The 57671-nt window shown below is 32.9% G+C and carries 56 protein-coding genes and 2 pseudogenes (1 of these 58 running past the window's edge); 14 read left to right on the top strand and 44 right to left on the bottom strand.

The genetic code is table 11. The annotated features are described in order from the left end of the window. Positions 1–328 precede the first annotated feature (328 nt). The gene (locus ACXQH5_RS05665; protein ID WP_000276767.1) at positions 329–1243 is read left to right on the top strand and encodes a DUF2268 domain-containing protein; all 915 of its coding nucleotides are present in this window, start codon (positions 329–331) and stop codon (positions 1241–1243) included. Beyond that, positions 1222–1962, top strand: coding sequence for a MerR family transcriptional regulator (locus ACXQH5_RS05660; protein WP_000332058.1), 741 nt, complete (start codon positions 1222–1224; stop codon positions 1960–1962). The genes ACXQH5_RS05665 and ACXQH5_RS05660 overlap by 22 nt, the downstream gene beginning before the upstream one ends. A gap of 257 nt (positions 1963–2219) precedes the next feature. Here the strand turns inward: ACXQH5_RS05660 and nreC are convergent, their stop codons facing one another. The 22 genes and pseudogenes from nreC to ACXQH5_RS05550 form a co-directional block, all read right to left on the bottom strand. Further along, positions 2220–2873 (bottom strand): nitrate respiration regulation response regulator NreC, encoded by a 654-nt coding sequence (gene nreC, locus ACXQH5_RS05655; protein ID WP_000706314.1) that lies wholly within the window; start codon positions 2871–2873, stop codon positions 2220–2222. A gap of 22 nt (positions 2874–2895) precedes the next feature. After that, entirely contained in the window at positions 2896–3930 is a 1035-nt protein-coding gene (gene nreB / locus ACXQH5_RS05650) for a nitrate respiration regulation sensor histidine kinase NreB (RefSeq protein ID WP_000606546.1), read from the bottom strand. 23 nt (positions 3931–3953) lie between these two features. Next, a complete protein-coding gene (gene nreA, locus ACXQH5_RS05645) occupies positions 3954–4406 on the bottom strand; it encodes a nitrate respiration regulation accessory nitrate sensor NreA (protein WP_000186933.1) in 453 nt (150 codons plus the stop codon). Between the two features lie 19 nt (positions 4407–4425). Further along, positions 4426–5103, bottom strand: coding sequence for a respiratory nitrate reductase subunit gamma (gene narI / locus ACXQH5_RS05640; RefSeq protein WP_000934156.1), 678 nt, complete (start codon positions 5101–5103; stop codon positions 4426–4428). Continuing rightward, positions 5096–5671: a nitrate reductase molybdenum cofactor assembly chaperone gene (gene narJ / locus ACXQH5_RS05635; protein WP_000606768.1), complete on the bottom strand. Its 576-nt coding sequence runs from the start codon at positions 5669–5671 to the stop codon at positions 5096–5098. Before narJ ends, narI begins: the two co-directional genes overlap by 8 nt. Next, a complete protein-coding gene (gene narH, locus ACXQH5_RS05630; RefSeq protein ID WP_000692644.1) occupies positions 5664–7223 on the bottom strand; it encodes a nitrate reductase subunit beta in 1560 nt (519 codons plus the stop codon). The genes narJ and narH overlap by 8 nt, the downstream gene beginning before the upstream one ends. Continuing rightward, a complete protein-coding gene (locus ACXQH5_RS05625; protein WP_000514398.1) occupies positions 7213–10902 on the bottom strand; it encodes a nitrate reductase subunit alpha in 3690 nt (1229 codons plus the stop codon). Before ACXQH5_RS05625 ends, narH begins: the two co-directional genes overlap by 11 nt. 307 nt (positions 10903–11209) lie before the next feature. Then, a complete protein-coding gene (cobA, locus tag ACXQH5_RS05620) occupies positions 11210–12187 on the bottom strand; it encodes a uroporphyrinogen-III C-methyltransferase (RefSeq protein WP_000109705.1) in 978 nt (325 codons plus the stop codon). Beyond that, a complete protein-coding gene (nirD, locus tag ACXQH5_RS05615) occupies positions 12178–12492 on the bottom strand; it encodes a nitrite reductase small subunit NirD (RefSeq protein WP_000448222.1) in 315 nt (104 codons plus the stop codon). The genes cobA and nirD overlap by 10 nt, the downstream gene beginning before the upstream one ends. 3 nt (positions 12493–12495) lie before the next feature. Beyond that, positions 12496–14901: a nitrite reductase large subunit NirB gene (gene nirB / locus ACXQH5_RS05610; protein WP_001118712.1), complete on the bottom strand. Its 2406-nt coding sequence runs from the start codon at positions 14899–14901 to the stop codon at positions 12496–12498. 62 nt (positions 14902–14963) lie between these two features. Next, positions 14964–15696, bottom strand: a pseudogene (locus ACXQH5_RS05605) (sirohydrochlorin chelatase). Positions 15697–15924: 228 nt separating this feature from the next. After that, positions 15925–16461 (bottom strand): GNAT family N-acetyltransferase, encoded by a 537-nt coding sequence (locus ACXQH5_RS05600; RefSeq protein ID WP_000185901.1) that lies wholly within the window; start codon positions 16459–16461, stop codon positions 15925–15927. Positions 16462–16873: 412 nt separating this feature from the next. After that, positions 16874–17698 (bottom strand): formate/nitrite transporter family protein, encoded by an 825-nt coding sequence (locus tag ACXQH5_RS05595; RefSeq protein WP_000594633.1) that lies wholly within the window; start codon positions 17696–17698, stop codon positions 16874–16876. Positions 17699–17901: 203 nt separating this feature from the next. Then, positions 17902–18084, bottom strand: coding sequence for a hypothetical protein (locus ACXQH5_RS05590; RefSeq protein WP_000079140.1), 183 nt, complete (start codon positions 18082–18084; stop codon positions 17902–17904). 86 nt (positions 18085–18170) lie between these two features. Then, positions 18171–18638 carry an SRPBCC family protein gene (locus tag ACXQH5_RS05585; protein ID WP_000153338.1) on the bottom strand — a complete coding sequence of 156 codons (468 nt, stop codon included), beginning with the start codon at positions 18636–18638 and terminating at the stop codon, positions 18171–18173. A 185-nt stretch (positions 18639–18823) separates the two neighbouring features. Continuing rightward, positions 18824–20371 (bottom strand): zinc ABC transporter substrate-binding lipoprotein AdcA, encoded by a 1548-nt coding sequence (gene adcA / locus ACXQH5_RS05580; RefSeq protein WP_000727757.1) that lies wholly within the window; start codon positions 20369–20371, stop codon positions 18824–18826. Between the two features lie 187 nt (positions 20372–20558). Beyond that, positions 20559–20630 (bottom strand): hypothetical protein, encoded by a 72-nt coding sequence (locus ACXQH5_RS05575; protein ID WP_223200558.1) that lies wholly within the window; start codon positions 20628–20630, stop codon positions 20559–20561. 34 nt (positions 20631–20664) lie between these two features. Next, a complete protein-coding gene (locus tag ACXQH5_RS05570; protein ID WP_000113263.1) occupies positions 20665–20931 on the bottom strand; it encodes a Txe/YoeB family addiction module toxin in 267 nt (88 codons plus the stop codon). Beyond that, positions 20931–21182, bottom strand: coding sequence for a type II toxin-antitoxin system Phd/YefM family antitoxin (locus ACXQH5_RS05565; RefSeq protein ID WP_000584499.1), 252 nt, complete (start codon positions 21180–21182; stop codon positions 20931–20933). Before ACXQH5_RS05565 ends, ACXQH5_RS05570 begins: the two co-directional genes overlap by 1 nt. Before the next feature lie 172 nt (positions 21183–21354). Continuing rightward, positions 21355–21434: pseudogene (locus ACXQH5_RS05560) on the bottom strand (hypothetical protein); the annotation flags it as partial. A gap of 18 nt (positions 21435–21452) precedes the next feature. Further along, a complete protein-coding gene (locus ACXQH5_RS05555; protein ID WP_000162810.1) occupies positions 21453–22052 on the bottom strand; it encodes a DsbA family protein in 600 nt (199 codons plus the stop codon). 18 nt (positions 22053–22070) lie between these two features. Then, positions 22071–22433, bottom strand: coding sequence for a DUF4467 domain-containing protein (locus ACXQH5_RS05550; protein ID WP_000819839.1), 363 nt, complete (start codon positions 22431–22433; stop codon positions 22071–22073). A 254-nt stretch (positions 22434–22687) separates the two neighbouring features. On the opposite strand from ACXQH5_RS05550, the gene fmhA reads away from it, so the two are divergent. Beyond that, positions 22688–23938, top strand: a complete 1251-nt coding sequence (gene fmhA / locus ACXQH5_RS05545; RefSeq protein ID WP_001012236.1) for a FemA/FemB family glycyltransferase FmhA — start codon at positions 22688–22690, stop codon at positions 23936–23938. A 96-nt stretch (positions 23939–24034) separates the two neighbouring features. Here fmhA and ACXQH5_RS05540 read toward each other — a convergent pair whose 3' ends face one another. From ACXQH5_RS05540 to mdeA, 4 genes are all read right to left on the bottom strand, one after another. Further along, positions 24035–24766 (bottom strand): amino acid ABC transporter ATP-binding protein, encoded by a 732-nt coding sequence (locus ACXQH5_RS05540; RefSeq protein WP_000615464.1) that lies wholly within the window; start codon positions 24764–24766, stop codon positions 24035–24037. Then, complete coding sequence (locus ACXQH5_RS05535; RefSeq protein WP_000479576.1) at positions 24763–25482, bottom strand: amino acid ABC transporter permease; 720 nt, start codon at positions 25480–25482, stop codon at positions 24763–24765. Before ACXQH5_RS05535 ends, ACXQH5_RS05540 begins: the two co-directional genes overlap by 4 nt. Beyond that, positions 25463–26242 (bottom strand): transporter substrate-binding domain-containing protein, encoded by a 780-nt coding sequence (locus tag ACXQH5_RS05530; RefSeq protein ID WP_000825921.1) that lies wholly within the window; start codon positions 26240–26242, stop codon positions 25463–25465. Before ACXQH5_RS05530 ends, ACXQH5_RS05535 begins: the two co-directional genes overlap by 20 nt. Positions 26243–26362: 120 nt before the next feature. Then, complete coding sequence (gene mdeA, locus ACXQH5_RS05525; RefSeq protein ID WP_000038954.1) at positions 26363–27802, bottom strand: multidrug efflux MFS transporter MdeA; 1440 nt, start codon at positions 27800–27802, stop codon at positions 26363–26365. Positions 27803–27975: 173 nt separating this feature from the next. On the opposite strand from mdeA, the gene ACXQH5_RS05520 reads away from it, so the two are divergent. After that, positions 27976–28080 (top strand): putative metal homeostasis protein, encoded by a 105-nt coding sequence (locus tag ACXQH5_RS05520; RefSeq protein ID WP_000762708.1) that lies wholly within the window; start codon positions 27976–27978, stop codon positions 28078–28080. 153 nt (positions 28081–28233) lie between these two features. Here ACXQH5_RS05520 and ACXQH5_RS05515 read toward each other — a convergent pair whose 3' ends face one another. The 3 genes from ACXQH5_RS05515 to ACXQH5_RS05505 form a co-directional block, all read right to left on the bottom strand. Continuing rightward, entirely contained in the window at positions 28234–28920 is a 687-nt protein-coding gene (locus ACXQH5_RS05515; protein ID WP_001125208.1) for a 2,3-diphosphoglycerate-dependent phosphoglycerate mutase, read from the bottom strand. A 325-nt stretch (positions 28921–29245) separates the two neighbouring features. After that, complete coding sequence (locus ACXQH5_RS05510; RefSeq protein WP_000019124.1) at positions 29246–30112, bottom strand: cation diffusion facilitator family transporter; 867 nt, start codon at positions 30110–30112, stop codon at positions 29246–29248. A gap of 506 nt (positions 30113–30618) precedes the next feature. Further along, a complete protein-coding gene (locus ACXQH5_RS05505) occupies positions 30619–30714 on the bottom strand; it encodes a hypothetical protein (protein WP_014532694.1) in 96 nt (31 codons plus the stop codon). A gap of 94 nt (positions 30715–30808) precedes the next feature. Here ACXQH5_RS05505 and sbi point away from each other — a divergent pair, with 94 nt between their 5' ends. From sbi to hlgB, 4 genes are all read left to right on the top strand, one after another. Next, complete coding sequence (gene sbi, locus ACXQH5_RS05500) at positions 30809–32119, top strand: immunoglobulin-binding protein Sbi (protein WP_000792557.1); 1311 nt, start codon at positions 30809–30811, stop codon at positions 32117–32119. A gap of 491 nt (positions 32120–32610) precedes the next feature. After that, positions 32611–33540, top strand: coding sequence for a bi-component gamma-hemolysin HlgAB subunit A (gene hlgA, locus ACXQH5_RS05495; protein ID WP_000594519.1), 930 nt, complete (start codon positions 32611–32613; stop codon positions 33538–33540). A 567-nt stretch (positions 33541–34107) separates the two neighbouring features. Then, complete coding sequence (hlgC, locus tag ACXQH5_RS05490) at positions 34108–35055, top strand: bi-component gamma-hemolysin HlgCB subunit C (RefSeq protein ID WP_000916705.1); 948 nt, start codon at positions 34108–34110, stop codon at positions 35053–35055. A 1-nt stretch (position 35056) separates the two neighbouring features. Then, complete coding sequence (gene hlgB, locus ACXQH5_RS05485) at positions 35057–36034, top strand: bi-component gamma-hemolysin HlgAB/HlgCB subunit B (protein WP_000783428.1); 978 nt, start codon at positions 35057–35059, stop codon at positions 36032–36034. 51 nt (positions 36035–36085) lie between these two features. Here the strand turns inward: hlgB and ACXQH5_RS05480 are convergent, their stop codons facing one another. The 12 genes from ACXQH5_RS05480 to gtxA all read right to left on the bottom strand — a co-directional run bounded on the left by ACXQH5_RS05480 (position 36086) and on the right by gtxA (position 46639). Continuing rightward, positions 36086–36553: a QueT transporter family protein gene (locus ACXQH5_RS05480; RefSeq protein ID WP_000200957.1), complete on the bottom strand. Its 468-nt coding sequence runs from the start codon at positions 36551–36553 to the stop codon at positions 36086–36088. A 10-nt stretch (positions 36554–36563) separates the two neighbouring features. Continuing rightward, positions 36564–37256 (bottom strand): 6-carboxyhexanoate--CoA ligase, encoded by a 693-nt coding sequence (locus ACXQH5_RS05475; protein ID WP_000286874.1) that lies wholly within the window; start codon positions 37254–37256, stop codon positions 36564–36566. Positions 37257–37266: 10 nt separating this feature from the next. After that, positions 37267–38382 carry an aminotransferase class I/II-fold pyridoxal phosphate-dependent enzyme gene (locus ACXQH5_RS05470; RefSeq protein WP_000971541.1) on the bottom strand — a complete coding sequence of 372 codons (1116 nt, stop codon included), beginning with the start codon at positions 38380–38382 and terminating at the stop codon, positions 37267–37269. Continuing rightward, complete coding sequence (gene bioB, locus ACXQH5_RS05465) at positions 38360–39367, bottom strand: biotin synthase BioB (RefSeq protein WP_001046638.1); 1008 nt, start codon at positions 39365–39367, stop codon at positions 38360–38362. The genes ACXQH5_RS05470 and bioB overlap by 23 nt, the downstream gene beginning before the upstream one ends. A gap of 1 nt (position 39368) precedes the next feature. Continuing rightward, positions 39369–40727: an adenosylmethionine--8-amino-7-oxononanoate transaminase gene (gene bioA, locus ACXQH5_RS05460; protein ID WP_001110080.1), complete on the bottom strand. Its 1359-nt coding sequence runs from the start codon at positions 40725–40727 to the stop codon at positions 39369–39371. Next, positions 40705–41391 (bottom strand): dethiobiotin synthase, encoded by a 687-nt coding sequence (gene bioD / locus ACXQH5_RS05455; protein WP_001217907.1) that lies wholly within the window; start codon positions 41389–41391, stop codon positions 40705–40707. Before bioD ends, bioA begins: the two co-directional genes overlap by 23 nt. A 54-nt stretch (positions 41392–41445) precedes the next feature. Beyond that, positions 41446–41613 (bottom strand): hypothetical protein, encoded by a 168-nt coding sequence (locus ACXQH5_RS05450; RefSeq protein ID WP_031845053.1) that lies wholly within the window; start codon positions 41611–41613, stop codon positions 41446–41448. 230 nt (positions 41614–41843) lie between these two features. Further along, a complete protein-coding gene (locus ACXQH5_RS05445; RefSeq protein ID WP_000488493.1) occupies positions 41844–43577 on the bottom strand; it encodes an ABC transporter ATP-binding protein in 1734 nt (577 codons plus the stop codon). A gap of 75 nt (positions 43578–43652) precedes the next feature. Then, on the bottom strand, positions 43653–45365 hold the full coding sequence (locus ACXQH5_RS05440) for an ABC transporter ATP-binding protein (RefSeq protein ID WP_001064821.1): 1713 nt from the start codon (positions 45363–45365) through the stop codon (positions 43653–43655). Positions 45366–45818: 453 nt separating this feature from the next. After that, the gene (locus tag ACXQH5_RS05435; RefSeq protein ID WP_000301893.1) at positions 45819–45986 is read right to left on the bottom strand and encodes a hypothetical protein; all 168 of its coding nucleotides are present in this window, start codon (positions 45984–45986) and stop codon (positions 45819–45821) included. A 26-nt stretch (positions 45987–46012) separates the two neighbouring features. Then, positions 46013–46120: a type I toxin-antitoxin system Fst family toxin gene (locus tag ACXQH5_RS05430; RefSeq protein WP_000482647.1), complete on the bottom strand. Its 108-nt coding sequence runs from the start codon at positions 46118–46120 to the stop codon at positions 46013–46015. Positions 46121–46252: 132 nt separating this feature from the next. After that, complete coding sequence (gene gtxA, locus ACXQH5_RS05425) at positions 46253–46639, bottom strand: flippase GtxA (RefSeq protein WP_000779353.1); 387 nt, start codon at positions 46637–46639, stop codon at positions 46253–46255. Positions 46640–46906: 267 nt separating this feature from the next. Between gtxA and ACXQH5_RS05420 the strand changes: the two genes are divergently transcribed. The 3 genes from ACXQH5_RS05420 to ACXQH5_RS05410 all read left to right on the top strand — a co-directional run bounded on the left by ACXQH5_RS05420 (position 46907) and on the right by ACXQH5_RS05410 (position 50162). Continuing rightward, complete coding sequence (locus ACXQH5_RS05420) at positions 46907–48049, top strand: glycerate kinase (protein ID WP_001176863.1); 1143 nt, start codon at positions 46907–46909, stop codon at positions 48047–48049. Positions 48050–48108: 59 nt separating this feature from the next. Continuing rightward, positions 48109–48768 carry a membrane protein gene (locus ACXQH5_RS05415; RefSeq protein ID WP_000831298.1) on the top strand — a complete coding sequence of 220 codons (660 nt, stop codon included), beginning with the start codon at positions 48109–48111 and terminating at the stop codon, positions 48766–48768. A gap of 182 nt (positions 48769–48950) precedes the next feature. Next, the gene (locus ACXQH5_RS05410) at positions 48951–50162 is read left to right on the top strand and encodes a multidrug effflux MFS transporter (protein WP_001191921.1); all 1212 of its coding nucleotides are present in this window, start codon (positions 48951–48953) and stop codon (positions 50160–50162) included. Between the two features lie 122 nt (positions 50163–50284). On the opposite strand, the gene ACXQH5_RS05405 is transcribed toward ACXQH5_RS05410, so the two are convergent. After that, the gene (locus ACXQH5_RS05405) at positions 50285–50758 is read right to left on the bottom strand and encodes a GyrI-like domain-containing protein (protein WP_000456483.1); all 474 of its coding nucleotides are present in this window, start codon (positions 50756–50758) and stop codon (positions 50285–50287) included. 112 nt (positions 50759–50870) lie between these two features. On the opposite strand from ACXQH5_RS05405, the gene ACXQH5_RS05400 reads away from it, so the two are divergent. Continuing rightward, entirely contained in the window at positions 50871–51527 is a 657-nt protein-coding gene (locus ACXQH5_RS05400; protein WP_001080281.1) for a C39 family peptidase, read from the top strand. A 62-nt stretch (positions 51528–51589) separates the two neighbouring features. On the opposite strand, the gene ACXQH5_RS05395 is transcribed toward ACXQH5_RS05400, so the two are convergent. After that, a complete protein-coding gene (locus ACXQH5_RS05395) occupies positions 51590–52396 on the bottom strand; it encodes a metallophosphoesterase (RefSeq protein ID WP_000690215.1) in 807 nt (268 codons plus the stop codon). Positions 52397–52681: 285 nt separating this feature from the next. Here ACXQH5_RS05395 and ACXQH5_RS05390 point away from each other — a divergent pair, with 285 nt between their 5' ends. Both ACXQH5_RS05390 and ACXQH5_RS05385 read left to right on the top strand, forming a co-directional pair. After that, positions 52682–54091 carry an amino acid permease gene (locus ACXQH5_RS05390; RefSeq protein ID WP_000101541.1) on the top strand — a complete coding sequence of 470 codons (1410 nt, stop codon included), beginning with the start codon at positions 52682–52684 and terminating at the stop codon, positions 54089–54091. A 137-nt stretch (positions 54092–54228) separates the two neighbouring features. Then, complete coding sequence (locus ACXQH5_RS05385) at positions 54229–56307, top strand: cation:proton antiporter (protein WP_001185692.1); 2079 nt, start codon at positions 54229–54231, stop codon at positions 56305–56307. Positions 56308–56444: 137 nt separating this feature from the next. On the opposite strand, the gene ACXQH5_RS05380 is transcribed toward ACXQH5_RS05385, so the two are convergent. Further along, positions 56445–57671, bottom strand: the 3' portion of a protein-coding gene (locus ACXQH5_RS05380) for an APC family permease (RefSeq protein ID WP_000483052.1). 603 nt of this gene lie beyond the right edge of the window; the window shows 1227 of its 1830 coding nt (coding positions 604–1830); its start codon lies off the right edge, out of view — the gene reads right to left on this strand; its stop codon occupies positions 56445–56447.

Here is a 57671-nt window from a genome sequence, read left to right as displayed (position 1 = left end):
TCAATACTCTGCCTATATATTAGAGGTCAATGTTATTTAAAAATGCTTTCATTTATATGAAAACATTCAATATAGACAAAGTATTGACTACATATATATTTTATTATGATTGTGAAAAAGTGAACATAAGGATTTTCCCTTATTTATGAAGTAATTTACCCTATACAATGTCCCTTTAAGATACTTTTAGACACTTATTCGCCATCATTTTAATCATATTATTTAGGAACACTCACATACTTTTTTAAAATTTTTTCAATTAGTTACAATTACTGCTTGAAAATCACGTTACGTTACCCTTTATGCTGACAACGTAAGGAGGTTTATCATGTATAAAATCAATATTATTAGATCAGATTCCGTCTATAAGAATATACTCAAGGCACCATTAAACGACCGTGATTCAATTTTCACTAAAGAAATATTAGTACCTTTTAAAAAGAAATTTGAGGCACAGCATATGCCTATTTATAATGATGACAACCAGATAATGAATGCAAATCATTTTTTAAATGCCTTTCAAATTTCACCCAAAGATTTACGGATGTCTGACCAAATGTCAATACAATACCTGAATAATGATTTCTGGAGTAATTGCGAAAAATATTTAAAAGTTGCTATAGATCAATTTTCAAATTATAGTATCTCATCTCAAGTTTCTAATTATCATTTCACAGTATTACTTGGAGATAGCCAAAAACCACTTATGTATCTAAATAAAAATCGCGGTGGTGATGGTGGCATACCAGGTTATATTATGATTTATTTAGTGCCGAGTACAAGTACAATTAATTCTATGAAAAGCTTAATTGCACATGAAGTAAATCATAATATGCGCTATCAATATATTGATTGGGATGGCGGAAGTTTGATTGAATTGATTATTGCAGAAGGATTAGCTGAAAACTATGTAGAATCATTGTATGGTAAAGCGTATATTGGACCGTGGGTAACAAATACTAATTGGAGTCGTGATAACGTAAAAATCAAAAATACTATTTATAATCATTTACATTTAAAGCATATATTTGAATCGATGTCTTATCTCTATGGTGATGATATTAATAAACTTCAAGGTAGGCCTATCGTTGGCTTATCTCATGCTGCCGGGTATGCATGTGGTTATCACTTGGTGAAATACTTTTTACAAAAAACAAACATACCTATTGAAGTTGCCACAACACTTCCAGCATATAAAATAATAAATGAGGTGACTGAATTTTGGCATACACATACACTTTAAAAGATATTTTTGAAATTACAGGTGTAACTAAAAGAACTTTACATTATTACGATGAAATAGGATTATTAGTTCCAGATAAAAATGATAAAAATTATCGCGTTTATAAACAGCAAGACTTAGAAAAATTACAAAAGATTTTAATACTCAAGTCTTTTGATTTTGATATCGCTAAAATAAAACAATACATTTCATATGATAATGAACAATTGCGAAAGTTATTATCAGAGCAAGTAAGCAAGTTAGATAAAAAGATTTCTGACTTACAATTAATTAGACTCTCTGTATATGAATTTATTAAAGGACACTCTCTAATAGATACCAGCATTTTAAACAAGACACTACAGTCACAATATGATAAAGAAGCATCTATAAAATATGGTCATACGAAAGCATATCAATCATTTATTAGACGTAAAGACAGCTTACAATCACAGGATATCAGACATAAATTGACAACTATCTTCAATAAATTTAATCATATGTCTTTGAGTCATTATTCAATCCAAGATTGTAGTGATCTCGTATTTGAGTGGAAGGCATTTATGAACACTATCGCTGATTTTGATGATGAAACATTATGCTGTATTGCTAAAACATATGAAGATGATACGCGTTTCAAAGATTACTTTAATTCATATGATAATCAAAATTTAGCATCATACATTTCAGAAGCTGTTAATTATTTTTTGAGCAATGAGAATAAGAGCGACAATTTTTAATCCTCATACAGGTGCTACAACACTGAATACACCAACTAAAATACTTGTTCAAAGTAGAAAACTAATTATTTATTCTCTAAATCAATAACTATATTAAAAGTTATACCTTTGCAAAGCGAATTAGTATAGGTTGCCGAAAGGAGAAAGGATTAGGTTTCATTCAATTTATAAAAAAATATATTTCGAAACATACAAAAGCGCCAGAAGATAATCATTTCCTCTCGCGCTTTTATACTAAATTATATTAATTTCAAACTCTAAAACTCTAATAATTTCTTTTTCAATGCATATTCAACTAGCTCAGGTTTACTCTTTAAGCCAAGCTTTGTCATAATATGCGTCTTATGTGCTTCTACTGTTTTCACAGATACAAATAATTTCTCTGCAATTTCTTTATTTCCGTAACCTTTGGCAATAAGTGGCAATATTTCTAGTTCTCGTTTTGATAAGATTTTAAAAGGATCTGATGTGTTTGCAGTGTCCTGATTTGAATTAGATACAAATTCATTCACTAAAGATGTTGTTAGTTTCATATCTACATATGTTTCACCTTTATATACAGTTCGAATAGCTAACAATAATTGTTCATCAGGTGCATTTTTCAATATGTAACCTTTCGCACCATTACGCAACACATGGAACAAATACTCCTCATCATCAAACATTGTTAATATTAGTATTTTAGTTTCAGGAAAACTGTCAGCAATTTTACTCGTAGCGATAAGACCTGACTCGCCTGGTGGCATACTTAAATCCATTAGTAACACATCAGGTTTATATTCCATTACTTTTTGGTAAGCTTCGACGCCATCTGCAGCCGTTGCAACAACTTCCATATCATTTTGATAATTTAAAATCATAGAGAACCCCGTACGGACAACAGCGTGATCATCGGCAATGACTATTTTCAATTTTATTCCCCCAATGTATGTTTCAAATTGGAATGTTCAATGTAACATTGGTACCCTCACCAATTTTCGTTTCAATATTGACGCTACCGCTGACTAACTCAGCTCGCTCATTCATTCCATATAAACCGAGTCCAGAACCTTTAGGCTTAGAACTTGGATCAAAACCATTTCCCGCATCTATCACTTCTGCTACCAAATGGCGCCCAGTTTGACGGATACCTACATTTATTTCATTTACATCAGCGTATTTCAACGCATTTAGAATAGCTTCTTGCACTACTCGATAAACAACCGTTTCAATATCACTATCAAAGCGAGTATTTTTAATATTTGATGTATATATGATTTTTATTCCATAATTTTCTTCAAACTGTTTAAAATATGATTTGAAAGCTGCTTCAAGGCCTAGATCATCCAAAGAAGCGGGTCTTAATTCAACCGACATATTACGTATATCATCAATTAATTTAGCGACAATATATTCAATATTTTCTGCGTCTTCCAAAAGCTTAGTTGTATCTTCTTGATATTTTAATAATCTCAATTGAACATCTACATTGAGCATTTCTTGAATCACACTATCATGTAACTCTCTAGAAATTCGCTTTCTTTCATTTTCTTGGGCTGAGATTGTTTTACGCATCATACGTTGTTGATGTAATTTCTCTTGCTGTTCAATTTGTGATGAAACATTTTGAAGCGTAAATGCATGAATTCCCCTGTCTTGATCAATCAACTGATATGTTGCTGTAAATGGCATCACTTTTTGATCTTTCGTCTTCATAAATACTTGGAAATTCGTAGCTTGTACTTGCATCGATTCTAAGAAACAGTCTTTACATGATTGTACATCATAGGCATTTGTATACCCTTCACATCTGTGACAAATCGCATTCGCCACAGCACTGTAATTATCTTCTTCAGATAATATATCTTTAGCAGCATCATTCATTGCAATAATTTTACCGTTATCATCAGCAAAAACTATCTTTTCGATTGAATGCTCATAATATTTTTTCAATAAAGTATCTAACTGTATACTGTCCTCATTAATCATGACTTACACCCTAATTCATCTCATTATTTATCATCATTGAAAATACCAAACTTACGTTGAATATCATCATTATCAAATATTTTTGGTAAAGGACGACCATCTCTTTGACCAAATAATAGTACGCCATACACTTGATTCTTATACCAAAGCGGCACTGCTAAAACTGCTGTTAATGATTCACTCAATAAAATTGGATAGTCAATCTTTTCTTCAGGCCCTAAAGCTAAACCAACATTGGCTATTACCATACGCTTTCCTGTTTTCATAACAGTTCCAGCTAATCCACGACCTTTTCTTAGAATAATCAATTTAAATCGATTATTTTTATTACCTGAAACATAGTGCCATTTTATTGGAGATGATGGTTTGTTAGATTCATAGAAAGCGATTGCCGCAAAATCATAACCCTCTTCTTTGCGTATTTTATCTAATGTCTCTTGAAATCTACGATCTTCAATTATTGCTTCTGGTGTCAAATCCTTTCACCTCTTATGCTTACACTTTATTCTTACGGTAAATAATATATCTGCGATTTATATATGTCAAAGGTACACTCCAAACATGCACCAAACGTGTAAATGGCCAACAAGCCATAATAGTGAAACCTAACAATATATGCATTTTAAATGCAATCGGCACACCACTCATCAATGACGCATCTGGTTTTAACATAAATAATTGTCTAAACCAAATTGATAATGAAGTTCTGTAGTTAAAATCTGGATGTTGTATATTTGTTACTAATGTTGCGTAACATCCCATAAATACGATAAGTAATAATAAGAAATTTACAAATATATCCGACGCTGAACTTAATCTTCGAATACTTTTCGTAGTAACACGTCTCGCTGTTAATAAAAACATCCCTACCAAAGTTATTATACCAAAGATGCTACCAATATAAACAGCGCCTATATGATATAAATGCTCAGACACACCCACTGCATCCATCCATGATTTAGGTATTAACAATCCAACTACGTGTCCAAAAAACACTGGAATAATACCTAAGTGAAATAATAAACTTCCCCACATCAATCTTTTTCTTTCTATTAGTTCACTAGATTTAGCTGTCCAAGAAAATTTATCATAACGATAACGTGCAATATGACCTGCGACAAAGACAACTAAACATAAATACGGAAATATAACCCATAAAAACTGATTAAGCATGATGTTTCACTCCTTTTGGTGATGTCAAACATAATTTCAACGTTTTTCTAAGTGCTTGAATCACATAGGCATATGGATTGTTATCTTCACCAAGTGCATTCGCCATCACATATGTTCCATCCTCAATAATCATAATGATTAATTGAATATTCTCTTCAGCTCTTGGATCATTTCGCCATTCTGCCACTTGCAAAAATTGAAGCATCAACGGTAGATAATCAGAAAGTTCATTATCTACCATTTCTAGTCCAAACATTTCATATAATACCTTTAATTTAGCTAACATTTGCCCACGTTCTTTTTGCGTATCAAATTTGTTATACGTCATATATAATGGTGCTTTTTTCGTAAAATCAAATGTATCTGTATAAATCGCTTTGATTTCTGATAATGAAAATGTCATCATTACATTTCTAAATGCTACTAAATCTTCATATGCTGGATGATCTTTCGAAATTGTTTCTTCAAAAGTTTTTGGATGAAAAGTTAATTTTTCTGGAAAACATAACTGTTGTGCCATATATCCAAAACTTTCCTGATATTTTTTAAAATTATCGAAATTAATCACGGAAAATCCCTCCATAGAAATTCTCATTATAAATTTCTTGACCAGTTTTCCCTGAACCTATTGCAACGCCACAGCCTTCACAGTTATCTCCAAAATGCTCGCCGCCGTAATTGTATCCTGTACTACCTTGTGCGTGATACGTATCTAAATAGGTTTCTTTGTGTGATGTTGGAATAACAAATCGATCTTCATATTTGGCTAGTCCTAATAAACGATACATGTCTTTAGTTTGGCGCTCCGTTATACCTAATCGCTCTAATCGAGAAGTGTCAAATGGCTGTTGAGTAACTTGAGATCTCATATAACTTCTCATCATTGCCATACGTTGTAGGGCTCCTTTTACTGGTTCTGTATCTCCTGCAGTGAAAATATTAGCTAAGTATTCAATTGGTAAACGCATTTCTTCAATGGCTGGGAAAATCGCATCTGGATTTTGAGTTGTATTTTTACCTTCAAAATAGCTCATAATTGGGCTAAGTGGTGGGCAATACCAAACCATCGGCATCGTTCTAAATTCAGGATGTAACGGAAATGCAAGTTTATATTCAATTGCTAACTTATAAATTGGAGAGTTTTGTGCAGCTTCAATCCAATCGTAACCAATACCATCTTTTTCAGCTTGAGCAATGACTTCTTCGTCAAATGGATTTAAGAATATATCTAATTGTTTTTCGTATAAATCTTTCTCGTCTACTGCTGAAGCTGCTTCATGAACTCGATCTGCATCATATAATAAAACACCTAAGTAACGCATACGTCCTGTACAAGTTTCAGAGCATACCGTAGGCATACCCGCCTCGATTCTCGGGAAACAGAATGTACACTTTTCAGCTTTGTTCGTTTTCCAATTGAAGTAAACTTTCTTATATGGACAACCTGTCATACAGTAACGCCATCCACGACATGCGTCTTGGTCAACTAATACAATGCCATCTTCATCACGTTTATACATAGCACCTGAAGGACACGATGCAACGCAACTTGGATTCAAGCAATGTTCACATAAACGTGGTAAATACATCATAAAAGTTTCGTCAAATTGGAATTTAATATCTTCTTCTATTTTTTGGATGTTAGGATCTTTTGGGCCTGTAACATGACCACCTGCTAAGTCATCTTCCCAGTTAGGTCCCCATTCAATTTCAATGTTATCCCCTGTAATTTCTGAATACGCTCTAGCAACTGGCGAATGCTTCCCTGATTTCGCAGTTGTTAAATGTTCATAATTATAGTTCCATGGCTCATAATAATCTTTAATTAATGGCATATCTGGGTTATAAAAAATTTTACCTAAAGCAATTTTTGAAATTCTACTTCCAGATTTTAATTCAAGTTTCCCTTTACGATTTAGTACCCAACCACCTTTGTAGTGTTCTTGGTCTTCCCAACGTTTCGGATACCCTACACCTGGCTTCGTTTCTACGTTGTTGAACCACATGTACTCAGCACCTGGACGATTTGTCCAAGTGTTTTTACATGTCACACTACACGTATGGCATCCTATGCATTTATCTAAATTTAATACCATCGCAACTTGCGCTTTAATCTTCAAGCCAATTAACCTCCTTCATCTTTCTAACTGCTACATATAAATCCCTTTGGTTCCCAATTGGTCCATAATAATTAAAGTGATAACTAATTTGTGCGTATCCTCCGACTAGTTGTGTTGGTTTCAAATGGATTCTAGTCGGCGCGTTGTGTGAACCACCACGTGTATCTGTAATTTCTGACCCAGGCGTTTGAATATGTTTATCTTGTGCATGATACATAAACATTGTACCTTTAGGCATACGATGCGAAATAACTGCTCTTGCCGTTACAACACCATTACGGTTATACACTTCTAGCCAATCATTATCTTGGATATCGTGTTTTTCAGCATCTTCATTTGATATCCAAACCGTTGGACCACCTCTAAATAGTGTCAACATATGCTTATTATCTTGATACATTGAGTGTATGTTCCATTTTCCATGAGGCGTTAAATAACGTAGTACCAAAGCATCTGTACCACCTTTAATTTTCTTATCTCTATTACCAAATACCATTGGCGGCAATGTCGGTTTATATACTGGTAAGCTCTCCCCAAATTGTTGGAAAACTTCGTGATCCACATAATAACTTTGACGTCCTGTTAATGTTCTAAAAGGTACTAGACGTTCTATATTCGTTGTAAATGGTGAATATCGTCGACCTTGTTTATTTGAACCTGGAAATACTGCTGTCGGTATTACTTCTCGTGGTTGTGAAGTTATATTTAAAAACGAAATTTTCTCAGCAGCGCGTTCGCTAGAAATATCTTTTAACGGCATTCCAGTTTGTTCTTCGAGATCTTCATAAGATTTTTGTGATAATTTACCATTCGTAGCAGATGAAATACTTAGTATTGCATCAGCTACATTACGTGCTGTATCAATACGTGGACGATTCGCTCTCACAGAATCATCATTTGTATCACTCCACGTACCTAACATACTTTTTAATTCTTCATATTGTTCACTGACACCGAAACTTACACCATGCGCTCCAACTTTCCCTTTTTCAAGTACAGGACCAAGCGTGACATATTTGTCGTAAATTTTAGTGTAGTCGCGTTCTACAATTGCAAAGTTAGGCATTGTGCGTCCAGGTACCGCTTCAATTTCACCCTTCGACCAATCTTTCACTACGCCGTATGGTGTTGAAATTTCTTGCTTTGTATCATGACTAAGTGGCGTTGTCACAACATCTTTAAACGTTCCAGGTAAATAGTCTTTTGCCATTTCTGAAAATGCTTTTGCCAACGTTTTATAAATATCCCAGTCTGAACGCGATTCCCATAATGGATCAATAGCTGGATTAAAAGGATGTACATATGGATGCATATCTGTAGATGACAAATCATGCTTTTCATACCAAGTCGCTGCTGGCAATACAATGTCAGAATATAACGGTGTTGCTGTCATTCTGAAATCTAAAGAAACGACTAAATCTAATTTCCCTGTTGTTTCCTCACGCCACGTAATTTCTTCTGGCTTTTCATCTTCATTTGGTGTAGCTAATAACCCTGATTTTGTGCCAAGTAAATGCTTCATAAAGTATTCTTGACCTTTTGCAGAACTTGAGATTAGATTTGAGCGCCATATAAACAGTGATTTCGGATGATTCTTTTTCAGATCCGGATCTTCTATCGCAAATTGCGTTTGTTTTGACTTAACTTCATCTATCGCGCGTTTTAAAATTGCCTCATTCGACTCAATGCCTTCATCTTTAGCTTCTTCTGCAAACAACAAACTATTTTTATTAAATTGTGGATATGATGGTAACCAACCAAGTCTAGCTGCTAAAACATTATAATCAGCTGGATGTTGATGCTTTAACTCCTCTGTTTTAGCTAATGGAGATTTTAAACGATCTACATTTGACTCTTCATATTTCCATTGGTCTGTCGCAAAATAGAACCAACTTGTTCCGTTTTGCAAACGTGGTGGTCCTTGCCAGTCTTTCGCAAATGCGACAGTACTCCATCCTTCAATCGGGCGACATTTTTCTTGTCCCACATAGTGAGCCCAACCGCCACCATTCACACCTTGACAGCCACATAACATAACTAAGTTTAAGATTGAACGATAAATCGTATCTGAGTTAAACCAATGGTTAATACCCGCACCCATGATAATCATTGAACGCCCTTCAGTATCGATAGCGTTTTGCGCAAATTCTTTAGCTACTTGAATGACAACACTTTGTTTTACGCCTGAAATGGCTTCTTGCCAAGCAGGTGTATATTTTGATTCTGCATCGTCGTATCCTTTTGATTCTAATTTATGATCAAAACGACGCACGCCATATTGACTTGCCATTAAGTCAAAAATTGTAGCAATACGGACTTTGTCACCATTTGCTAAAGTGACTTGTCGAGTTGGAATTGGACGATTGAATATCCCATCTCCATCACTATCAAAGTATGGGAATTGAATCGTTTCTAATTCGTATCCACCTTCTGTCATTGATAATGTAGGATTAATTTTAGAACCATCTTCTGTTTCTAGTTTTAAGTTCCACTTCTTACCTTCTTCCCAACGTTGACCCATTGTGCCATTAGGTACTACTAAACTATCGCTGATTGCATCATGAATAACTGGCTTCCATTCGCCTTGCTCTGTTGTTTGACCTAAGTCACTCACTCTTAAAAATCGACCCGCTTTATATCCATTTTCATCTTCATCCAGCATGATAAGAAACGGCATATCTGTATATTGTTTGGCGTAATTTATAAAGCGTTCATTAGGTTGATTAACATAATGTTCTTGTAAAATAACATGCGTCATTGCTTGTGCAATTGCAGCATCTGAACCAGGGTTCGGTGCTAGCCAGTTATCAGCAAATTTCACATTTTCTGCGTAATCTGGTGCTACTGAAATGACTTTTGTACCTTTATAGCGGACTTCTGTCATAAAATGTGCATCCGGAGTACGTGTTAAAGGTACATTAGATCCCCACATAATAATGTATGATGCGTTATACCAGTCACTTGATTCAGGCACATCTGTTTGCTCTCCCCAAATTTGTGGAGAGGCAGGTGGTAAATCTGCATACCAGTCATAAAAACTAAGCATTTCACCACCAAGCAAATTGATGAATCGAGCACCTGCTGCATAACTAATCATTGACATCGCTGGAATAGGTGTAAATCCTGCGATTCGATCTGGACCATATTTTTTTATTGTATACAGTAATTGTGCTGCGATTATCTCTGTCACGTCTTTCCAATTTGAACGCACGTGCCCTCCCATACCTCGGGCTTGCTTATATTGTTTGGCTTTGTCTTCATTTTCAACAATAGACGCCCATGCAGCAACGCGATTACCATTGTTTTCTTCTAATGCTTCAGTCCATAAATCCCAGAGTTTTCCACGAATATATGGATATTTGATTCGAAGAGGACTGTATTCATACCAAGAGAATGACGCACCTCGTGGACAGCCTCTCGGTTCATATTCAGGCATATCCGGACCACAACTTGGATAGTCAGTTTGTTGATTTTCCCAGGTAATAACCCCATTTTTCACAAATACTTTCCAAGAACATGAGCCTGTACAGTTAACACCATGTGTTGTTCTTACTTCTTTATCATGGCTCCAACGTTCTCTGTACATTTTTTCCCATTCTCTACTTTTACTTTCTAGGATCGACCAATTCCCATTAAATTTTTCTGTTGGTTTAAAGAAATTCAATCCAAATTTTCCCATATTTATATCCTCCTACGTATAAAAATACGATGTGTAGATGTCGTGTTTTTAAATACTTTAAAATGCCCAAGACTATTGCTTTAATTAGATTGTACATTTTTTCACAAACATAAAATATTAGGGAATCACCTAATTACTTAAGGAATTTCCCTATCAATAACGGGATTTCATTGAAATAATACACAATCATGTATGGTCATGCTTATTGCCAATCTAAATCGTTCAAATTTGGCACAACGACAAATAAGGCTTCAACACGAATATATTCTCTCGGTTGAAACCTTACTTATTCATTTATTTTTATAAATTAGTGACATAACACTGTATTAGCATCTGCACGATCGGTTGAAATATATGTTACATTTTCTTGCTGCTTAATAAATGCATCATAGTAATCATATTGCGACGAATGATATGTGCCATTCGATGTATCATTTGGGTTTAGCAAACAGCCATAACCTTCGTCATATAAATGTTCACAGAGCATAAGGGCGTCATGTTTAGAACCACTTACTACATAAAATTGCTTCGTAGGATCATATGATTTAGGAGTGTTTTCAGTATAGCCAACAACTTCCCCAATAATACATATACCTGGTTTCGCCTCAATTGAATAGTGTTGCAATTTTGAAATAATATTACTTAAACGCCCCTTAACAACAAACTCGTTAAAACACGATGCTTGAAAGACAATCGCTATCGGGTAATCAATATCTGTGTATTGTTGTATCTGTGTGATAATTTTCCCTAAACGTTTTACCCCCATATAAATTGCTAACGTGCCACCATTCACTAAGGAATTGACATCCACTTCATTTTCTTCTGAATCTTTAAAGTGACCTGTAGAAAATGTCACACTTTTAGCAACTGTACGCATTGTCAAACCTGTCTGCATAGTAGCAACTGCTGCGCTCGCTGATGTCACCCCTGGTACAATTTCAAACGCAATATGATGTTCATTTAGTGTGTCGACTTCTTCTTGCACACGACCAAATATCGCTGGATCGCCACCTTTAAGTCTAACAACCTTGTTATAACGACGCGCTGCTTCCACGATACAGTCATTTATTTTTTCTTGCTGAATATGTTTTGCATACGGCTTTTTACCAACATCGATAATTTCAGTAGTCAAATTCGCATATTGTAAAATCAACGGATTCACTAATCGATCATATAGAATGACATCCGCTTCACATATTAAACGCTCAGCTTTTTTAGTCAAATAATTCGGATTACCTGGTCCCGCACCTATCAAGTAAACCTTGCCATATTCATCTACAGACATATATATACGTTCCCGTCTGTAACTTCTACCTCATAAACATCTACACAACCTTCATCAGGTTCTTGAACAATACCTGTATTTAAATCAATTTTTTGATCGTGGAGCGGGCAAAATACATATTCCCCACTCACTGTCCCTTCAGACAATGGTCCTTGTTTGTGTGGACAGATATTGTGAATCGCATGAATTTTGCCACTTTCTGTTAAAAACAATCCTACCTCTTTGCCTTTGACAATAACCTTTTTTCCAATTAGGGGTGTTAATTCATCTATAGTTGTCACTTTAATTTTTTCTTTTGTTTCCATGTATTACACCTTCTCCACTTCAAAAATTTTACGTGCTTGCGCATTGCTAGTTATTGCTTCCCAAGGTTCAGCTTCGACTGCTTTTTTAGCATCCATAATGCGTTCAAATAGTTCATTTTGTCTTTCTGGGTTAAGTAAGACTTCTTTTACATTTTCAAATCCAAGCCTTCTTAACCATGGCGCTGTTCTTTCAGCATATATACCTGTTTCGCGATAATATTGCATCAAAGCACCACATAATTTGATTACTTCATCTTCTGTTTCTACAGTTGTTAAAAATTCGGCTTTTTCAACTTCTGTACCACCATTACCACCGATATAGATTTGGAATCCATTTTCAACTGAGATAATACCAAAATCTTTAACACCTGATTCAACACAACTTCTTGGGCAGCCTGATACACCCATTTTGAATTTATGAGGTGTATCGATGTATTCAAATGTTTTTTCTAAACGAATGCCAAGTCGTGTCGTGTATTGCGTACCAAATCGACAAAACTCTTTACCAACACAGCTTTTAACTGAGCGTGTTTTCTTACCATAAGCTGATGCTGAACGCATACCTAGGTCTTCCCATATATTTGGTAATTCTTCTTTTTTAACTCCATACAAACCAACACGTTGTGAACCTGTCACTTTAACTAATGGTACATGATATTTCTTAGCCACTTCTCCTAGACGAATCAGTTGGTCTGCATCTGTAACACCCCCACGCATTTGAGGTATAACAGAAAATGTACCATCATTTTGAATATTCGCATGGTAACGTTCGTTAGCAAATCTTGATTCTCTTTCATCTTCATGATCATGTGGATAAACCATGTTTAAATAATAGTTGATTGCTGGTCGACATTTTGGACATCCACCTTTATTTTTAAAGTTTAAAACATGTCGAACTTCTTTAGATGTTTTTAAACCTTTCGCTCTTATTTGCGTTACAATTTGATCGCGTGTCAAATCAGTACAACCACATATACCAGCAGGTTTTGCGGCGACAAAGTCATCTCCTAAGGTGTGCTGTAATATTTGAGCAATTTGCGGTTTACATTTACCACATGAATTCCCCGCTTTTGTTTTAGCCGTTACTTCTTCAACTGTTGTAAAGCCATTTTCCGTAATCGCATTTACTATAGTGCCTTTATCAACACCATTACAACCACAAATTGTTTCATCATCAGCCATATCAGCAATTGATAGCGATGCCTCTTCTCCACCTTTAGTAAGCAATGATACCAGTGTGTAATCTTCAGTAGATTCACCTTTTTTCATCATGTTATAAAAGCGTGAACCATCATCGATATCACCATATAGTACTGCGCCAACTACATTACCGTCTTTCAAAAAGATTTTTTTATAGTTATTATCAACGCTATTAAATATTTCAATACCTTTAATTTCAGCATTTTCTACAATTTGACCAGCGCTATACAAGTCACACCCAGAAACTTTTAATGACGTAAATGTTGTTGATCCCTTGTATCCGTTCGTTTCTTTATTTGTTAAATGATCAGCTAATACTTTACCTTGTTCATATAGTGGTGCAACGAGTCCATAAACTTTGCCGTTATGTTCTGCACATTCACCAACTGCATATACATTGCTATCACTTGTTTGCATCACATCATTGACAACAATACCTCGATTAACATCTAGACCTGATTCTTTGGCTACTTCTGTGTATGGTCGAATACCTACTGCCATAACAACTAAGTCTGCCGGAATCTCGCGTCCATCAGCCAATTTAACACCTTCAACATCATCTTCTCCTAAGATTTCAGTTGTGTTGGCTTGCATTTCAAACTTCATACCTTGCTTTTCTAGATCTGCTTTAAGCATATTTCCAGCTTTACGGTCTAGCTGCATTTCCATCAACCATTCAGCTAAATGTAACACCGTTACTTCCATACCTTGATCTAATAAACCACGTGCACACTCTAAACCTAGTAAGCCTCCACCAATTACAATTGCTTTCTTTTTAGTCTTAGCAATGTTCATCATTTGTTCAGTATCATCAATCGTTCTCCAACCAATTACACTCGGTAATGTCGAACCTGGAACTGGAATGACGAATGCTTTAGAACCTGTCGCAAAAATCAATTTATCGTATGATACTTCAATACCATTTGCAGTAATAACTGATTGATTTGCTCTATCTACTTCAATCACAGGATCATTTGTAATTAACTCGATACCATGTTCCTCATACCACTCATATGGATTCATAATTGTTTCTTCAACTGTCATTTTATTTTGTAAAATATTTGAAAGCATGATGCGGTTATAGTTTGGATAAGGTTCTTTACCAATTACCGTAATATCATATAAATCGTTAGCGCGCTCTAATATTTCTTCGATTGTTCGAATGCCCGCCATACCGTTACCAATCATTACTAGTTTTTGCTTTGCCATAAAATATGCCCCTTTACTTCATAATATTTATTTCAAAAAGGTTTTAATTTTCGTTTGTGCTTTTATATTTTCATTGGAGTCATTAAGACTTTCTAATCTATCGTTAATAATTTGTTTTAAAATCGGGTCGAAGTTAATTGAAGGTGTGATGTGTATATCTGTATTAATAACCATGTCATTCATTTGCTGCTTCACTTTGTTAACAAGTCTTCCGTCATATAAAAATAAAGGTACGACAATCAATTTTTGATACCGTTTCGAGATGATTTCTAAATCATGTGTAAAACTAATCTCTCCATATAGCGTTCTCGCATATGTCGGCTTGCTAATTTGCAAATTTCGAGCGCATATTTGTAACTCTTCGTGTGCCTTAGTAAACTTTCCATTAATATTGCCGTGTGCAACAACCATAATTCCAACTTGTTGTTTGTCACCTGCTAATGCATCACAAATACGTTGTTCAATTAATCGTCTCATTAAAGGATGTGTGCCAAGTGGCTCGCTTACTTCTACCTTTATGTCTGGATACCGTCGTTTCATTTCATGAACGATATTCGGTATATCCTTGAGATAATGCATTGCACTAAAGATTAGCAATGGTACAATTTTAAAATGGTCAACCCCACTTTGAACCAACGTCGTCATTACCGTCTCTAAATCCTGATGTTCACTTTCTAAAAACGCAATATCATAGTGATGTATATCGTCTTTTACTAATTCAGAAATAAATGCTTCTAACGCTTGATTCTGTCGTCCGTGCCTCATGCCATGTGCAACAATGATATTCCCATTCACATTTACCAACCCTTTCACACGTATTGTATACCAAATCATTTCGTTTTTGTGAAAAGAATCACATTATAATGTAAAATCAGGGAATTCCCTGATGCCTGTAGTCATGCATATTCCTTATACATTTTCCCTTTTTGTTAAATCAAAAAAGCGACCGATATATGAATCCCTACTCAACATTCATTTGAGCAAGCATCAATATATCGGTCGCTTGTAGTGTATATTATTATCTTAAAATGGTGGTTGGCCTAATATTGTTTCGTCAAAGCGCTCAGGTATCAATACTTTGCGCATGATCACACCTAAATCGCCATCATCATTTTCATGTTCGCTGTATATTTCATAACCTCTTTTTTCATAAATTTTAAGTAACCACGGATGTAATCTTGCAGATGTACCTAAAGTAACTGCCGCTGACTTCAACGTATCTCGCAAAAATGCTTCTTCAACATAAGTAAGTAATTGGCTACCATAGCCTTTCCCTTCATACTCAGGATTTGTCGCAAACCACCAGACAAAAGGATAGCCCGAAATGCTTTTCACACTTCCCCAAGGATATCTAACCGTAATCGTAGATATAATTTCATCATCAATTGTCATGACAAATGTAGTATTTTTATCTATATTTTCTTTAACAGCATCTAAATTAGCATTAACCGAAGGCCAGTCAATTCCAAGTTCTCTTAAAGGTGTGAATGCCTTATACATTAACTGTTGTAACGTTTCTGCATCGTTTTCATTCGCCAGTCTAATCGTAGTGTTTGTCATTTCAATCCCCATCACTTTCTTTTTATTTGGAATGCATCATAGTTCATTCAAACTAAAAATCCCCTTATAGCGTACCAACATTTAGCACATGTGTCAGATAACATGCCTCATCTAAATAAGATAGGCATGCGATAACCGGTTATTTCATTATTGACTGCATCAGTAAAAAAGTCTAGGACATGAATTAATGATATGTACGCTTCAAAGCTTTCATTTTTCAATGTCTACTTTGAAGCGTGCAGTTCATAATGTCCTAGACTCTACAATGTTATATTGGCAGTAGCTGACTGCGGGCCCCAACACAGAAGCTGACGGCAGGTCAGCTTACAGTAATGTGCAAGTTGAGGAACGGGTCCCAAAAAAGGATGATTCTAAATTCATTGTTGTCACAACATCTTCAATTATGACTCCATTACTGTTGCTCTAATCGATTGCGTTTACCATTTAAAAATGCATAAACAAGTCCCACAAAAATACCGCCACCTACAAAGTTACCAAGGAATGCAAAAACGATATTTTTTAATACATGTAACCAAGATACAGCATCAAGGTTGAAGAACACCATACCTGCATATAATCCAGCATTGAATACAACGTGCTCATATCCCATGTATACAAAGACTATAACACCACAAGCAATGAAGAATGCTTTTGTCAATCCGCCTTTGAATTGCATAGAAATAAAAATACCGATATTAATAAAGAAGTTACAGAAAATACCTTTTGTAAAAATATTCAACCAAGTCGAATCGACTGTCTTTTTCTGAACTAAGGCAGTTAAGGCTTGTGTCATTTCTGGTGTCATAACATGTGCATATTTCATTAAGAAGAATAATACAAAACCACCTAAAATATTTCCAAGGAAACAATATAATAAAATCCACATCATCTTATTAATAGAAACAACTTTATAATACCAGCCAACTGTAAAATACATAAAATTACTTGTTAATAATTCAGAATTCGTTAGTACAACTAAGACCAATCCTAAGCTGAAAGCAATTGCTCCCATTAAATTAATGAGACCATCAACATGTGTACTTGCGAATTGTGTTTTAATACCAAACATAAAAACAGTAACAATGGACAATAAGAAACCTGCCATCATAGATTTTAGCATGTATCGTCCTGGTGTTTGCTGTACCATCACTTGTTTCATTTGAACAGATGATGATATTGAGTCTACGATTGCTTTAGTTGAATACGTATCTTCAACTGTTTTATTATTTTTTATCACAGCACTTCCCCCATTTACTATTATCAAATAAATTTTACCTATCAATTATATTAGTATTTAAATGTAATTCATAGATTAAAATTCAGAAAATTCTTTTTACCAATTCAAAACTAATATTTACTCATAAAAATAGCGAGATAGATATCGCGACATAAAACAATTGGTATCATTTTAATTGCGCTCATCTCGCTTTATGTAAAGTATTACTTATTCTTTTTTAAATTTGAAAAGTAATGTAAACCATATGCAAATATACCGTAGCCTACGACTGTACGCAAAATAAATCTAACAACTTTATTTGGTACACATTTCGAAGTAACAGTAATTGAAGATAAAAGCGTAGTAAAAATATATAATATTAATACTTTAATGTAACGTTGTGCCATCGAATCATCCTTCATTCAATTAATAATATTACGTTATTATTATAAACTGAATGGCATATAAAATTTTTTACATATTTTCAACAACTTTATTTCAATAAAGCATCAAGTTGATCTAATGTTTGATTCATCCCTTGCTCAACACCCATGTTTATGACTTGTTGAGCGGCTTCTTTTGTTGGAAATACTGATGTTGATGTCACTGTCGTTTTCCTTGTATTGCTCTTGGAAAATGACAAAGTAATTTTCATGCTTGGCATTTTTGTATCTTTTGCACCTTGAGGTGTCGCAAATGAGTCAATATATTCAATTAAATATGGACGCTTAACCGTTTTATATTCTGCTAATGTATAGCTAATCATTGTAGGTGTTTTAATCGCGTAAAATGCATCACCGCCTGAAACAGCATTAAAGCGAAACACTTTGGTACTAGCGTCTTTTGGATGAAACCATTTTTCAAATAATGCCTTTGTCGTATAGGCATCAAACACCTTTTCAATCGGTGCTTCTATCGTTCTTGAAAAAATAATTTTATTATCTTCAACTTTAATCGTCATCTTCCCACTCCCTATCTTTTATATTTACTCATCTTAACATGCATTGAGTGACATATGTTACCAAATCATTTGTTATAAACTATAGTAATATTAATCATTCCCTCTGTTGAAATTGATAACTACGAAATAAAAAACACACTCTATTCAGCTATTAACAGTTGAGTAGAGTGTGCAAACCTGTTGAATTAATGCACTAACATTTCTTCTTTGATTTGGTCTTTATTTAATTTTGAAGGATAATATGTTGGCCAGTTATCCATTTCTTTTAATAACGCGTCATTATCATTACCCATAAAGATATGGAAGTGTTCTGCCTTTTTAGGTGCAATGTTGTGATCGCTAAATTGGATGAATTTCGGTAAGTCTTTATCATTACCATCGACCAATTTAAACATAAATCTCACGCCACGGTTACCTTTAGGATATTTCAATGTCTTCTTACCATTGTATTCATATTTACCAGTGTGTTTCTTACCATCTTTAGTAAATGTAATTTCATTTCCTTTTATATCAATGTTAGTAATATCAGTTTTATATCCTTTGTCATAATAAGCTTTTAAATCTTTAGCAGATTTCTTCGGATCATTTTCAGCTTTATGTTCCATCACTTCATCAAGCGTACCGTCTTTTAAATAAGGGTAAACAGATTGCCATTCACCAGCATAATCGCTTAATTCACGGTCTTTAACTTGCTCATCTTTAAAATACCCATCAGAAATTGCTTTGTCGTGTTTACTTTCAGCTTTGTCGTCTTTCACTTTAACACCACTGTCTAAAGCTTTACCGATATTTTCAATATTCGATTTCATTAATGATTGATACGTAATATTATCTTTTTTCTGTTGTTCTTTATTTAAAGACTCCATGTTGTAGAATTTTAAAGGCTTCGCATCTGTTTCTTTACGAATTGTTTCAGTCACTTTATTCGCAACATTATCTTCGTAAAGAATATATTTAGCATTGCTATCTCTAATTTCTTTAACAATTTTAGTTAATTCTTTTTGTGATGGATCTTCAGCATTCATGTTTTGAATACCTTTTTGAACAAAACCATAACGATCAGCTAAGTATCCAATTGATTCATGTGAAATGAATACTGCATTACCTTGCTTATCTTTTGTAACTTGCTTCATATCGTTATCAATTTTCTTAAGATCGTCGTTTAATTTTTTGTAATTTTTCTCATAGTCATCTTTATGTTTTGGATCTTTTTTCACTAATTCATCTTTAATTTCTTTAGCGAAAGTTTGGTTAATTTTAGGATCTAACCATACGTGTGGATCATATCCACCATGATGATGATGTTCTTCTTTCTCATGATCATGTCCCTCATGTTCATGCTCTTCACCATGTTCGTGTTGATCAGTTAAAAGCTTTGCTTTATCTAATTTATCTTCTAAAGACAGTTTTTTATCTTTATCTTTGATAGTAGATGCAACTTTCTTAGCAACCGGATCTAAATTATCCCCTGTATACATAAACAAGTCTGACTTGCTTGCGCTTAATATATCTTTTTGTGTTGGTTCATAGCTATGTAAATCTGTCCCTGCTGGATAGATTGATGATACCTTCACGTGTTTTCCACCAATTTGCTCTGCAAATGATTGCAATGGATAAACTGTTGTTTTAATTGTTACCTTGCCATCTTTATCTTTTCCATCATCATTCCCACATGCGGCTAATGATAAAGTTACGGCTGGTACAAGAAGTAACATACCTAATTTCTTTTTCATAGTCACCCTCCTAAATAGTAATCTTTACGTTTTAAAATTATATACTCATGCTACTTAAAATACAAGCACTGTTTTTATAAATAATATAAAGTCGAATCATACTTTAGGTATTTACCACTTTTCGTTTTATCTAATACATGACTATTGTACAAATATGATACAGAAAACTTTATAGTATTTACGACCGTCATAATATAAGAAAAAAGACAATCTCTATCATATTGCTAATAGAAATTGCCTTTTCATATTGTCCTAAAATAACTTACCCTATTTTTATAGTGTGACTTTTAGTTTTAATAATGGTATTTACATGATGCTATTTTTATATGATTGTCATCTACTGTATAGACCAATCTATGTTCGTGATTGATACGTCTACTATAATAACCAGTCAGATTCGATTTTAACTTTTCAGGCTTACCTATACCTTTCAATGCACCATTTCTGTCAATACTTTTAAGTAACTCATTAATCTTCTTCACCATTTTTTTATCGTTCTGCTGAAAATACTTATAATCTTCAAAGGCTTGAGGCGAAAACGTAATATTTAACCTAGCCATTATACATCTATATCTTTCGTTATAGTTTTTCCACGTTCTAGATCTGCAATTGATTGAGCTAAGTGTTCAGCATTATTTGGATTCTGTTGGAGGTAAAGTGTTTCCATCATGGAGTTATAATCTGATTCTGACATGATTACTACGTTTTTATCATCAGTAGAGGTTACAGTTACCATATCACTATCATCATTTACTTTTGTCATAAGTGCCTTTAAATTCTGTCGAGCGTATGAATAATTTTTAATAATCATATTTATCGCCTCCTTTTAACACACCTCAATTGTACAAATATATGTACAATAAAACAAGAGACACAAAAAAAACTACTAATCAAGATTTTGAACGGGGAAGAATCAATACCTATCCTGTACTGATTCCCTACTAAACAATGTTTACATGATAATTTCCACCTATTTAGACTTCCTACATTAAAAAGACAACCTCTATCATATTGCTAATAGAAATTGCCTTTCATATTGTCCTAATAAATTGGTATCACTTACTTATCTCAACAATTAAGACTATTTGATTTTATCTTTTAATAACTTCTCATAACTTTCATAATCATATGGATCTTCAACTTTCTCGCCATTAATAAATGCAGTTGGTGTCGTTTTTATATGATTATCTTTAGCAATTTTTTTATCTTTCTCTGCAGCTTTCCAAGACTTGCTATCTTTTGTCTTGTAATCTTTTATAATTTTATTTTCCGTCTCTTTATCTAAATGCAGTTGTTTAATATGTTTATCTAATAGTTCTTTTGTTAACCATTCTTTATTTTCATCTTGCTGGGCAGCAAATAATTGCTTTTGAAAATCTAAAAATGATTTAGGTGCATACATCAATACTGCATGACTCGCACGCGAACCAACAATTGAGTCTTTACCTAAGAAAGCTAAATTGACAAATTGGTATTCCACTTTGTGATTATCTATATAATTTTTACGCAACTTTGGCATAACTTTTTCATCTAATTCTTTACAATAAGGACATTTATAGTCGCCATATATGACAACTAATGGTTTGCCGTTTTTCGAAGATGTCGTTGCTGATTCTTTTTTACCGCAAGCTGTTAAAATTAACATGCTCACTATAAATAATGTTAGTAATTTTTTAGTCATAATAACTCCTGTTCATATCTAGTTCGTCATATTTTCTTCATGATAATCCGCATCATGTTGTTGATAATATCGTCTCGAATCAAAATCTTGCTTATATGATACACGTTTATCACTAAAATCATATGCATAATAATGCACTTCATCATCATTACTCAAAGGTTTATAAGCTAAAATGATAATTTTATCCTTATCATAGACATAAATATTAGCATCTTTGCGTTCAAAATGATCAACACGATCACCGTTGCCTTTTTTGGCAAGTTGTTCTTGTTTTTGATTTTGAATTTTAACTGCTTCATCTATTTCTTTCACATATTTATCATTACCACATCCTGATATAAAGACTAGTAATAATAATACCATCGCCACAAATCGCTTCAATGCTCCCACTCCTACTATCAACTTCCAACTAACTTTCAATATAATTAATACTATACACCGTCAAACATCAATGCGCTACAACTACTACCAATGCATTTAATATAAATATCCAAAGAAATAACAGTTATGTATAGTCAAAGAAAAATATATTTCATTTTCTATGTGTATTTGCAATCAGTTTTTGATAAAATAAAAAAATAGCATTATTAATAAATTCAAAAATTACAGTTCAATTCAGAGAGGGATGGGATAAAATGAACTTTGTAACGTTGACTTCGGATGAGTTCAATGCGTTTACAACAAAGCATTTTTCACATTACACACAATCAGCTATTCATTACAATCATAGAGTTGATTTAAAAGGCGATGTGCATCTTGTAGGGGTTAAAGATGACAATGGTCAAGTGATTGCAGGATGCTTATTGACAGAAGCACGCACACTTAAATTTTTCAAATATTTTTATACACATCGCGGGCCAGTGATGGATTATACAAATCAATCATTAGTAGCATTTTTCTTTAAAGCATTAACGTCATATTTAAAGAAACAAAATTGTTTATATGTCCTTGTAGATCCATATTTAATTGAAAATTTACGCAATGCAGACGGTGAAATTGTTAAGTCTTATGACAACCGAGCATTTGTTAGAACAATGGACACATTAGGCTATAAGCATCAAGGTTTTCCAGTCGGTTATGATTCAATGAGTCAAATCCGTTGGTTATCTGTATTAGATTTAAAGGATAAAACAGAAGACCAGTTATTAAAAGAAATGGATTATCAAACGAGACGTAATATTAAAAAAACATATGATATTGGTGTTAAAACTAAAACGTTAACGATTGATGAAACGCAAACCTTTTTCGACTTATTCCATATGGCCGAAGAAAAGCATGGTTTCAAATTCCGTGAGTTACCATACTTTGAAGAAATGCAAAAGTTATACGATGACCACGCCATGTTAAAGTTGGCGTATATTGATTTAAACGAGTATTTAAAAACTTTACAATTAAAGCAACAGCAATTAACAGCTGAACTCTCAGGTGTTGAAGAGGCATTGGAAGAAAATCCTAATTCAAAGAAAAATAAAACGAAACGCACACAGCTAGAACAACAGCTAAATAGCAATAAGCGTAAAATCGACAATACAATAGAACAAATTGAACAAGATGGTGCAGTCTTAAACTTAGCTTCTGCTTTGTTTATCTACAATGAGCATGAAGTTTATTACTTATCTAGTGGTTCAAACCCTAAATATAATGCTTATATGGGTGCCTACCATTTGCAGTGGGAAATGATTAAGTTTGCTAAAGCGCATCATATTGATCGCTATAATTTCTATGGTATTACCGGTGACTTTTCAGAGTCATCAGAAGATTATGGCGTACAACAATTCAAAAAAGGCTTTAACGCACATGTAGAAGAGTATATCGGTGACTTTATTAAGCCTATCAAACCATTACTATATAAGGTACAAACATACTTAAATCATAAACGTCGTTAACAGGTTGCTCCAAGATTTTGGCAATATAACAAAGAACCACGCATCATGTATATGGCATCATCGCCATACTAAAACATGATACGTGGTTCTATTTGATTATTCTTCATTTATAACATTTAAGAAACGTCTTAATTCTTCTGTTTTCGGACGATTGAACATCTCTTCTGGAGCCCCTTGTTCTCCGATCATGCCTTCATGAATAAATACAATGTTATTAGATACTTCTTTAGCAAAACGCATTTCATGTGTCACAATGACCATTGTCATGCCTTCATTAGCCAAATCTTTAATAACCTTTAAAACATCATTCACAAGTTCAGGATCAAGTGCAGATGTTGGTTCATCAAACAACATCACTTTAGGGTTCATTGCTAGTGCTCTTGCAATAGCAACACGTTGTTGTTGACCACCTGATAATGCATGTGGACGTTGATCTTTGACAAGTGTTAAACCAACTTTCTCAAGTAACTCAAGTGATTTCCCACGTGCCTCATCCTTTTTCAACTTTTTAACTGTGATAAGACCTTCCATTACATTTTCTAATGCCGTCTTATGCGGAAAAAGGTTATAACTTTGAAATACCATACCAGACTGTTTACGAACTTCTATTTGTGATTTTTTATCTTTAGATGTATATGTTTTGCCGTTAACATAAACTGTACCTTCAGTTGGAATTTCTAACGCATTAATCATACGTAACAATGTTGTTTTACCTGAACCAGATCGACCGATTAAGGTTACAACCTCACCTTGTTCAACAGATAAATCAATACCTTTGATGACTTCAACATCATTAAATGATTTATGGATATTGTTCAATTGAATCATGAGCGATACCCTCTTTCAATATAAGATTCATAGATACCTTGGATAATTGAAATAATAAAGCATACCACCCAGTACATTAGCGCAACTAACACATAAATTGTTAAATATTCATATGTTGTAGACGCAACTTCTTGAGCTTTTCTAAACATTTCAGCCACTAAAATAAATCCTAATAATGATGTATCTTTGATTAAACTTAAAAATGTATTACCTAGTGCAGGAATCGACACTCGAATTGCCTGCGGTAAAATGATACGTTGTATCGTTTGACCATACGTCATACCGATAGAATATGCAGCTTCTGTTTGTCCTTTCGGTATAGAAATAATACCGCCACGAATAATTTCCGAAGCATACGCACCTACATTTAATGATAAACCAATAATAGCAGCCACTACAGGTGCCAATGTCCATTGGTTGTCAGCGTCATTTGTTAATAACCTACCTAATTCTGGAATACCATAAAATATGATAAATAGTTGTACTATCATTGGTGTTCCTCGAATAATAGATACATAGACACGTGAAATACTTCTTAAAATTTTACTCGTTGAAATTCGCATTAATGCTGTAAATAATGCAATAATCAATCCTAAAACAAATGTAACTAATGTAATAGGAATTGAATATTTGACCAAACCTTCTAGCATAGGTCCGAAAGCTTGTTTTGCAGCATCTAGCGCATGTTGTTGTTCGCTATTTAGATTTAGAAACATCTTGACCAAACCATTTCTTACCTATTTTAGCTAATTCACCGTTTTCCTCGATTTTTTTCAAGCCATCATTGAATTTTTGAACTGTTTCATCATCTGCTTTTTTAGAAAATGCAAATGCAGATCTACTTTGTTCAGCATTACCTTTGATTGCTTTGATCTTAGCATTAGGTTTTTGTTTTTTATAATCCAAGTATGACAGACTATCATTAAATGTACCATCAACACGCTTAGACAATAATAAATCCATTGATTGGTTAAAGCCATCAACTTTTGTAATATCAGCACCTTTATCCTTAGCTAATTTACCATAATTAGATGTGAATGTTTGTGCTAACTTCTTACCTTTAACATCATCAAAATCTTTAATATCTTTTTCATTTTCACGAATAACTAAAACAGCACTTGAGAATGTGTAAGGCTTAGAAAATTTATATTTCTTTTCTCTATCAGGATTAATACCTACTTGGTTCGCGATTACATCAAAACGCCCTGCGTCTAAACCTGCAAACATAGAATCCCAAGAAGTTTCATTAAATTTAAGTTTTAAACCTTCTTCCTTAGCTACTGCTTTAATAACATCAATATCGTAACCAGTTAATTTACCATCTTTATCATGGAAACTAAATGGTGCATAAGTCCCCTCAGTACCAACATTAATTGTCTTGCTATCTTTATTAGCTTCCTTGTCTTTCGACGAATTGTTTCCACATGCAGCCAATATGAAAACGAAAGCTATCATCACAAATAAAAGTCTTTTCATAGAATATATCTCCTTATTCTTATTATTCTAATCGGAATAAAAATATTTTAATCTGAAATGCCGGATAAGTCAATATGTTGAACTTTTGCTAAAAAGCTTTATATAGCTAGCAACTTATATTTATTGACGAGAATCAACTTCTTTTTTCTTCCCTTGTAACATAAATGAACAAAAGAAACTAACAACTGTAATCAATAATGCAAATAAAAATCCAGCGTGATAACCATGCAACATCGTATCAACTTTAATTTGATTCATCATATCAATTTTGTTCATGCCATTATAGTCTGACATAGTTGGAGAAAAGTTTTTACTTGCATGAGCTAAAATAGTAATTAATGCAGCTGTTCCGATAGAACCAGCAATTTGTTGTACTGTGTTTGTCATAGATGAACCGTGTGCATTCATTTCTGGCTTTAATTGATTCATCGTATGGGTCATTACTGGAATTAATCCTAACGCGATACCAACCATTCGAATCGCATAAACCGTTGCCAACATGATTGTTGATGTTTGTTCATCCATTACAACAAAATAAGCCGTAGTAATAACAACAATCGCCATACCTACTAAAGCAAGCTTTCTAGGACCAAACTTTTCATATAAAGCACCCGAAGTCATCGACATAAATGCCATAACAATTGCTCCTGGTAATAAAGTTAACCCAGAATCTAAAGCTGAACGATGCAATAAATTTTGCACAAAAATAGGTAAAATTGTTTCCGAACCAATCATCGATACCATTGTGACACCCATAATAATGATACCAACTGTAAATTGTTTATTTTTAAATACTGCAAAATTTAATAATGGTGTTGATAGCCGATATTGACGTAATACAAATAATGCGACTAAAACAATACCACCAATCATAGATACTAATACGATAGGATTATCAAAACCTTTTTCTGAAATTGAACTCGTTCCATACAATAACCCGCCGAAACCTAGTACAGAAAAAATGACAGAAATAAAATCAATAGGTACTTTAATTGTAGTTCCAACATTTTTTATCGTTTTAAATCCAATTAAAAATGTCACAGCTGCAATTGGAGCGACAACATGGAAAAGTGATCTCCAGTTAAAATATTCAACAAGATAACCTGAAAGAGTAGGTCCAATAGCTGGTGCTAAGCCAATTACCAAACCAAATATCCCCATATATTTACCGCGTTCATGCGGTTGGAAAACATCCAAAATTGTTGTCATCATCAATGGCATCATAATACCTGCACCTAACGCCTGAATAATTCTAGCAACTAATAATGTTGCAAAGTGCGGACTCAAACCGCCGAGTAATGTACCTAAGAAAAAGATAGAAATACCCACTAAAAACACTTGTCTTGTTGTATAACGTTGTATAACAAGCGCGGACAAAGGAATAACAATTCCATTAGTCAATAAAAAAGCTGTTGTCAGCCATTGAACTTGTGTATATGAAATTTCAAAATCTTTCATAATACTTGGTAAAGCCGTCACTAATAGTGTTTCATTTAATAATCCAAAAAATCCACCCATCAGCATAGTAATAATCATCGTTAATTTTTGTTTCTTCGACATTTAAAGCTTCCCCCTCACCATCTAAAAAACGACACTCATTTTTAGATATCCGGTAATTATACCCATTTTCAAAAAAATTAGCACGACTTTATTACAATTTCTTTAAAACGTAATCATTACTATTTACATATGAGTAATTATCGGTCATAATATATTTACAAGGAGGGATAGAGATGAAATTAGATTTACAGACTGCTCGTCGTAATTTAAATAGCCCTAACATTAAAACAAGAAAGCGTGCTTTAAAGATTATTAAGCAACATAAAAGAGCGAAATAATTGTTTTAATTTGACTATATTGTATGTCTAACTATATTTTCGAGTATCCCTAGCTCGTTAATATAAACTCTATACTTAACTATTTCCTTACATTACTTCACATATTTAAGAGCTGCATATACACTCACTCCTTGTGTACATGCAGCTCTTTTTTTATAAGTAGTATTTATCTATAACTTCTAAATCATCCGTTAATTCATAAACAAGTGGTGCACCTGTTTTAATTTCATAATTAATGATATCTTCATCTGACACATCTTCAAGATATTTAATCAATGCGCGAATTGAATTTCCGTGTGCAGAAACTAATACCGTTTGACCATCTAGCAAATATTGTGAAATATGATCTGTCCAAAATGGTATCACTCGAACTAAAGTATCTTTCAGACTTTCAGAATAAGGCATCATACGTTTATCTAAATGATTATATCTACGATCAGCTAAGTAAGCTTCACGTTGTTCTTCGGTTTCAGCAGGTGGTTTCACATCATAAGAACGACGCCAAATATGTACTTGTTCTTCTCCAAATTCTTTTCTAGCATCATCTTTATTTAAGCCTTGCAATCCACCATAGTGACGCTCATTTAAACGCCAGCTTTTATATACAGGAATCCATTGTTGTTTAGATTCAGTTAAAATATAATGCGTTGTATCTAAAGCACGTGTTAATAAAGATGTAAAAGCTACATCGATGGCAATGTTATTTTCTCTTACTTTTTCACCTGCTCTAGTCGCTTCATTAATACCTTGTTCAGATAAATTAACATCTTCCCATCCAGTAAATAAGTTTTTAGCATTCCACTCGCTTTGTCCATGACGACATAAAATTAATTTTGGCATAACTTATAACCTCTTTCCTTTAATCTTTAGGACGTTATTTCAGGGATATTTTAAGATGATTTAATCTTAGCAATTTTCTTTTCAATATGTTTTAAAATTCAATGATTAAATCAATTATCACTAGACATTAAATACATAAATCCTATTCCCCATTTTCATTTTTTAATTCATAAATGAATCAATAACCACCTAATAACAAATCATATTATACACCTTTGTCCGTCATTTTTCTAAGGTTTGAAAAATATTTTTAGGCGTACCTAAAAAGAACGTAATAAAAACGCCTCCTCAGATATTTATTTATCTATGAAGACGTTTAAATATATTATAGATGGTCTGGTTCTGGGTGAACGTATACTGAGGAAATACCTTTTTTGTGCAAATGATGTTCGACATTGTCACAAATTTGATGCGCTTCTACTAAGGAAAGGTTAGCATCTACAACAATTGTGACATCAATAAACACACTACTTCCATGGTAACGCCCTTTAATACTTTTAACTTTTTGTACTTCATCAACTTCTAAAATATCATTGCGATACGCTTCTAATTCAGTTTCATTGAAACCATCACTCAACATAAAAATTGCTTCTTTAAAAATACCAAATCCAGTATAAACGATTAGTAAGCCTAGCAATGTTGCTAAAATAATATCGACAATTGGGAAACCAATTTGCGTAAAAATTAATCCTATCGCCGTTCCAATGCTGACTAAACTATCTGATAAATTATCTTTGGCAGCAGAATTTAAAGAACTACTTTTCGTTCTTTTCGCTAGGCTTTGATTGACTGCAAATACAATCAACATTATAAGACCACTGATTAAGCTGACGATAATTGTTATTGCGTTAGGTACAACGTCATCTTCTTTGAACAAACGAGGTGCATTTTGAATAACTACTTGGATACCTACAAACATAATGACAAATGACACCAATAATGAAGAAATATTTTCAGATTTCAAATGGCCATAAGGATGATTTCGATCAGCAGGTTTAATTGAAATTTTCAATCCAATAATAACAGCTAAAGAAACAATAATATCTGTCATATTGTTTAATGCGTCGGCTCTTACAGCTGCAGAGTTAAAGACAAAACCCGTGACATACTTAACAATAGATAAGATTATATATACAATTAAACTCAAATAAGCACCGCGTTGCGCCAATTTAAGATTTTCATTATGAGACATGCGTTGAACCACCTTGAATTAGTATAATAACAATATTATGAATGATTTATTTTAAATTTACAACGTTTTTAATTTTTATAAATTTTTATAAAATTAAACTAATTTATTCATTCGCAACCCCTAAAAATATTTTTTAGCCTTTCTGCGAATTTTATGAGCTAGAAAGGCTTATGCATTAGTAGCGAAGCTATCTAATGCGTTCCTCTATTTTCTTCAAATTTATTTGTTAGAAAGGCTTATGCAGTTGACGTTTTACGTCCTACTACGTTCCTTTGTCTTCTTCAAATTTATTTGTTAGAAAGATACCCAACTCTTCCTACTTGTTAACTTTCGCCTCGAAAGTTTCTATGTTGGGACCCTATGCATGAGTTGCGATTCTATCTAATGTCGTGACCTAATTATATAGAAGAAAAAGTGCATCAGTGACAAATTAAATGAGCTTTTTACTCTACCAAACTCTCTTCGAAAGACAATTTTCTCCTCTATTTATTAGCAAACTATTGCATTTATCCATATAGTACTTCCTTACTTAAAATACGCTGAATGTTCTGAATTAAACGCTTTTTTACATAGTTAACACTAGTTAATCTATTAGTTAACATTAGTTAATAATTAGTTAATTTCCATTTGTATTCTCATGTGATAAATTCTAAAAGCATACAATAAATTTAATATGTAAAAAGAAAGGGAATACACATGAAAAATAAATATATCTCGAAGTTGCTAGTTGGGGCAGCAACAATTACTTTAGCTACAATGATTTCAAATGGGGAAGCAAAAGCGAGTGAAAACACGCAACAAACTTCAACTAAGCACCAAACAACTCAAAACAACTACGTAACAGATCAACAAAAAGCTTTTTATCAAGTATTACATCTAAAAGGTATCACAGAAGAACAACGTAACCAATACATCAAAACATTACGCGAACACCCAGAACGTGCACAAGAAGTATTCTCTGAATCACTTAAAGACAGCAAGAACCCAGACCGACGTGTTGCACAACAAAACGCTTTTTACAATGTTCTTAAAAATGATAACTTAACTGAACAAGAAAAAAATAATTACATTGCACAAATTAAAGAAAACCCTGATAGAAGCCAACAAGTTTGGGTAGAATCAGTACAATCTTCTAAAGCTAAAGAACGTCAAAATATTGAAAATGCGGATAAAGCAATTAAAGATTTCCAAGATAACAAAGCACCACACGATAAATCAGCAGCATATGAAGCTAACTCAAAATTACCTAAAGATTTACGCGATAAAAATAACCGCTTTGTAGAAAAAGTTTCAATTGAAAAAGCAATCGTTCGTCATGATGAGCGTGTGAAATCAGCAAATGATGCAATCTCAAAATTAAATGAAAAAGATTCAATTGAAAACAGACGTTTAGCACAACGTGAAGTTAATAAAGCACCTATGGATGTAAAAGAGCATTTACAGAAACAATTAGACGCATTAGTAGCTCAAAAAGATGCTGAAAAGAAAGTGGCGCCAAAAGTTGAGGCTCCTCAAATTCAATCACCACAAATTGAAAAGCCTAAAGCAGAATCACCAAAAGTTGAAGTCCCTCAAATTCAATCACCAAAAGTTGAGGTTCCTCAATCTAAATTACTAGGTTACTACCAATCATTAAAAGATTCATTTAACTATGGTTACAAGTATTTAACAGATACTTATAAAAGCTATAAAGAAAAATATGATACAGCAAAGTACTACACTGATAAATATTTTAAATATAAAGGTACAATAGATAAAACTGTACTATCAGTTTTTGGTAATGGATACAAATCATACATCCAACCATTAAAAGTTGAAGATCAAAAAAATTATGTATCTAAATCATATGCACAAGTAAGAAACTATGTAACTGAAACTTTAAACACAGGTAAAGTATTATATGCATTTTATCAAAATCCAAACGTAGTTAAAGCTGCTATAACTACAGCTGAAACAGCAGCATCAATCAAAAATATCTTCTCTAGTTTTACATCATTTTTTAAATAATTTTCGTAATAAACCGTGATTAAAAAGAACCGTTGATTCTCAATCGAATCTGCGGTTCTTTTTTTTATTTTCCATCAATTAAATGTTTCTTCGCTATTTGTCAGCCCACTTTTTTACCTGCAACTTGTTAAATAATCCTTACATCGTTAACGAATAGTTCATCATTTAGTTGAATCATCTCAACTTTATTAACTTCAAATTTTCACAAACTATTGCGCAATCTATTCCTCTACCACTACAAGCACCATAATTAAACGACAATTTAATTGAATAAGACTTGCAAAACATAGTTATGTAGCTATATAAACGCCTGCGACCAATAAATCTTTTAAACATAACATAATGCAAAAACATCATTTAACAATGCTAAAAATGTCCCTTCAATACATGTTGATAGTAATTAACTTTTAACGAATAGTTAATTCGGAAACGCTTACAAATGGATTATTATATATATGAACTTAAAATTAAATAGAAAGAAAGTGATTTCTATGATTAAAAATAAAATATTAACAGCAACTTTAGCAGTTGGTTTAATAGCCCCTTTAGCCAATCCATTTATAGAAATTTCTAAAGCAGAAAATAAGATAGAAGATATCGGCCAAGGTGCAGAAATCATCAAAAGAACACAAGACATTACTAGCAAACGATTAGCTATAACTCAAAACATTCAATTTGATTTTGTAAAAGATAAAAAATATAACAAAGATGCCCTAGTTGTTAAGATGCAAGGCTTCATCAGCTCTAGAACAACATATTCAGACTTAAAAAAATATCCATATATTAAAAGAATGATATGGCCATTTCAATATAATATCAGTTTGAAAACGAAAGACTCTAATGTTGATTTAATCAATTATCTTCCTAAAAATAAAATTGATTCAGCAGATGTTAGTCAGAAATTAGGCTATAATATCGGCGGAAACTTCCAATCAGCGCCATCAATCGGAGGCAGTGGCTCATTCAACTACTCTAAAACAATTAGTTATAATCAAAAAAACTATGTTACTGAAGTAGAAAGTCAGAACTCTAAAGGTGTTAAATGGGGAGTGAAAGCAAATTCATTCGTTACACCGAATGGTCAAGTATCTGCATATGATCAATACTTATTTGCACAAGACCCAACTGGTCCAGCAGCAAGAGACTATTTCGTCCCAGATAATCAACTACCTCCTTTAATTCAAAGTGGCTTTAATCCATCATTTATTACAACATTGTCACACGAAAGAGGTAAAGGTGATAAAAGCGAGTTTGAAATCACTTACGGCAGAAACATGGATGCTACATATGCATACGTGACAAGACATCGTTTAGCCGTTGATAGAAAACATGATGCTTTTAAAAACCGAAACGTTACAGTTAAATATGAAGTGAACTGGAAAACACATGAAGTAAAAATTAAAAGCATCACACCTAAGTAAACAGTTCAATCATTTTATAAAATCCTGGGACACTTCATACTTGTCTCAGGATTTTTTAACATATTGAATCAGCCTCATAACATTAAATTATTTTATCGTACATTAAATTTAATAATAACAACTGATTTTTATAAGAACAAAGTATCGCGCCATGGTAGATACACAAATAATACAGATGAAGCAATTTAACTTGAAAGCTTAAATAAATATTCTCAAGTTAATAAATAATTAACTTTTATATGGATTCATCAAAAATCGCAAAAAAGAACAATTTGTATTTTACAAACATTAATTAAAAATAAAAGTAAGATATTCGTGCAAGCGGTTACCTTAATTTGTTTACAACTGTCAACAATACCAAGGCTTTATCAACTATACTTCTCACAAAACTGTCTTTTAGCATTCCAAACAAAAAAGGTTAAATTGAACGGAATTATGGCATTTTTAACTTAATTGTAAAAAAAGTTGATAATGGTCAATTGTTAATGAACAGTTAATTATAATAACGCTCAAAATATATTATTATTTAATTAAGTTAAATAAAATTATAGAAAGAAAGTGAAACTTATGCTTAAAAATAAAATATTAGCTACAACTTTATCTGTGAGCTTACTTGCCCCTCTTGCCAATCCGTTATTAGAAAATGCTAAAGCTGCCAACGATACTGAAGACATCGGTAAAGGAAGCGATATAGAAATTATCAAAAGGACAGAAGATAAAACAAGTAATAAATGGGGCGTGACTCAAAATATTCAATTTGATTTTGTGAAGGATAAAAAATATAACAAAGATGCTTTGATATTAAAGATGCAAGGATTCATTAGCTCTAGAACAACATATTACAACTATAAAAACACTAATCATATTAAATCTATGCGATGGCCATTCCAATATAATATTGGTTTGAAAACAAATGATAAATATGTTTCTTTAATTAATTATTTACCTAAAAATAAAATTGAATCTACAAACGTGAGTCAGACATTAGGATACAATATCGGTGGTAATTTCCAATCAGCCCCATCACTCGGTGGTAATGGATCATTTAACTATTCTAAATCGATTAGCTATACACAACAAAATTATGTAAGTGAAGTAGAACAACAAAACTCAAAAAGTGTTTTATGGGGCGTCAAAGCGAATTCATTCGCCACTGAATCAGGTCAAAAATCAGCATTTGATAGCGATTTATTTGTAGGCTACAAACCTCATAGTAAAGATCCTAGAGATTATTTCGTTCCAGACAGTGATTTGCCACCTCTTGTACAAAGTGGATTTAACCCTTCATTTATCGCCACAGTATCTCATGAAAAAGGTTCAAGCGATACAAGCGAATTCGAAATTACTTACGGAAGAAACATGGATGTCACTCATGCCATTAAAAGATCAACACATTATGGCAATAGTTATTTAGATGGTCATAGAATCCATAATGCATTTGTAAATAGAAACTACACTGTGAAATACGAGGTCAATTGGAAGACTCATGAAATCAAGGTGAAAGGACAGAATTGATATGAAAATGAATAAATTAGTCAAATCATCCGTTGCTACATCTATGGCATTATTATTACTTTCTGGTACTGCTAATGCTGAAGGCAAAATCACACCAGTCAGCGTAAAAAAAGTCGATGACAAAGTTACTTTATACAAAACAACAGCCACAGCAGATTCTGATAAATTTAAAATTTCACAGATTTTAACATTTAATTTCATCAAAGATAAAAGTTATGATAAGGATACTTTAGTACTTAAAGCTACTGGGAATATTAACTCAGGCTTTGTGAAACCTAATCCTAATGACTATGACTTTTCAAAATTATATTGGGGAGCTAAATACAATGTATCTATAAGCTCACAATCTAATGATTCAGTAAACGTCGTTGATTATGCACCAAAAAATCAAAATGAAGAGTTTCAAGTTCAAAACACTTTAGGCTATACATTTGGTGGTGACATTAGTATCTCTAATGGTTTATCTGGTGGACTTAATGGAAATACAGCTTTTTCTGAAACAATTAATTATAAACAAGAAAGTTACAGAACAACATTAAGTCGCAACACAAATTATAAAAATGTTGGCTGGGGAGTTGAAGCACATAAAATTATGAATAATGGTTGGGGACCTTATGGACGAGATAGCTTCCACCCAACATACGGTAATGAACTCTTCTTAGCTGGCAGACAAAGCAGTGCATACGCTGGCCAAAACTTCATAGCGCAACACCAAATGCCATTATTATCTAGAAGTAACTTCAATCCAGAATTTTTAAGCGTACTATCACACAGACAAGATGGCGCTAAAAAATCTAAAATTACAGTAACTTATCAACGTGAAATGGATTTATACCAAATTCGTTGGAATGGCTTCTACTGGGCAGGCGCAAATTATAAAAACTTTAAAACTAGAACATTTAAATCAACATATGAAATTGATTGGGAAAATCACAAAGTGAAATTGTTAGATACAAAAGAAACTGAAAACAATAAATAGCTAGTAAAACACGGTCGCCAACAGTAATTGTGACGACCGTGTTTTGATTTATTATCTTAGTAAGACTGCCATTCTTTTTCTCAATGTGAGATATAAAGGAATAGCTACAATTAAAGTGAATATTACGCCTGGAATCGCGTTTAATAACACTACCCACACAGGTAAATTTAAAATAATAGATAATAGTAGCCTAGATATCAAACTGCCTAATACACTTGCTAAAATTAATGATAGTACATTTATTTTCAATAAATAAACAACTGCAATAGCTATAACTCTAAATATAATAGAAATAATCACATTAATTGGATTAAATACGCCAAATATCAGCAATAATACGCTTGATAAAAGCCCACCTAAAAAGTACTTTTTAATTCCAAAGAAAGCTAATATTAATAATGCTACCGGTGCAGATAATTGAAAATCTAATCCCGGTATAATGGATGGTATTTTCAAAACTGCCAAAATGGTTAAAATCGCAGCAATGACACTAATTTGAGTAATATCTTTTGATGTCATACTAAAACTCCTATACCGTTTCATAAACAACTTGCTTCGGTGTGCTTTCTAAAAATGATATGTAATGATTTAAATCAATACGATCGTCCACAAATATTATTCTGCCTCCATATCTCGTATTAACTGGTTTAATATCAAATAATCGATGATAACCAATTTTAGCAGAGGCAAAATAACCTGTCGTATACGTTAAGTCATCGGACACACAAAGTTCTCCTTTGATATACGGATGCGCATTGATACAACTAGCAATTGCTAAGGCATCAGTCACTCTTTCATTAAGATCACCTTTATTATTTATATCTTCAAACGAAAAATGCGTTGCCCTAATCCCCCTTTGTCCAAATGAATCTAAACGTTTACCAGATATAGCAGATAGAATAATAGCTCCTGTATAAACCGTTTCATTTTTAATATATGTCATCCCTTGATTTAGCGCTTGTTCAGTGACACCACATTCTTGTGTTAAATGTTGGAGATTTGCTTTATCATCCTCAATAATTTGTAATGCTTTTATTTGTTGAATCGGTTCCATAATTTTTTGTATTTTTATATTGAGAAAATCCGGTTGCCCATTTTCATGAAAAAAACCTTTATTATAAAACCTTTGTACCGTCTGTTCTATTTTGTCAAACTCACAAATCGTTTCAGCACCACTAATATGAACATCTTGATTGCTAGAACGCATTTTTATACTATACATGACGATCACCTCAATCTTCTTGATGCAAAATTTCAAACAACCTATCTACATCTTGTTCAGTATGAAAATACGACAATGATATTCTTAACATTGGCTTAGTCACAGTTGGATACCTTAAATAACTTGTAAACACATGATGCTTTAATAATGTTTGATGAATATTCTCAGCCGCTTCTATGTCATCAAACTCAATAAACTTAATCGGCGAGTTTGAACTATTATAATTAACATTGAGCGCTTTTAACTTTTGGTTAAAATATTTACTCAAACTATTTAATTTAGTGCGTCTATCATCAGCATTTATTAACTTTTCAATATTTCTTTTTATAAAATACAAATTATAAATTGGCAAACTACTTGAGTAGATGAGTGGTCTACCGTGATTAATTAACATATCCTTCACATCATTTGAACTTAAAATCACACCCCCGTATGCACCACATGCTTTAGATAAACTAGAAGTGAGTATATCTACACCTTGATAATTCGAGTAATTCTCTATTCCAAAACTATGTGAAACATCGAGTATCAGTGTTGCGTTATATTTATGCTTTAATGAGACTAATTGACCAATATCCACAACGTCGCCATTCGTTGAAAATACACTATCAGATATGATTATTTTTTGTATATTTTGATTAGGGCATTCCGCTAACCTTTTTTCTAAATCAGCAATATCTAAATGCTTATATATCACTTTTTCTAAACCACTTAACTTAATACCGTCAATAATACTCGCATGATTTTCTTGATCTGAAAACACGACACAATTTGTATTTTTGAAAATATTAAATAACGCCAAATTAGCATCATAACCACTATTTAAGATAGTACATGCACTATATCCGAGCCAACCTGCTAACATTGTTTCAATTTCTTCATAAGCTGTCGAACTTCCACTAATTAATCTTGAACTTGATAAGTGATAACTATACTTCCGCATAAATCTTTCGAAATCATCCTTATCAAACGCTATTTGTCCTAATCCTAAATAATCATTAGATGTATAATTCGTACATCGCTTATTTTCTACTTCAATATACTGTCTATCTATATACCCTACCGATTTAAGCGACCGATATAACCCTTTCTGTTGTAATAAATCAATTTGCTCTTGAAACATCATTCTTGTTTTCCTTATTTTCACAAGTGTCATAATCAATTTCAAAGCCCAAATCATTAATCATATCGTAGTCTAATTGGTTCGGTTGCCCACCAGTAATTAGATAATCACCGACAAATATTGAATTCGCCGCTTTTAATGCTAATGGCTGCAACGAACGTAAGTTGACCTCTCTTCCTCCAGCAATACGAATTTCTTTCGTAGGATTGATTAATCGGAATAATGCTACGATTCTTAAACATTTCATTGGTGTTAAATCATCCATACTTCCAAACTTTGTGCCTTTGATTGGATGCAAAAAATTAATCGGAATACTGTCGGCATCCATTTCTTTCAAAGCAAATGCCATATCAACAATATCTTGATTAGATTCTCCCATACCACAAATCACGCCAGAACATGGTGAGATATTATTCGCTTTCATTAGTTCTATCGTATCTGTTCTATCTTTATAACTATGCGTTGTCACGACGTTATCATGGTAATTTTCACTTGTATTAATATTGTGGTTATATCTGTCTACACCAGCTGACTTAAGTTTCTTAGCTTGTTCGTCATTCGTTAATCCTAAACATGCACATATTTTTAGTTGCGGGTGTTGAGATTTAATCGTTCTTACAGTGTTACTAATATGATCAACTTCTTTATCGCTCGGTCCTCTACCACTCATAACAATACAATATGTTCCAATATGATTATCATGTGCCACCTTTGCTCCATCGATAATTTGTTCCTCTGGAATTAAAGCATATCGCTGTTTTTCTTTAATATCTCGTGATTGTCCACAGTACCCACAATTCTCGGGACATATACCACTTTTAGCATTTAAAATCATATTTAATTTTACTTTTTTACCGAAATAATGTTTTCTTAAAATATACGCCTCATTTAATAAATCTAAGGTATCAATATTAGTATCCTCATAAATTTTCAATACAGTCTCTTTTGTTAATTGTTCCCCTTGTAATATGCGTTTAGCCAAATTCATATTAACACTTCCTATCTAAAATGTTATGTACTGCCTTTTTAAAAATACGTACCATCGTTTTTACTTCTTTATTTGACATACTTAACACTGGCACAAACGTAATGACATTTTCTAAATTTCTAATCATTAGCCCGTTTTCTTTACAATTACGTACAATACGTTCAACTTTTTCAATTTCTAACGGCGTTTTACTATCTTTATCTGTAACTAATTCAACTCCAAACATTAAGCCTCGTCCTCTTACATCACCAACATTTCTATGACGCTTCAGCGCATGTAACTGTTTCTCAAGTGTTGATGATGTCGTTTCAATTTGTGACAATAACTTACGTTTTTCATAAAGTCTTATATTTTCTAATGCAACCGTACAAACGATTTGATTTCCGGTGTATGTATGACCATGGAAAAAGGTATTCACACCGTGCGAATCACTTAGAAACGCATCGTAAATTTTTTGAGACGTCAACGTTGCTGCAAGTGGTAAATAGCCACCTGTAATCGCCTTACCTAAACACATAATATCCGGTTGAACATCTTCATGATTACATGCAAACATCTTCCCAGTTCTCCCAAAACCAACTGCTACCTCATCACAAATTAATAAGACATCGTATTTTTTGCACAATTTCTCGACTTCTTTCAAAAAGCCTTTAGGATGAACAAACAAGCCTGTCGCACCTTGAATCAACGGTTCCAATATAAACCCTGCGATTTCATCATTTCTTTCAATTAGAATTTGCTCTATATTCGTTAAAATAGCTGCCATCATTTCATTTTCAGTATCGTAATTACTGCGATAGAAAGATGGGCTTTCTACTTGAATATTCTCAAATATTAAGTCTTTAAATATTTTATGAAAGGTCTTGATACCACCAACACTTACCGCACCAATCGTATCCCCATGATAACCGTGATTTAGCGTTATAAACTTGTTTTTCTTGGCATATTTTTCTCTATCAATATTTTTCCAATACTGATATGCCATCTTTATTGCGATTTCAACAGACGCACTGCCTGTATCAGAATAAAATACTTTTCTTAGATTACTCGGCGTGATTTCGATTAATTTTTCCGCAAGTTCTATTGATGGAATATTTGATGATCCTAGCAGCGTAGAATGGGCAATTTTATTGAGTTGCTTTTTAATTACCTTATTCAAGTATTTATTATTATGACCATGCACATTGACCCACAACGATGCATAACCATCTAAATATTTATTGCCATTCGTATCGTAAAGGTAACTACCCTTTCCTTTTTCAATGACGATTGCTTCTTCTTTGCTATATACACCCATTTGTGTAAATGGATGCCAAACATATTCTGAGTCTTTTTGTTTAAGTTGTTGTGTGTAATTCATTTTTAACTCCTATTAATTGTTTTAAAAATGCTTCTGAGAAATTTTCATACGTGGCATGTTCTTCAAATGTATAGACTGTTTTATTTGTTAATTTTCCAATCGTAATTTGATTGTCTTTTTCAATATAGCTGTCTGTATAGCGATTCATAATTAAAAAATTACTCGCCGATACATTCTGATTAACATAATCTTGGTGAACAATGGCATCGCTAATAGCACCTAATTTTGATGGCAACACACTAATGACACAATCTGCACAATCATTGATTAGATCTTTAGTCATGTAGAAATCATCTGTACCTTCATATATTGGTACGGCAATTCCCCCAGCACCCTCAATTAAGATAAAATCAAATTCCTTATCTAAAACTTTTACCTTATCTAATACACGCTGCTTATTTAGAAAAATTTGATCTGCCATTTTAAATGCAAGGTGTGGTGATACAGGTTGCTTAAAAGTATAAAGTGACGTTATGTCATAGCTTAAATCACATTCATTTTTAAATACTTCTAAATCTGGAAACGTCCCGTCTTGGCGTTCCTCAGTTTGAAATGGTTTAAAAACACAAACACGATGACCACGTCTTTTCAAAGCATGGTATAAATGCTTTGTAACATAGGTTTTGCCTACATCAGTATTCGTACTTGTAATAAAAATCCTCATAAAAAATAAGCACCTCAATCCAAATGTAAACTTTTATAATTAATAAGTTTACATTTAAGGCGCATGTTTTTCAAGAAAACATGAATTTAAACTTCTCAGTATAACTATAAATTTTGTCAAAATTTTGACCTTGCTATTGAAATGACTAAGGCTTCTTACGGAATTCGGACAGATATAAACAGCGATTCGATAAAATATGTCAGTTAAAATTAATAATTGCATTATTTCTTAATAAAAAGACATCCTAGCTTTACCATGTTGTGAAACAATTCATTAATTGTAATATTACGTTGAGCGCCTTGTTCATCAATGCTATAATTAGTTACATAATAAATTGAACATCTAAATACACCAAATCCCCTCACTATTGCCCTAGTGAGGGGATTTATTTTGCTGTTGATTATCTATCACCCTTTTTATTTCCAAATTCTGATTCCATATTAAACTATTATTTATAATTTCCAGCCTGCTGATTTACTTTTTATTCTTATAAAGTCTTGATACATTCCTGGTTTTCGAATTAATTCATCATGACTACCTTTTTGAATTATTTCACCTTCATTGAGCACTATAATCTGATCTGCATTTTTAATAGTTTCAAGTTTATGTGCAATTGTAATTACTGTTTTGCCTTTACTTAATTCATTAATTGCCGTTTGAATCAGCTGTTCATTTTCAGGGTCAATACTTGCAGTTGCTTCATCTAAAATAATTATTGGTGCATCTTTTAATATCGCCCTAGCAATAGAAATCCTTTGCTTTTCTCCGCCAGATAAATTACTACCTTTTTCATTTAGCATTGTTTGATATCCCTCAGGTAATGACATGATGAAGTCGTGGCAACATGCTTGCTTCGCTGCACGAATAATTTCTTCTTTCGTTGCACCTGGATTGCCAAACAATATGTTATTTTCAATCGTATCATTAAATAAATACACCTTTTGAAATACTGCACTAATTTTCGACATTAACGTACTTAATGTCATATCTTTAATATCAACACCATCGATGCGAATATTTCCATCATCGATATCATAAAAGCGCAAGAGTAAGTGACATAATGTAGATTTCCCACTTCCTGAAGGTCCAATTATTGCTGTTGATGTTTGTGTAGGTATCTCAAAATTCACATTCTTTATCACTTGTTTATCATCATATGAAAAATTCACGTTTTGAAAAGCGATATTTTCATTTTTAATCGTCAAATTTTTTCCATTCTCATCCAGTTCTGGAGCATTTTTTATCTTTTCAATATCATCTATCGTCATATCTATCATTTCAAGTACGTGTGCAGCACTATTAATATTTTCAACACTATCAAATATCACAAATGAAAAAATTGAAATCATAATAAGGGTAGGTAAATCAATACTATGATTCATATATAATAAGCATGCAACTAATACAATCATTATTGAAACAACTTTTAAACTAAGTAAATGCAATAAATTGAATGGGATATATTGCATTTCTATTTTTGTATTTATACGTTTACTTTCATTGACTGCTTGGTTAAAACTTTTAAGACTCGTATTTTCTTTCGCGAATGATTTTATTACTTGAATGCCACGGATAACTTCTACCACTTTTTCAATTAATTGATTTTGTGCATAATGATACGTTGGCGCATTTTTTTTACTCTTGTTTTCCAATAATTGAATAGCTAAAAATGATAATAATACACCAATGCATGCTAATAATGCTACTTGCCATGATACGACCAATAAAGACAAGATAAGTACTGAAATTAATATGTATCCATTAATGACAATATCCACCATTTTCATGGCAAAGTTTTCTAGAAATGTTAAATCTGTAGTAACAATAGTTGTTAACTCATTTGAGTGATGCGTATTAAAATATCCTAAAGGAACGTTTTTTAATTTATTACCAATATTTAAACGTTCATTCGCACTCATTTCATAAGCAATACTCTCCTGATTTTTACTTTTCAAATATGCTGTAATAAACCGACCAAGCACTAATATAATCATGATGATTACAACATTAAAAATATCTTTTCCATATATAGATTTATTAGATACTACATTATTAAATATTTGTGAAGCCAAAAAAATAGGCAGTGCAATAAATATTGCATTTAAAAATGACATGATAAATCCTAAAACCATCCTTGTTTTATATGGCGATACCCAATTTAAAATCTTAAATGTAATCCTAAACATGTTTAACCTCCTTTACTCATCAACTTAATTACTTTCGGTATTGATACCCCAGTCTTTTGTATGCATATGCATATCTCACATATTTTTGTAATGAGCTTCTAATTTTAGCAACAATTGATGTGAGCCTTTCTCCAAAATTTGTTGATTACCTAATACAATAATTTGATCTGCATGTTGAATAGTAGATAAACGATGTGCAATAACTATAAGCGTTTTATTGCGTGTCAACACATTTAGTGCTTCTTGGATTTTTTGTTCACTATCTGGATCAACGTAAGCAGTCGCTTCATCTAATACAATGATAGGCGCATCTTTTAATATCATTCTTGCAATAGTGACTCGTTGTTTTTCACCACCAGACAATTTATCTCCCACTGTACCAACATTCGTATCATATCCATCTGGCAACTTTTCAATAAATTCATGACATTGTGCTAACTTGGCAGCTTTTTCAACTGCCTCATCCGTAGCTTCTGGATTGCCAAGTTTAATATTTTCTTTAAAAGTAAGATTTAATAAAAAGTTATCTTGTCCTACATAACCAACTAATTCGTTAAGTTGCTTTTGTTCTATATTTTTTATGTTTACATTACCAATCGTGATTTCTCCAGTCGTTACATCCCAGTACCTTGATATGAGCTTAGCTATAGTTGACTTACCGCTACCAGATTCCCCAACAATCGCCGTAAAATGATTTTCTGGTACCGTAAATGATAGATTCTTAAAGACTCTTTCGTCCTTATCATTTGTATATGAAAAACCCACATTATTAAAAGCAATTTCATAACTTTGAGGTTCCATAAATCGTGATGACAATGCTAACTCTTCTAAGATTAATATTTGATTTACTTCAGTTAACGCATATTGGATTGATTTTAAATGATTCACATAATTAGTAAAATTCTTAATCGGTGCTACGACACCGAGAGATAATACAATACAAATAAAAAATTCTGCATAATTTAATTGGTTGATAGATATCAAGTACATGCCAACAGGTAGAATCCCTAAAAACGTCGAAGGTAGTACACTTGCACCTAAATTCATATAGCCCCATGTATTTTTAAACCAATTTAAAGTATGTATTTTATAATTATCTACTGCATCTTGATATTTTTTATACGAGCTTTGAGATTGATTAAATGTTTTAATTACCTCAATACCTTCAATATATTCAACAATGGCGCTATTCATATAATTATTCGATTTCATTTGTTCAGCATATGTCTCATTAAATCCAGACATAACTTTTTTAAAAGCGAAAATTGAAATTGGTATCGTTACTAATAAGGCACTAGCCATACGCCAATCAATGAGCATTATGTATAAAAAGATAGCAGCTGACAAAAGTAAGTTTCCTATAACTTCAGGAATCATATGTGCTAAAGGTAATTCTATTGTTTCAACCTTATCGACAAATATATTTTTTAATTCACCTATTTTCTTAGATTCCACTACGCCTAAAGGGAGACGCATTAATTTTTGAGCTAATTTTTTACGAATTTCAGATAAAATTTCATATGCCGTAATATGTGATAGCATCGTTGACGCTCCAAAACAACACACTTGTGAAATATAAGCGATTAAAGCAATAAAGATATAAACCATAATCGAATTAATCGTATATGCATTGTTAATCATCATTAAAATAATTTTAAAGACTGCCCAATATGGAACTAATCCAGAAAAGACACTGATGATAGACAACAAAATTGATAACATAATTTTCCATTTACTATCAGAAGCAAATCCGCTGAGTATCTTTATCCAATTTGTCTGATTGTTCATCGTATATGTAACTCCTTTCAATTAATAATCTAAATTAAGCCGCTTATATTATTTATTTCACTGGATGATATACATAATATAAATTTGTTATTTGTTAAAAATTAATACTTATTACAAGTACATCATATATTAGTTGATAACGATTATCAATGTCGCGTGGATTTGTGACACATTTCTTTTAAAAATTCACAATGTTATGGGGCAGAAATGATAAAGAGCCACTAATGATTTATTATGTAATGATTCTTTATCCTTAGCCACAGCTAATATGTACTTAAAAATAGGAATACATGAGTAAAACTCTATGTTGGGGCTCCGCCAACTTGCATTGTCTGTAGAAATTGGGAATCCAATTTCTCTATGTTGGGTCCCTGAGTATAGCCTTGTAGAGTCTAGTACATTGATTTGTATCCCAATGTCCCTATAATTGATTATTCTCTTTATCTAATGATCCTATGACTCAACTATTAAATCATTTTTCAAAATACTTAATTCAAATATAATTAAATCCATTAATTGTAATATTGTAAAAATACATTGCACACCTTGTTCATCAATGCTATAATTAGTTACATAATAAATTGAACATCTAAATACACCAAATCCCCTCACTACTGCCATAGTGAGGGGATTTATTTAGGTGTTGGTTATTTGTCACCTTTTTTATTGTTGCGCGTTCGTAACCAATGTGCAAAAAACGCAACAAGACAGCCGCTTAAAGCTGAAGTCATGATGTCAATTAATAAATTGAACATCTAAATACACCTCCTCTCTGCGTTAAAGTAACGCCCGAGATGTTAGGCGACCATTATATTATATCATTTATTTATTATATTTCACGCAATATTAAAGTTCGAGTAAAGCGTTTTTTAGTGGTTTACGCTACTTTAATTACTATCTTTTAAAATCCATTTAGATAATATAAATGTGATGGGTATCGTAATAATTAAACCAGCAAATGGTGCAATTTCTGCTGGCAAATTTAGCCAGGATACAAATACATATAATAAAACTGTTTGTAAGCTTACGTTGACAATCTGCGTAATTGGAAAACTAATGAATTTTCTCCAAGTAGGTTTTACCCTGTAAACAAAATAACAATTCAAATAATACGAAATCACAAAAGCGACTATAAATCCGGTAATATGACTAATCATATATTCAATGTGTAATAATTTTAACAGCAATAAATAGACAACATAATAGTTTAACGTATTAATGCCGCCAACAATGATAAATTTTAAAATTTCAGCATGCGTTTGTGTTAGTTTCATATGTGTAACTCCTCAACATCAAAATATATGTATAACTGCGTTCTCCAACATACTCGAATATGCGAGCCAATCCGCTTCTCTTCAAATATACTTATTTCAGTTTTTATACCCTTTCACAGCAAATTTAGTCTCTTTCCCCTGATCCTTATACGCCATTATAATGTAACTGATTTATCGCGCGACTCATTAGCACTATAGAGATTACTTTAGTTCACTAGTAATTTTATATACAATAAGAGCGACAACAGTAATGAGAGGATGTCTACTATGCAATTACAAAAAATTGTCATCGCTCCTGACTCATTTAAGGAAAGTATGACCGCACAGCAAGTTGGCAATATTATAAAACAGGCATTTACTAATGTTTATGGGAATACCCTTCATTATGATATCATTCCGATGGCTGATGGTGGTGAAGGTACCACAGATGCTTTAATGCATGCAACAGGTGCTACTAAGTATACAGTCATCGTTAATGACCCTTTAATGCGACCTATTGAAGCATGTTATGCACGCGCAGACGAACAACAAATTGCAATTATTGAAATGGCAGCAGCGTCAGGTTTGGATTTATTAGAAAAAGAGGAACGTAATCCTTTATACACATCATCATATGGTACCGGTGAACTAATTAAAGATGCATTAAATCATGGTGCTAAGACCATTATTTTAGGGATTGGTGGCAGTGCAACAAATGACGGTGGTACAGGTATGCTAAGTGCACTAGGCGTAAAGTTTACTGATGTAAACGGGGACTTATTACAAATGAATGGTGCTAATCTTGCTCACATTGCACAAATCGATATAACCAATCTAGATTCGCGATTAAAAGAAGTGACCTTTAAAGTGGCCTGCGATGTTTCAAATCCTTTATTGGGTGAAAATGGTGCTACCTATATTTATGGTCCTCAAAAAGGCGCTGATGCAAAGATGATACCAAAGTTGGATTTCGCAATGTCGCATTATCATGATAAGATAAAAATGTGCACAGGAAAGTCCGTTAATCAAATACCAGGTTCTGGTGCAGCTGGCGGTATGGGCGCAGCATTATTAGCGTTTTGTGAGACAACTTTAACAAAAGGTATTGATGTCGTCTTTGACATTACAGATTTTCATCAAAGAATTAAAGATGCAGACCTCGTTATTACTGGAGAAGGACGCATGGATTATCAGACCATCTTTGGTAAAACACCCGTAGGCGTTGCGTTAGCTGCAAAACAATATCATATTCCTGTCATCGCGATTTGTGGCAGTCTAGGCGAAAATTATCAACATGTTTACGATTTCGGTATTGATAGTGCCTATTCTATAATCTCTTCACCTAGCACTTTAGAAGATGTCCTACAAAATAGCGAACAAAATTTATTAAACACTGCAACTGACATTGCTCGTATTCTGAAATTACAATAATGTCAAAGTCAATCATCAGCTTTATTATTTGCAGTTAAAACTTGAATGAGGTGAAACCCATGAAAAGAACTGATAAATACCGTGATTCATATCAATACGACAATCAAAACCAAAATCATCGTCGTCAATCTGAAGACGCATCGTATAGACAACAATATGCTAAAGGTGATCCTGAAGAACACCCGGAACGATACTATAACGGTAGAGATTATCGAAGAGAACAAATTCTTGAAGAAGAAAACGAGAAATCCCGCCGTTCAAAAAAATGGTTATATATCATTATTGCCATTCTCTTAATTATTGTCGCTATTTTTGTCACACGCGCCTTACTTAACAATGATAGCGATAAAGTTAGTAATGACCCTAAAGTCTCTCAAAATTATAAAAAACAAGTTGAAAATCAAGACGGCCAAATTAACCAGCAAGTCGATAATGCTAAAGAAAATATTAAAAACAACCAAAAAACTGATGACATTATTAAAAATTTACAAAATCAAATCGACAACTTGAAGCAGCAAGAACAAAACAAAGCTGATTCCAAGCTAACTCAATTTTATCAAGACCAAATCAACAAATTGACAGAGGCAAATAATGCACTTAAAAACAATGCAAGCCAAGGTAAAATTGAAAGCATGTTAAATGATATTAATACAAAATTCGACAGTATTAAATCTAAATTAGAAAGCTTATTTAAAGATGACAATGGTGGCGCTAATTAATTATTAAACCTGCTTTTGATGATAAACATTAATTCCCTATACTTTATTTGTATCACTACGTTATTCGTGATGATGCATTAAGAGTATAGGGATTTTTTATATAAACTTGTATTCTAACTACATACAAATACACACAAAACGTATATAATTTATATAATTATATCATTTAAAGGAGTCTGATCATGCAATCTTCGAAAACCAAAACGAAGCATTTTTCATTTTTATTGCTAATTACGTTAGGCGTCATGACCGCTTTTGGCCCACTAACTATAGATATGTACGTACCATCATTACCTAAAGTGCAAGGTGATTTTGGTTCTACTACATCAGAAATTCAATTAACATTATCATTCACAATGATTGGTCTTGCACTAGGCCAATTTATCTTTGGACCTTTATCCGATGCTTTTGGTCGCAAACGCATTGCTGTATCCATTTTAATCATTTTCATTTTGGTATCAGGTTTGTCTATGTTTGTTGATCAATTGCCATTATTCTTAACTTTACGATTTATTCAAGGTTTGACAGGTGGTGGCGTCATCGTTATTGCCAAAGCCTCTGCTGGTGATAAATTTAGTGGCAACGCACTCGCTAAATTTTTAGCATCTTTAATGGTAGTTAATGGCATCATCACTATTCTTGCACCATTAGCCGGTGGATTAGCTTTATCCGTAGCAACATGGCGTTCTATTTTCACAATTTTAACTATTGTGGCACTCATCATTTTAATTGGCGTCGCTTCTCAATTACCTAAAACATCTAAAGATGAATTAAAGCAGGTGAATTTTAGTAGCGTCATTAAAGACTTTGGAAGTCTTTTGAAAAAACCAGCATTTATTATTCCAATGCTATTACAAGGTTTAACTTATGTAATGCTATTTAGTTATTCATCTGCATCGCCATTTATTACTCAAAAATTGTATAATATGACACCCCAACAATTTAGTATCATGTTTGCTGTTAACGGTGTAGGTTTAATCATTGTCAGTCAAGTCGTTGCTTTATTAGTAGAAAAATTACATCGCCACATATTATTAATCATTTTAACTATTATACAAGTGGTAGGTGTTGCTTTAATTATCCTGACACTTACATTCCATTTACCACTTTGGGTCTTACTCATCGCATTCTTCTTAAATGTGTGTCCTGTGACGTCAATTGGACCGCTTGGTTTCACAATGGCTATGGAAGAACGAACAGGTGGCAGTGGTAACGCATCAAGTTTACTTGGCTTATTCCAATTTATCTTAGGTGGTGCTGTTGCACCATTAGTTGGCTTAAAAGGCGAATTTAATACATCACCATATATGATTATTATCTTCATTACAGCCATTCTATTAGTCTGTCTACAAATCATTTACTTTAAAATGATTAAAAAGCAACATGTCGCATAACACTTCAACATAATTAGAACCCTAGCAAAGATATCTATCTTTGTCGGGGTTCTTCTTTATGAATTATGAGATCCAATCTTCAACTAAAATTACGCCTTCATATCAAGTACATTTCTATTCAATCACCCTTTAACAGGCATCCAAATTTCTGTAATATATTTTTCACTTGTAGTATCACCATCCTGATACAACTCAAAAAATGGTGCTGATTTTACCTTATCTGCTTGATATTGATGTATGTAGTGATGAACCTCTTCCATTTTTTGTTGAACTGCTTTAGGTACTGCGCCCTGTGCTTCAAATACCATATACTTTGAACTTGCTAATGTTATGACATCATATTTTTCAATATCATCACTATTATCTCCGGCAACTGCAATCATATATGACATCTTACCGTCTAATTCAGGTATACATAAGCCAAGTATCCCGGCTAAATCACCATTATTTTTTAACTGTAAATCCGCAAGTACTCCCTCTTGATAACATCTTTGCCAAAATCCTGCTATATGTTGCTGAGCCTGTCGTCCATTTTCATACGTTTCTTTAATACCTACTAACATTAACGACGCAAGTTGTTGTAATTGATATTCCATTTTATCACTCCATTAATTTTATTCACTCATGTAAAACATATGTTTAGGACATTTTGCATTGACGCTATATAATTATATTAAATATTTATTGAATCAATGCGAGGACTATATTATGAACCGAAAAATATTACCAGTTAAACCTATCAGTCAGCTATTTCCTATCCCTATGGTCATGGGGTGTGAAGGTGTTTCCGCAGCCATGATGTTGCAATACAATAACCAACATATCCCTGCTACAGAAATTATGAGACATTGGCCGACACATCCGAACAATCCACATAAAGGTTATGTTGGACATCACTTATTCATTAAGCTTGGCAATTATCATCAAACGATATTTCCAGAAGCATATGTACCATTTTTACAAAAATACAATCCTAATATCGTAGACGGCACTGGTAAATCCTTAGAAGATCTTAAAGGTATTATTGATCAAGGTCAACCTGTGTTAATATACCATACTAATCTTGGTTCTAAACCATTACTACGTGTTTTCCGCTTTGATAACAAGCCAGCGAAACAAGTTTCAAATATTCACGTAACGTTACTCATTGGGTACGATGATTACTATTACTATTATATCGATCCACTTTGGAGTCATATTCGTCGTGGCCTAGTTTTACCTGCCATCATTCCAAATCGCAAACAAATTATTAAAATTCGTAAAGAGAAAATGGAATACAGCTTTAATTCACCAGGAAGAAAGTGCATTTATGTGCAACCACATTCATATACAATTGAAAATCAGCAACAAAATAAACACACGTAAGTAAACACATTACTCGCGTGTGTAAAACATAAAATGCGCAAACTGGGTCAGGTTTGCGCATTTTAAATTTCTATTATTTGTATCGTCTCATTTATTTCCTGGTAAATATCTTCTGAACGCCATTGTCTTGGATAGCCTAGACACGGACAGAGATAACATCTGCCATCATCCATCACACTTTTCCGAAAATGAACATGGCCCATAATACTATATGGTATATCGAACATCGCATACAAAGGATTGAAATCACTTGTCCCAATAAATGCATTATAAAAATCGAATATACGATGTGGCATAGGAACAATGAAATCAGGGTGCGTCACAACATGTGTGACTAAAATCACTCGTCTATTTCCTACTTCTAATATATCTTTCTTCACTTGTTCAGCCGCTATTTTAGATAAATTTTGATCTGATATGCCCCAAGATATTCGTTCTTTATCTTGCCAAGTCGCACCATAATGTTTTCCTCTTTGTAACTCATCTAATGAAAATCGTTGTGCTGCAAAGCTATAATCATACCAACCTGTATGTCCTATTATTGCCCATTCTTCATTTACTATAAATGGTTTTCCTACCAAGCACTGTGACATACTCTTATAATTATTCCAAATGTCTTGCGTAGTCATACTTTCAACTTCCCATAAATCATGGTTTCCAGGAACAAATTTCACAGGTATATCTAATTGTTTTGTCAATTGCGTTATAAATTGGTGCGTCAATTGATAATGATTTGAGATATCTCCCGCAATCAACAATATATCCAAATTTTTATACTTAACTGTTTCAACCAATGCCTCTAAGTAATCTTTGGATGTTTTTTTATTATGACGATCAATATGTAAATCGGCGATTGTCCCTATCTTCATACCCTTACCTTCTTTACTCAAATTAAAATGTTATTTATTATGCCATAGCTTATCTAATATATATAGTTAACTGCTTCATTTAGATGATTATTTTATATTTTTGCATAAAAACTTATATCTTTTCAAAAAATCGATAAGTTTTAGTTATCATACCCTTACCTATCAAATGTTTTTTCTTATATTTAAAAAAATAATTGCTTTATTAAATGGATTTCTTTAGTATTTATAATTAAGAAAACGCTTACACACAACTTTTTTATTTGCTTTATCCTGAGGAGGAAAATTATGGCAAGAAAATTGCATAGAGAGTTGAATAACAGACACATCCAATTGATAGCAATTGGGGGCGCAATTGGAACTGGGTTATTCCTAGGATCAGGTCAAACAATATCTTTAACTGGTCCATCACTGTTATTCACATACATGATTATTGGGGTTGTACTATTCGCTTTTATGCGCGCATTAGGCGAATTGTTGTTGAGCAATACAAGATTTAATTCATTTGTTGATATTGCAAATGAATATTTAGGCCCTTTTGGTGGATTTGTCATTGGCTGGACTTACTGGTTATGTTGGATTGTATCAAGTATGTCAGATCTAACTGCGATGGGACAATACTTTGCATTTTGGTATCCACAAGTCCCAAATTGGATTACCGTGCTATTTATTGTTTTAATCTTGATTAGCTTCAACTTATTAGGTGCCAGATTATTTGGTGAACTGGAGTTTTGGTTCTCTATTATTAAAGTTGTCACAATTATTGCGATGGTTATCGTTGGTCTTGTATTAATCTTTTTCTCATTTAAAACACATTATGGACATGCATCATTCACAAACTTAATCAGTCACGGCGGCATGTTCCCTGGAGGAACATTTGGTTTCTTAATGTCATTCCAAATTGCTGTATATTCATTCATTGGTATTGAACTTATAGGTGTAACTGCTGGTGAAACGAAAGATCCTGAAAAAACCTTACCGAAAGCAATTAATAATGTACCTATCCGTATTTTATTATTCTATATCGGTGGTCTATTAGTAATTATGTCAGTCATACCTTGGAATGATATCGATCCAAATAGTAGCCCTTTCGTTAAACTCTTTACATTAATCGGCGTGCCATTTGCAGCAGGTGTCGTTAACTTTGTCGTGCTAACTGCCGCGGCCTCTGCTACAAATAGTGGTATCTATTCGAATAGTCGTATCTTATTCGGACTGTCACAACAAGGGTTAGGTCCTAAAGTTTTAAATAAAACGAATAGTCATGGCGTGCCTTATTTATCAATGTTAGTCTCATCAATTGCATTACTTATAGCAGCCTTGTTAAACTACATTTTCCCTAATGCAATTCAACTATTCATATACGTTACAACGTTATCAACTGTGTTGTTTTTAGTTGTTTGGGCAATGATTATTGTCGCTTATCTAATGTATTTGAAAAAGCATCCTGAGGCACATAAAAACAGTAAATTTAAGTTGATTGGTGGTAAGCCTATTGCTTACATTATTCTAGCGTTCTTCTTCTTTGTATTCGTTTTATTATTCTTTAGTGACGAAACAAGAGCAGCTATTTATATTTCGCCATTCTGGTTTATATTTTTATTTTTCTTTTATAAAAAATACAAAACGAATGCTGAAAAGCTCGCATATGAACAACGACAAAATGACAGCGGTCATTTCAGATATGACAATCAATAATTTAAACATCTCGCTCTAGTATCAGTTCAACCGATACTAGAGTTTTTTTGAAAATAACTTCATTTTATCAATATATCTATGTCATTATGCCTTAAAAGTGATAAAATATTAACTATTAAAATTTTGAGGAGTATTGTATGGCACTATTAGAAGCATTTTTAATTTTTATTTTTGCTGTGATTATTAGTTCGGTTATCAATAATCGATTCCCACAAATTCCTACTGCCTTTATTCAAATTGCATTAGGTGTCGTTATTTTCATTATTCCAATACAAGTTGATTTCCAATTCAATTCTGAAGTATTTATGTTTGCCGTTATCGCGCCACTACTTTTTGTGGAAGGTACCCACGTCTCTCGAACAAAATTATTAGAATATCGTAAACCTATACTATTAATGTCAATGGCACTAGTGTTTGCAACTGTAGTCGGTGTTGGCTATTTTATACATTGGATTTGGCCTGCCTTACCAATGCCAGCCGCTTTTGCAATAGCAGCAATTTTATGTCCTACTGATGCAGTAGCAGTATCTGCTATTACACGCGGAAAATTATTACCTAAAGGTTCTATGACGATTTTAGAAGGTGAATCTTTACTCAATGATGCAGCAGGTATCATTTCATTTAAAATTGCTGTTACTGCATTAGTAACTGGTACCTTTTCATTATTCCAAGCTGTTGAACAATTTATCATTTCAACAATACTAGGTGTACTTATTGGTGCAATTATTGGATTCGTTGTCGTTAGAATACGTATAGACTTAACCGCTAATAAAGGTTTAAAAGATAACAATACCTTAACTTTTATTCAATTATTAACTCCTTTTGTCGTATACTTTTTAGCAGAAGAAGTTCATGCTTCGGGTATCATTGCAGTTGTAATCGCAGGTCTAATCCATGGTTTAGAACGCGACCGTTTAATTAGAGCACAAACGGAACTACAAATGAATTACCATCAAATTTGGAACACATTTAGTTATGCCTTAAATGGTTTTGTATTTGTTGTATTAGGTTTTATGATTCCAACTGTAGTCATAGATATTTTCCAAACAGAGCCTGACAACTTTTCATTTTTAATAGTGATCACTATATTAATCGCTATTGCAATTTATGCATGTCGATTTGTTTGGGTTTATTTCTGGTACAAAGATTTTTATTTCCCGAAAAATATACAATCTTATCTAGACGAGGAGCATGATTCACATGAAACACCACCTTCTCGTGTGCGTTACGCATTTATTATGACGATGTGTGGTATTCACGGTACAATTTCACTTTCAATGGCACTTACATTACCATTTATCATTACAAAAGGACAAGCATTCGAATACCGTAATGATTTATTGTTTATTGCATCTTTCATGGTATTAATTAGTTTAATCTTAGCGCAAATTGTTTTACCTTTAATTACACCATCTGCCGAAGATACTACTTTTAAAGGTATGACTTATCAATCTGCCAAAATTTTCATTGTTCAAAAAGTGATCCAGCATTTTAAAAACGAAAGTAAAAAAGACAAAAACGATACAAATTATCGCCCAGTATTAAACCAATACTATGGAGAATTGTTATTTTTATTAAATTCAGAACCTGATAATCAAAATACAAAAGAACTCAAACGTTTAGAAGATATTGCAAAAGTAATCGAAACATCTACACTTGAGCGTTTAATTGATAAAGGTAAGGCAACATATCAGGATATAAATAATTACCGCAATATTGTCGAATTAACAGAGACACACCGTACTGCTTCATTTGTTGAAAAATTTGCAAACTTCTTCAAGATGTTATGGCTTAGACTTAAAGCGATGAAGCACTACAAAGCCTTAAACAAAGAATCTAAGAAGCAAGAATTTGAAAATTCATTCAAAGATGTTCAAAAAATTATGCGTATTGTGAATCACAATATTATTTTACGCTTAAAAGAAGAACAAAATAGTACAAATGTACTTGAGGTTAGCTTAGTCATTAATCATTACTATGATATGAGTCGCTCATTAAAGTGGCGTGCACAACGTCGAAAAGAACGTCAAGAAAACAGCAATCAAATCATACCGCAAGCTATGTTCCATAACCACAAATTGGAAGCATTGTACTTACAACGTCATCTTTTAGATGAATTAATTCGCAAAAATAAAATCAACAATATCGTTGCAGCTCAAATTCGAGAAAATATCAATTACAACGAAATTGTCTTGTCTTTACAGTCCAAACATTAAGCAAGATATAACAACACCCCGTACATATGAGACAAAGTCATTATCATCTCATATGTACGGGGTTTTTATATTCAACATCAAAAAATCGGATTGATGAAAAGTAATAACCTTTCATCAATCCGATTTGATTATAGAATCTATTTTTTAAGTTTAAATGGAATTGTACATACGTTAACATTCTTTTGATAAATTAAATACAATTTCATACGCAAACTAGTTTGATTGTGTAATAAATTATGCCAACGTTTCTTAGTAATAAATTCTGGTATCACTACTGTAATCATATAGTTTTGATCGTTGGCTTTACGATTAATCTTATCGATAAAACGTGAAATTGGTCGTATAATACTGCGATATTCCGAGTGTAAAATAACTAATCTTACATCTGGGAAATGACGTTTCCATTTCTCTTGGAATGCTTTTTCATCTTCATCTCCAAATGATACATGTACTGCTATGACATCATTATTCGCAAGCATTTGTGCGTAATAAATAGACTTATCAACTGCTGTTGTAATACTTGTTATCGGCACAATTGCTAAATTACGATCTACCACGTCCACATTAAGAACATCAATGTCAGAACGTAATTGTTCTGCGATATCTCGATAATGTTTGTTAATTTTCAAGAAGAAAATCACCACGAACGGCAAGAAAATAAGTATCGGCCATACTTGGCTAAATTTAGTTATGAGTAAAATCATAAAAACAATAAATGTCACGATACCACCAAGTAAGTTCACAGACAACTTACTTAACCAATTCTTAGGACGTTCATGAATCCATTTAATAACCATACCGAATTGTGCTAGTGTAAATGGAATAAATACACCAACCGCATACAATGGAATTAAATCTTCAGTCATACCATCAAATACAATAATTAAAATAATGGCTAATACACCTAAAATAATAATTGAGTTAGAGTAGCCTAAGCGATCACCTCTAACAGTAAACATTCTAGGCATATATTTATCTTTAGACATTGAAGCCGCTAACATTGGAAAAGCTGTAAATCCAGTGTTGGCTGCTAATACCAAAATCATCACAGTCGTTGCCTGTACAAAATAGAAGGCAGCATTATCACCAAATATTTGCATAGCTAATTGTGATAAAACTGTCGTTTCCGTTTGTGGCATAATTCCATAAACATATGCTAAACCAACGATACCAACTAATAAAAACGCTAAAATTGAACCCATAGCAATTAACGTTTTTACAGCATTATTAGCACTTGGTTCTCTAAAATTGGTTACCGCATTTGAAATAGCTTCAACACCTGTTAATGATGAAGCCCCTGATGAAAATGCTTTTAATAGCAAGAATAATGTTACTCCAGGAACCGCAGTTCCTACTGATGCATG

This window comes from Staphylococcus sp. SA22 (genome assembly GCF_054165785.1).
This window is presented reverse-complemented; position numbering and strand designations above follow the sequence as displayed.

Coding starts and splice junctions, on each gene's coding strand:
- ACXQH5_RS05585 (WP_000153338.1), bottom strand. CDS start 18,638: ATGACGATTAAAGTTGAAGATAATAAAATTATTTTTTCAAGAACGATA.
- sbi (WP_000792557.1), top strand. CDS start 30,809: ATGAAAAATAAATATATCTCGAAGTTGCTAGTTGGGGCAGCAACAATT.
- hlgA (WP_000594519.1), top strand. CDS start 32,611: ATGATTAAAAATAAAATATTAACAGCAACTTTAGCAGTTGGTTTAATA.
- ACXQH5_RS05475 (WP_000286874.1), bottom strand. CDS start 37,256: ATGTATAGTATAAAAATGCGTTCTAGCAATCAAGATGTTCATATTAGT.
- ACXQH5_RS05565 (WP_000584499.1), bottom strand. CDS start 21,182: ATGATTATTAAAAATTATTCATACGCTCGACAGAATTTAAAGGCACTT.
- ACXQH5_RS05435 (WP_000301893.1), bottom strand. CDS start 45,986: ATGGCAGTAGTGAGGGGATTTGGTGTATTTAGATGTTCAATTTATTAT.
- ACXQH5_RS05530 (WP_000825921.1), bottom strand. CDS start 26,242: ATGAAAAGACTTTTATTTGTGATGATAGCTTTCGTTTTCATATTGGCT.
- adcA (WP_000727757.1), bottom strand. CDS start 20,371: ATGAAAAAGAAATTAGGTATGTTACTTCTTGTACCAGCCGTAACTTTA.
- ACXQH5_RS05450 (WP_031845053.1), bottom strand. CDS start 41,613: ATGCAATTATTAATTTTAACTGACATATTTTATCGAATCGCTGTTTAT.
- ACXQH5_RS05480 (WP_000200957.1), bottom strand. CDS start 36,553: ATGACATCAAAAGATATTACTCAAATTAGTGTCATTGCTGCGATTTTA.
- ACXQH5_RS05535 (WP_000479576.1), bottom strand. CDS start 25,482: ATGTTTCTAAATCTAAATAGCGAACAACAACATGCGCTAGATGCTGCA.
- ACXQH5_RS05395 (WP_000690215.1), bottom strand. CDS start 52,396: ATGAAGATAGGGACAATCGCCGATTTACATATTGATCGTCATAATAAA.
- ACXQH5_RS05430 (WP_000482647.1), bottom strand. CDS start 46,120: ATGTTCAATTTATTAATTGACATCATGACTTCAGCTTTAAGCGGCTGT.
- bioA (WP_001110080.1), bottom strand. CDS start 40,727: ATGAATTACACACAACAACTTAAACAAAAAGACTCAGAATATGTTTGG.
- ACXQH5_RS05625 (WP_000514398.1), bottom strand. CDS start 10,902: ATGGGAAAATTTGGATTGAATTTCTTTAAACCAACAGAAAAATTTAAT.
- ACXQH5_RS05555 (WP_000162810.1), bottom strand. CDS start 22,052: ATGACTAAAAAATTACTAACATTATTTATAGTGAGCATGTTAATTTTA.
- bioB (WP_001046638.1), bottom strand. CDS start 39,367: ATGAATTTGGCTAAACGCATATTACAAGGGGAACAATTAACAAAAGAG.
- ACXQH5_RS05520 (WP_000762708.1), top strand. CDS start 27,976: ATGAAATTAGATTTACAGACTGCTCGTCGTAATTTAAATAGCCCTAAC.
- nirD (WP_000448222.1), bottom strand. CDS start 12,492: ATGGAAACAAAAGAAAAAATTAAAGTGACAACTATAGATGAATTAACA.
- nreB (WP_000606546.1), bottom strand. CDS start 3,930: ATGATTAATGAGGACAGTATACAGTTAGATACTTTATTGAAAAAATAT.
- hlgB (WP_000783428.1), top strand. CDS start 35,057: ATGAAAATGAATAAATTAGTCAAATCATCCGTTGCTACATCTATGGCA.
- ACXQH5_RS05570 (WP_000113263.1), bottom strand. CDS start 20,931: ATGGCTAGGTTAAATATTACGTTTTCGCCTCAAGCCTTTGAAGATTAT.
- ACXQH5_RS05385 (WP_001185692.1), top strand. CDS start 54,229: ATGGCACTATTAGAAGCATTTTTAATTTTTATTTTTGCTGTGATTATT.
- bioD (WP_001217907.1), bottom strand. CDS start 41,391: ATGAGGATTTTTATTACAAGTACGAATACTGATGTAGGCAAAACCTAT.
- fmhA (WP_001012236.1), top strand. CDS start 22,688: ATGAACTTTGTAACGTTGACTTCGGATGAGTTCAATGCGTTTACAACA.
- ACXQH5_RS05470 (WP_000971541.1), bottom strand. CDS start 38,382: ATGATGTTTCAAGAGCAAATTGATTTATTACAACAGAAAGGGTTATAT.
- ACXQH5_RS05505 (WP_014532694.1), bottom strand. CDS start 30,714: ATGTTAACTAATAGATTAACTAGTGTTAACTATGTAAAAAAGCGTTTA.
- ACXQH5_RS05515 (WP_001125208.1), bottom strand. CDS start 28,920: ATGCCAAAATTAATTTTATGTCGTCATGGACAAAGCGAGTGGAATGCT.
- ACXQH5_RS05510 (WP_000019124.1), bottom strand. CDS start 30,112: ATGTCTCATAATGAAAATCTTAAATTGGCGCAACGCGGTGCTTATTTG.
- ACXQH5_RS05440 (WP_001064821.1), bottom strand. CDS start 45,365: ATGAACAATCAGACAAATTGGATAAAGATACTCAGCGGATTTGCTTCT.
- cobA (WP_000109705.1), bottom strand. CDS start 12,187: ATGTCTGTAGATGAATATGGCAAGGTTTACTTGATAGGTGCGGGACCA.
- ACXQH5_RS05400 (WP_001080281.1), top strand. CDS start 50,871: ATGAACCGAAAAATATTACCAGTTAAACCTATCAGTCAGCTATTTCCT.
- nirB (WP_001118712.1), bottom strand. CDS start 14,901: ATGGCAAAGCAAAAACTAGTAATGATTGGTAACGGTATGGCGGGCATT.
- ACXQH5_RS05390 (WP_000101541.1), top strand. CDS start 52,682: ATGGCAAGAAAATTGCATAGAGAGTTGAATAACAGACACATCCAATTG.
- hlgC (WP_000916705.1), top strand. CDS start 34,108: ATGCTTAAAAATAAAATATTAGCTACAACTTTATCTGTGAGCTTACTT.
- ACXQH5_RS05540 (WP_000615464.1), bottom strand. CDS start 24,766: ATGATTCAATTGAACAATATCCATAAATCATTTAATGATGTTGAAGTC.
- ACXQH5_RS05420 (WP_001176863.1), top strand. CDS start 46,907: ATGCAATTACAAAAAATTGTCATCGCTCCTGACTCATTTAAGGAAAGT.
- ACXQH5_RS05405 (WP_000456483.1), bottom strand. CDS start 50,758: ATGGAATATCAATTACAACAACTTGCGTCGTTAATGTTAGTAGGTATT.
- narI (WP_000934156.1), bottom strand. CDS start 5,103: ATGCTTAATCAGTTTTTATGGGTTATATTTCCGTATTTATGTTTAGTT.
- ACXQH5_RS05600 (WP_000185901.1), bottom strand. CDS start 16,461: ATGACAAACACTACGATTAGACTGGCGAATGAAAACGATGCAGAAACG.
- ACXQH5_RS05410 (WP_001191921.1), top strand. CDS start 48,951: ATGCAATCTTCGAAAACCAAAACGAAGCATTTTTCATTTTTATTGCTA.
- mdeA (WP_000038954.1), bottom strand. CDS start 27,802: ATGTCGAAGAAACAAAAATTAACGATGATTATTACTATGCTGATGGGT.
- ACXQH5_RS05415 (WP_000831298.1), top strand. CDS start 48,109: ATGAAAAGAACTGATAAATACCGTGATTCATATCAATACGACAATCAA.
- ACXQH5_RS05590 (WP_000079140.1), bottom strand. CDS start 18,084: ATGGCACAACGTTACATTAAAGTATTAATATTATATATTTTTACTACG.
- ACXQH5_RS05445 (WP_000488493.1), bottom strand. CDS start 43,577: ATGTTTAGGATTACATTTAAGATTTTAAATTGGGTATCGCCATATAAA.
- ACXQH5_RS05665 (WP_000276767.1), top strand. CDS start 329: ATGTATAAAATCAATATTATTAGATCAGATTCCGTCTATAAGAATATA.
- gtxA (WP_000779353.1), bottom strand. CDS start 46,639: ATGAAACTAACACAAACGCATGCTGAAATTTTAAAATTTATCATTGTT.